Below are 57,671 nucleotides of genomic sequence, written 5' to 3' on the forward strand. Positions count from 1 at the left end.
TTTACATTTTTTTGTTGAACATCTAAGTCTTTTAGATTTCTTGGTGCTTCAACTTTTACTTCCATTTCAAATTCTCCAAAACCATTATACTTAACTTCATATCTAACAGCCTTTTTACCTGGACTCTTAACTTCTAATATAAAAGAGCCTCCATCCTTATTTACTTCTATTCTATCTAATATTGCAGAACTTTCTCCTGAGCCAACTTTAACTGAAGTCTTTTCTGGAAGAAGTGAATCCATACTTGAATATAGACTTACTATATCACCTTCACCTAATCCTTTTATTTCTAATGTCCCATAGTTTGATGATTCCACAGTAGTTCCTGGCGCTACATATGGTCTTAATTCATAGTTTCCTGGAATACTAGTTTCATCCCAAGCTTCATTTTCATATTCAACGCTCATTCTTAAGCTTTCTTCTTTTCCATCTTCAGCTATAGCATAATAAACTCTTCCTTCTTCACTACCTAAATCTAAATCCTCGAACTTAGCCTCTCCATTTCCATCAATAGTCTTAGTTGCAAAAGGCTCCTCATCTCCTATTGATTTATAAAGATTTACTGTTTGTCCTTCTTTTCCTCTTGTAATAGTTACATAATCCTCTGCTCCAAGATTATTCTTAGCACTTACAAATCTCATAGGAATATAATCAACTTGTTCTGTGTAAGTATCCTCAAATAATTGGAATTCATATATTCTTATTGCACCCCATGGTGAATTTCCTGAATCATCTATTCTTAACCTAAAATGTTGAGAAGTTACTGGCTCTACTAAATTTCTATCAGTAATGGCATCAGTATTTCCTCTTACAGTATCAACTGGCTCATAAGTTTTTCCACCATCATATGAAACCTCTAAGGCAAAATCATTTGTATTAGTATCCTTGGCCTCTCCACCTGCTTCTCCATGCATAACAACCCATCTTTGAACAGTTTTTGGCTCTCCTAAATCAACATTTAACCATCCTGAATAAGCATTAGTCGCACACCATTTACTATTATTTTCTACAGTGCCGTCAACAGCTTTCATAGCAGGTTCTCCACTATTTTCTCTACTTGCTGTTACTGGTTTATTTAATGCAAAGTTAACAGGTTCAGTATTATCTGGAACCTCAGTAGCATCATGAGCTATTCCCCAATCAAAAGTAATACTTTGACCTGTTCCTCTATTGTAATTAACATCAACAGGAACTACTTCTATTTCAAAACTCATTTCTTCTCCATGTCTTTCAAAATCTTGAACATAATAAGCATCATTTGGAGTTGCTCCCATAAGTTCCTTTGATCCATCTGGTTTAATTCTATATATTTCATAGAATGCTAAGTCTTCTTCATTTCCATTCTCTAATCCATTCCAATAAATTCTTGCCTCTGCACTATTAGCATGGTGAACCATTGATTCTTCTAAAACAACTTTACCAGTTTTTAACCCCTTATTATTTGCTTCTGTATCCTCTATAGATAATTGACCTATATTTATATTAAAGTTTTCTATATCAGTTTGACTTTCAAATCCTAAAGATATTGCAGAAATAGTTTTACCAACATGCTCTCCTAAAGGAATTTTAACTTCTGTCCATTCCCCATTGCTATTTTCAGTAACATCAAAGAATGTAAAGTTTTCATAATCATAATTTTCTCCAAAACATAATCCAACTTTCATATTAGGAGCTGAATCTGTTTTATAAACAATTGATAATTCTGTTGAGTCCTTTTCTAAGGCTAAATCTGTACTATAAAGCTTAATATGATTTGGATTTTCAGCTTCTAAATCTCCTTGAATTTTTAAAGAAGAACCTCCATTATAAGCTGTTTTGAAATCAAATTCTGGAGTAAGCTTTGACCCATTAGACTCAACAATCCATCTCCAAGTAGGAAGATATTCTTGAAGCGCTCTATAATTCCACTCCTCATCTCTTGAAACTTCTCCATCTATATAATAATCTTCTCCATGTCCTAAATTAAAGTTTGTTACAAATGGTAAATCATTAACTGCTGATCTATCTGGAACATAGTTTGCTAAACCAACCCAAGAAGAATTAGTATCTGACTTTGAAGGATCTCCTGTTGGTCCAACCCAGAATTTTTGATCATGATTATAGAAATCATAAGCATCTTTAGCCATTGAGAATGTAGAGTTTGGACAATACATAGCCAAAGAAGTTCTAAGCTTATTATTTTCATCTAATAATTGATCAACTCTAAAGTTTGTATTATATGCGTTTTGTTGAACATCTAATCCTGCATAAACATCATAAGGACTTCTTCCTAGCCCTCTAGCTGTATCAACAGTAGTATCAATCTTCCATTTGCTCCAGTTATAATTTAAGAAAAACTGGTCAGTAGTCTTAACATCTCCATTTTGGAAAAATGGTGCATTTCTATCATTTAATGAATCCTGATAAGATACATTACCTGTAGAAACCATAGAATCATACCATCCAATAACTATATTAGGATCTTTTTCTCTAATATATTCAAGCATTTCTATCATTAAATCTGCATCATTTTTATTACATCCATAAGATTCTTGGTTAAAGAAGTATCCATCAAATCCATAATAGTTAGCCATTTCTATCATTTTATCTGCTACTGGGAAATTTCCATTTTCATCTTTTTGAATAAACTCTCTAACTTGCTCAACATGTCCTGCTCCAGTTCCCCATGGGAATCCTATAGTACCTAAAACAGGAACTCCATTCTTATGCCCAGCATCTATTACATCTGCTGTTGGAATTAAGAATATTCCCTTACTAGAACCTCCCCAATAAACATAAGAATCTATATATTGCCAATATGAAAATACATAAGCATTAATTGATTCTGTTCCTTGAACTGGTGCATTATCTGTTAGCGGATTAGTTAAAGCACAATTCATTATTCTAGCCTCTGGATGAGCATTTTGATTTACTATGTTACCCATAAATCTATCTTTTCTTTCAATACTAGCTCTATTATATTTAGCATCTGGATCACTCTCTGGCGTCCAATTTAATAAATCATCAATGCTATACCCTTGTCCAAGTGGAGCTAATGACTCCTTTTGGTCATATGGAGTGTTTTGAGAAGCCTTAACTTCCTTAGGTGCTCCTAAAGTAAATAAGGATGTTGTTACTGATGCTAAACATAGCACAGATAGTAATCGTTTACTCATTATACCTTTAAAATTCATCCTTCCTTTTCCCCCTTAAAACATAAGTTGTAGTAAAAATGTACTACTTTATATTTATATTCTTTAAAAAATAAATTATGCTTTAAAGAAATAAATGCTATACATAATCTAAAGTTTTATTTCAAAATTATTCCTTTTAAATATAAGACTAACTAAACAAAACTAAAATATGTAACCTTGATGAAAACTTAAACATATCATATTAGTGGAAAATCCTTTTTAAAATATATTATAATTTAGGTGATTATTATGCCATGTAAAAGAATCGATAATAATAATACATTAATCCCATATGCTTTATCCCAATCAAGAAGAGGAAACTATTTTATAGGTCAAACTCCAATATTGACTGGAAGAGCTGGACGTGTAATAGGATTACTAAAGAATCCTTCTAATTCAGGGATTAATATTTATTTAAATGCTATAACATTAACTAACCGTTCACGTAATAGTATTTCAGGCTTATTTTATCTTAAATCAAGTGCTTCAGGAAATAATAGTAATCTTGTAAGTCCTTCAAACCTAGCTATCACCCCAGAACCAACGCCTAAAGGAGTAATTCAATATTCAACTAATATTACTCCTCCTATTGACGGTATTCCTGTATTTACTAGGATTATTCAACCATTTTCAACTTTAATAATTGATGGAAGCCAAATTATCCTTGGGCCTGGGGATTCTATAGTTGTTTCTTTAAGAGAAATTAGGAATACTTGTGAAATAAATGCTATTGTTTCCTTTGAATGGTGGGAAGAGAGAACCTCCATTTGTTGATATACAAAAGATGGTCATTCTCTAAAATATTAAAATAAGGCTTTTAATTAAGTTATACAAGGAACATTCATTATAATTAATTCTCTCTTTATAAACTTATATAAAATATTTTAATTAATTATATATGAATGTTCCTTAAAAACTTATTTAGACTAATTTCTCACTCCTTTAACTAATCTTTATAACTTGGTTTTATTAAATTGTAATATTTTTTTCACTTTTAAATCATAACTCTGTAAGTTCTATATGAGAAAATATTTTTAAGGATAAATATTACATTATTAGAAGGTAAAAACAAAGGAAGTGATAGATTGATTAAAAAAAAGATTTTTACTGGAATAGCTGTTGTAATAGGATTGCTTATTGCAGCCTTCATTATTTTTGAAGTTTTTTTAACATATAAAATGATAACTTTTAAAAATATAAGCCAACTTAAGGACGTAGACTATGAAATAATTTTAGGTGCTGGATTAGATGGAGACAAGCCAAGTCCTATTCTTCAAGAAAGACTAGATGAAGGATTAGCGTATCTTAACCTACACCCTGACACCAAAGTAATAGTTTCTGGTGGTCAAGGAAGTAATGAGTTAATCCCTGAAGCTGAGGCTATGAAAGATTTTCTTGTTAGTAAAGGAATTAATCCTAATAGAATTATAGAGGAAGATAAATCTAAATCCACTTTTCAAAATTTAGAATTCAGTGACAAAATTCTTGATGAAAGAAATGCTGGTAAAGATGAGGTATTAATAGTAACAAGTGATTTCCACCTATTTAGAGCTATGGAAATTGCAGATTACTTGGGTATTAAAAATGAAGGGCTTCCTTCAAAAACACCTATAGTCCTTAGAGTTCAATATATGATTAGAGAGTTTCCCGCTATGATTAAATTACTTTTACAAGAGACATTTTTAGATGCTAAAGATATTGTTTAATAATAATCTTATATTTTAAATTAATGTTGATTTTTAGCTACCTCTTAATACATATCTAAAAATCAACAATAGTTTAAAATAAACCTAATAATAAAATAGATAAGTAAATATCAAGTAAAATCTTGATATTTACTTATCTTCTTTAAAATTATCTATTTTTGTCTTTAATATATTTATTTCAGGGCTATTTTCATCAACTCTTTCTATTTTAACTACAATGTATTTAGCTTTTTCCATATCACCTCTTCTTATAGCTTCATTGGCTTTATCTGAAAAATTTTCTATTATATATTCCTTACATTCTTCTATTTCTTTGTTACTCCTACTCCTCAAATCCCCTGATTCATCAGTAATTTCACTAAAAACATCTATGGCATCTGAATATCTTCTTGCTCTTTTTAATTCCAAACCCCTATCATAAAGTTCATTTTGTTCCTTATCAAATTGCATTTCATCTATTTTTTCACATACTATAGTTGATTTGTGATCCATAATCTTGGCTTTATCCAATAATACTTCAGCTGTCTTATACTCTTTATTATCAATAGCCTTATTTGCATTCTCTATAATATTATTAAATCTTTCTTCTGTTAAATTTGTGTAATGCTCAGATATAGCCCATCCCCCTAATCCAAAACATCCAATAACCAATAAAATTTTAATTAACCTCTTCATCTCCTCATCTCCACATTCAAATATATACAAATATATCAATTTATTAACATTTTATTCATCTTCATTATAACACACTCTTGAAAACGTTTATATAGAATTTTTTAAAATATCTATGTTTTGAACTAGTGTTGATTTTTACCTGAAACTGTAAGAAAACTCAATTAAAATTTGTAAGCCTAACCTTCTATTATACTTATATTAAATTATCAGTATTTATTATTTTTTCGCAGTTAAATTTATTTAACCTATATATTATGCCTTCTTAACATAAATCTTTTCTTTTTTATGCTATAATTCTCTATTTAAATAAGCTGAATTAAATATTAATCAAATAAAAAAACAGCTATGTAATTAAATACATAACTGTTTTTTCTCCATTTTCATAATTTAAATTTCTGTTTTAACAAGTAAAGGAATATGCATTTCTAAAGTTTCTATGATTATCTTTTTCTCTATCAACAATAACTACTGTATATTCCTTATTAGGTTCTAATCCGGTTATTTCTTTGCTTCTTTCATTTAAGTCAATCTTACAATATTCTTCTCCATCTAAAACTATATAGGCAGGCTCTATTTCCTTATCTATAAAGTCCTTCCAAGAAATTATTATTTTATTAGGTTCCCTCTCTATTCTAAAAGGAGTATAGGCTGTTTCTAATTCAGCACTTCCTAATACTTTTTCATAAATCTTAAGCTCATCAATTAATAGTTCCTTTATCGCCTCTTCTTTAAGGTTAGTTGATTTTAAAATTCCACTTATAAAAGTTTTGTTTAAAGATATCTCATTTTGACTTTGTTCCTCTTCATGAACCAACTCTCCATTAATATAAAACCTTAATTTTCTTTCATTGCTTTTAGTTACCCCTATTTGGTACCACTCTTCATAATTAATCTTACTCCAAAATAATAAAGTAAATTCATCTTCTCCAAGTGAAGCTATTAAATTTTCCTCTTTAAAAATACCTTTATTAATTAGTTCTTTTAAATTTTTTACTTTTAAAGCTTGTCCTCCATTAATTCCTTGAACAAACTCTCCTTCAATATTAACCAAACTATTATTATAAGATGATTTATCTACTAAAGAACCACCATCAAAATCAATATCTAAAACCTTTGCCTTTTTATAGAACTTAGAATCTAAATCAACTATATAGTTATAATCCTCCATCCATTTATGTTCTCTATAATCATATAAACTTATTTGAACTTTGTCCTCATTAACACTTATATGATATCCAATCTCTCCTCTAGAATCTCCATAATCATTTGAACGAAATCCCGGTACATCAACCATTATTCCATATTCAGTTTTTAAAACATCTAACTTTCCTAATCCATTATGAATATGACCAGTAAACATTATGCATTTAGGATGTTTTCTTAAAACTTCTTTTAAGGCAAAATCTTGAACACCCACATCCCATTCATTACTATTCCAATAAGTATCTCTTAAAGCTTGATGTAAAAATAGAAATACTGGTTTTCCTTCCTCTTCTCTTTCTCCCATAGCTTTATCTAACCAATCAAGTTGTTCCTGTGAAATATATGAACGATCTTTAATATGCCATTCAGTATTAAGAAAAATAAAATGATATCCCTTAATCCACTTATCAAAGTATATCTTTCCTTCTGTTTCTCCCATATATTCTCTATTGTATTTCATATATAAACTATAAGGTTCATTCCAAGTATCTTTCCATCTGACTTGATGATTTCCTATGGCAGTTAAAATATTAAAATCTTTATTATGCTTATCTAATATATCAAAATAAGTTTTAAATTGATATTCCTCACCAGCTTCTGCGAAGTCTCCACAAACCATAATTCCAGAAGATTTTTTAAAATCATTTTTAACACATTCAATTGTTTTATTCCACTTGACACTTAACTCATCTTCCATGCTATCACTAACAATATGAATATCACTAAAAACATCAAACTCAAGTAAGCCTTCTTTTGGAATCTCATGACTCTTATAAAAACCAAAGTCTTTTCCTAAAATCCTATTTACCATATATTCACTCATATAAATCAATTGCTATAAAGCCTATAAAATTATAGCAATCTCTCCCCCCCTTTAATTTCACTCTTTCATAAAATATACATTTCACTTTTACTTTATCCCTTATCTTTAAAATTGTATATTGTCTATTCCTACAAACTGATAAATTCACAACTTTTCTATTTAACTCTTTACTTGTGTTCATAAAAAGTTTATATTAATATAGGATTAGTTAACACTTTATTCAAAATTGTACAATAAAACCTAAACTTTAAGCTGTTAATTATAAAATATATTTTTCATATACAATATTTATCTATAATAAGGAGTTGAAAAAATTGAATACAACAAACAAATTTAAAAACACTATTTCAACATTAATTATGATTGTTTTATCATTTTTAATAATTCGTCTATTACATAATATTTCAAAGGGTATTGTTGGTTTAATCTTTGGAGGGAAATTACAATTTAGTCATGGAATTTCTGTGGTAAATGCTAATTACGGAAACTTTTCTTATGTAATTAATCTTATAATTGGTATTTTAATACCTGTATTATTTTTATTTGCTCTAGTACTTATATTTAATAATTCATTAAGAAATGGCTTATACCATAAGTTTACCCTTATATTTTTCCTATGTTCAGTTTTAAGTATTTCAATATACTTAATATTCTATCCTTTCATTTCATTATTTACTGATCTTGGATTACATACTGAACTAGATGAATTAATAGAAATAACAGGAATAAATCCTTTAATTATCTTACTACTAGCTTTACTAATAGTAGCTTTATTAGTAAAACTAGCTGCAAGAAAAAACTTATTTAAACATATACACGCTTCTAAATAATACAAGACTGTATCACAAGTAACTTAAAATAAAACTTATAAATATATTCCGAGAATTATTAGATATTCTCTTCATACTATTTATAAGTTTTATTATTTAAAGTTTTGATACAGCCTTATTTTTATTTATTATTCTTTTTCTTTTCAAGCATTATGTTAAGTATGGTATCATCAACATTTTTAAATCCCTTTTGAATTAAAGTTTCTATACTTTCAATAGTTTTTTCTACATCTTTAGAAACTATTCCATCATTAGATGTTGCAGATATTCCATTCATAGCCAGGTTTGCACATTGAATTGCTGCGTTTGTTCCTGTAGCAATTTTTAAGGCACAAGTTTCCTTTGCTCCATCACATATCATTCCTGAAAGATCTGAAATCATATTATTTATGCAATAATTTATATTTTCTAAACTTCCTCCAAGTAAATAAGTTATTCCACAGGAGGCTCCTGTTGCCCCTGCAAGTCCTGCACCACATAAAGGAGAAAGTCTTCCCATATGTTTTTTTATTCTAATTGTAACTAAATTACTTAAAACTAAAGCTCTTGCTAATTCTTCTTCAGATTTTCCTAAAAACTTTGCTGTTTGGGCAACTGGTATTGAACAGGCTATACCTTGATTTCCACTTCCCGCAGTTGTCATTATAGGCATTGCACATCCATCCATTCTGGCATCTGAAGCCGCTGCTGAGGCTGCAATTATTTTATTTGATGCATCATTTGAAAATAAGTTGAAGTTTCCTCTTTCAAGTATTTTACTTCCAACTTGAAGACCATAATAACCATTTAGCCCTTCTTCTGAAACCTTTTCATTCATCTTTGCACTTTCTAAAATAAATTTTATATCATTAAAATCAACTTCTTTAACAAAATTGTATATATCCTCTATTCTAAATAATTTATAATCCTCTTCAAGCTCTTCATTGGATTCCTCACTATTATTATCAACTATAACCTTATCATCACACTTAACTAAGGTTACATTAGTATGAATATCTTCTATGATTACCGTAGATTTTGAATTCTCTGAACAAAGCTCTACTTCTATGTAAAGAGCTTTATCAATATCCTTTTGCTTTATATTTATTATATTGCTCTCTACAATTTTCTTAGCTTTTTTAAGTTCATCCTCTGTAAAATTAGATAATATAGTTAACTTCTTATAGGACTTTTGAATTGAGATTCCTAAAGCTGCTGCTATTTCTATTCCAACTCCACCTGTTCCAGGTATTCCAACTCCTAATGCATTTTTTATTACGTTTGTACTTAAATAAATATTTACCTCTTTTATTTCTCCATTTAAATGTTCTGCTGCTATGGATGCTGCATAAGCTATTGCTATTGGTTCTGTACATCCTTCTGATGGCACTACTTCTTTTTTTAGTGTTTTTAAGTATAATTCTCTCATATTCTCACCTTCATCCCATTTAATTTACATATTAATTATATCACTTAAAGAGTTTATATGTAATCAATTACAGAGCTCTTTTTCTATTTATTTAAAAAAATAATTAATAGCTATGTTTTAAGTAAAAAAGGTTACATCAAATTTATGACAAGATTAACGCTCTTTATCATATTACTTGATATAACCATTCTCCACTTCTGTATTCAATTTATATTGTAGTCACTGATCTAAGTTTCTGTATAAACTAATTTTATTTTTATATAATTTATTAAAACCCATTAAAACTTTCATCAATTTTAAAAGTTAATTAAGTGCTTTTCCAAACTCTTTAATTGTAGACTCCCTCTCTAATAAGTTTGTCTCTATTGTTATATTCTTATTTTCACTTTTTTTATTTATTAAATCTAATAATAGATTTATGCTCTCTTTTGCTAACCTTTCCTTTGGTTGCTCTATGGTTGAAATCCCTGGAAAATAATATTTTGTTATATCCATACCATCAAAGCCAAGTAAGGCTATATCTTCTCCAACTTTAAGGCCTTTATCTGTTATGGCCTTGGCTGCTCCCACTGCCATAATATCTGAAATTGCAAATATAGCAGTTACCTCTTTACTTTCTTCTAGTAATTCTAAAGTTTTATTATATGAATGTTTACAATCATATTTACCATACTTTATATACTTTTTGCTTACTAAAAACTTCTCCTCAAAAAGAGCTCTCTTATATCCATTAAATCTTTCTATACTTATTCCTTTGTCATCCTCATCTCCTAATAATATAGCAATATTCTTATGTCCCTTATTAATTAAATACTTTACACCCTTATAAGCAGAGTATCTATTTTCAACCTTTATAGTAGAAATTGAATCTATATGTTCATCAATTAATACATCTGCTGAAGTGAAAACTATAGGAACCTTTATTTCATTAAATAGCTTGCTGTCTACGTTATAAAGCTGAGCTCCTAAAGAAATTATTCCTTTAAGCTTATTTTCCTTAATTAAAGACAACATGCTCCTTATTTCTTCAGTTTCATTTTTATATTCTTCCTGTTGGAGTATCATAAAGTAACCCGCTTTTGAAATTTCTTCTCTAATATAGTTAACAATCTCTGAAAAGAACGGATTATATACTCCTCTCACAAATACACATATATTTCGTGTATCATTCATCTTCAAAAGTCTAGCACTATTGTTAGGAACATAATTATACTCTTCAATTATTTTAGTTACTTTTCTTCTAGTTTTATCGCTTACATCTGAGCAATTATTTATTACTCTTGAAACAGTTCCAACACCAACTCCTGCTATTTTAGCTATATCCTTAATTTGCATAAACTCTCCTAAATCTCTCTACTCTTTTACAGCACCAGCTACTAAACCTTTTGCTATAAATTTTTGAATTGATACGAATATAATCATTATAGGAACTGTTGAAACTATTGAGGTGGCTGCATATATAGGCCAACTTGTAGTAGATCCACTATTCATCATACCATTTAATCCAAGCATTAATGTTTTTACCTCTGGAGCTTTTAAAAGTGCCGCTGATATCATGAATTCTCCAAATACTCCTATAAATGAGAAGAAGAAGATTACTATAAGCATAGGTACTGATAATGGAAGAATTATTTTCATAAATATTTTAAAATGAGATGCTCCATCAACATATCCTGATTCATCTAATTCCTTAGGAATTCCATCAACAAACCCCTTCATAAGCCATATATTATATGCACTTGAACCACATAAAACCAAGATTAAAAAAGGAATATTATCCATTCCAAATGGTAATTTATAAGCTATTGATAATATAGCTGGAATTGCCATTGTTGCAGGGAACATTTGAAGTATTAAAAGTGTCATTAGACCATACTTTTTACCGGCAAACTTTAATCTACTAAAAGCATAGGCTGCTGGAAGTGTCATAATAACTTGTACTATTGATACAGAAAAACATATTATTAAACTGTTCTTGATCCAAATTAAAAAATCTGTTTCCTGAAAGATATGTCTATAATTATCAAAAGTTACAGCCTTAGGAATTATTCCATTCTCATAAAAACTTGTTCCAGGTGATAAAGATGCTGATATTATTGCCCATATAGGAAAAATTATTATAATGATAGATATCCATAAAAATACTCTACTTACCCAAAGCTTAACCTTTCTCTTTTTACTTATTTTTTTCTTATAAACTAATGGTGTTGCTACTTCATTATTTCTTATAACATTGCTACTCATATTAATCCACCTCTTTAAACTGTCCTGATGCTCTCATTTGAATAAATGAAATACCACCAACAATAATAAACATTAATATTGATAATGTTGCAGCTAATTCAAACCTACCAAACTGAGTTGACATCTTATATGCCGCTGATCCTAAAATATCCGTATATCCTGCAAATGGTGATTCTGGTCTAACTGGACCACCTTTGAATAGTAAGAATGCTACTCCAAAGTTACCAAAGTTCATTGCCCATGAACCAATTAATAATGGATAAGCTGTTCTTGTAAGACATGGAAGTGTAATTTTAAAGAATTTTTGAAATTCATTTGCGCCATCAATATCAGCAGCTTCATAATATGTATCTTGAATTGATGATAACCCTCCTAAGCATACATTCATCATGTATGGGAACCCAATCCAAATACTAACTAAGATTAAAGCTAATCTTGCTGGACCTACTTTCGTAAGCCACATAACTGGCTCTTTTATAATATGTAATTGAAGTAAAACTTGATTTATAGCCCCATATTGGCTATTTAATAAACCTTGAAATGCTATTATTATAATTGTTGCAGGCAATGCCCAAGGTAATATTAATAAACCCTTATAAATAAATGATTCTTTCATATCTTCATTGGATAAAACCATTGCAAAGATCAATCCTAAAGCAAAACTTCCAAAGGTTATCACTGTTGCAGCTACTACTGTCCATCCAAAAACAGGTAAGAAAATCTCTTTTAAAGGACCTGTTAAAACACTCTTAAAGTTTGCTAAACCAACAAACTTCCAACCAGTATTTACAGTTTCTATATTATAGTTAGTAAATGCAATTATTATTGTTAATGCTATGGGTATTATTGACAATATAAGCATACTTATAAGTGCTGGTGCTAAAAACTTTGAAGCAGTTAAATTGTCTTTATTCTTACTTTTCTTTCTCACCATAAATTTCTCACCTCAATGCTAATTCTAAATTCTAGATAAAAAGGGGAATTACTTCCCCCTTAATATCTCTATCTTATTGTTTTTGTACTTCTATTCCTTTTTTAACTCCAGATACAATTTCATTTGCAACCTCTTGTGGATTTTCTCCTTGAAGTACTCTTTGAATATTCTTTAATGGTTCCCAAACAGCATCCATAGCTTTAATATTTGGCATTGGTTCTGCATGTTTAACTGATTCTAAGAATCCTTGAACATATTCATTATCTTTAACTTCTTGTTTATCTAACATAGCTTTAGTTACTGGAATTTTTCCTTTTTGATATAATCCTTCTTGAGTTTCTTTTACTAAGTAATCTAAGCATTCCCATGATAAATCTACATTTTTAGATTTTGCGCTAACAAAAGCACATTGAACTCCTGACATTGGTTTAAAGTCTTTACCATCTATTGAAGGAATTTTAGATACACCAAAGTTAAGCTTAGCATCCTTTAATCCTTGTATATCCCAAGGTCCTGATATATAGAACATAGATTTTCCTTCTTTAAAGTTTGTTAAAGCTATATCTCCACTTATATCTGCTGGCATAAATTTATCTTTAACAACAAAGTCTTGAAGCATTTGTAGTCCTTTAACAGATCCTGCATTATTAAGACCTATATCATTTACATCATATTTACCATCTTTTTTACCAAATATGTATCCACCATTTGTTAATAAGAATCCTAAATCAGTGTATTGATCATTTATATTAAATTGGAAAGCACCATCACCTTTTTTAAGTGCTTCATTTACAAGCTCGTCCATTGTTTTTGGAGCTTCTTTTACTAAATCTTTATTATAGTATAATGCTGTTGTTTCTACAGATATTGGAATAGCATATTTTTTATTATCTACAGTTACTGCATCCCAAACACCTTTATCTACATATTCATCTTCCTTAACATACTTAGATGGAACTTCTGTTAATATTCCTGCTTGTTGATATGCTGCTAATTGGTTATGTGCTGATCCAAAGTATATATCTGGTCCCTTTGTTGAGTTAGCAGCTTGTAAGAATGCTTGGAAATCTCCATCATCTCTTACAACATTAACTTTATTTCCTGTTTCCTTAGCCCACTTATCTGCAGCATCTTTTAAGACTGGTACTTCTTGCTCAGGTAGCTTTGTCCAAATTGTTAATTCAGTACCACTTTCTGATGCTCCAGCCGTTTTTTCACTGCTACCAGAGCAACCCATAAACATAGTAGCTACTAATGCACCAGTTAATAATGTTGCTAATAACTTTTTCTTAATCATTTTTAATTACCTCCCAAAACTCTATACTATAGTTTTTATTTTAATTATTAATTAAAATCTTTGTAAACATTTACATTAGGTGACACACATATTTCCATTAATTAATTTAAATTATTAAGAAAATCTAACTCTTTATTTAAAAGTTTTATATAAATATTTTTAATTGAAACTGGCTCTAGAAATCAATACTACTTAAAAGAAAATCGATATTTTAAGAGCCAATTTTTAAAGGCTAGCTAAAGCAAATTTTATTAAATTTAAAACTTGCTTTAGCTGAGGGATTTTATTTTATCATTTAAAATTCTTTATAAACCTTAAATGCGAAGGGCTTTAATTTAATATCTTCTTCTAAAAGTTCTATATCATTATTAAATAACTCTTTAACCTTTTTATTTCTAAGCTCCTTAGGTAACAATACTCTTTCTTCTTTATCAGAATTATTCATTACAACAACTATGTTACCCTTTGAGTAGATAAGTATATTATCCTCACTATTTGCTCTTATCCAGTTATTATCTAGTAAATTAAATTCTTTATTTTCCTTTCTGATTCTTATGATTTTTTTCATGAATTGAAGCATATCTTTGTCTTGCTTATTTTCATCCCAAATCATACATCTTCTATGGAATTCCATGCCCATTCCTTGGTCACCTTCCATACCAACCTCATCTCCATAATATATACATGGAGATCCTGCTTGAGTAAACATAAATAGATATGCTAATTTCATCTTATCCTTATTTCCTCCAGCAACAGTTAATATTCTTGGTGTGTCATGACTATCTAATAGATTAAATATTGTCTCTCCTATTTGTCTTAAATAGCTAACCTTGTTAGCTTCTATCATATATTTAAAATCTTCTGTATTAGACTGATCTAAACAGAAATATTCTTTAGCTGCATTTGTTACAGGATAGTTCATAACAGCATCAAATTGATCTCCCATAAGCCATGGAAGTCCATCATGCCAAACTTCTCCTAAGATATAAACTTCTTTATTAGTTCCTTTTACTACTTCTCTAAATTTTCTCCAAAATACATGGTCAACTTCATTACATACATCTAGTCTCCAGCCATCAATGTTTATCTCCTTAACCCAGAACTCAGCAACCTTTAATAAATAATCTACAACCTCTGGATTTTCAGTATTTAATTTAGGCATTGTAGCTATTCTTCCAAAGGTTTCATAGTTTAAATTATTTCCATCAACATTTTCTAAACCTCCTTCTAGAACAGGAAACTTCTTTATACAAAACCAATCTTTATATCTTGATTTTTCATTATTCTTTAATACATCTTGCCATTGAGGTGAAAAATAACCAATATGATTAAATACTGCATCTAGCATTATTTTCATTCCTCTTTCATGAGCCTCACTTACAAGCTTTTTAAATACTTCATTTCCTCCTAGAGCTGGGTCTACTTTAAAGTAATCAATAGTTTCATATCTATGGTTTTCTGTCGCCTCAAATACTGGACAAAAATATAATCCATTAACTCCAAGATCACATAAATAATCTAATTTATCTAAAACCCCCTGTAAATCTCCTCCCATAAAGTTTTTATTAGTTGGTTCTGTTCCCCATGGTTCAACATTTTCAGGGTCTATTGACTTATCTCCATTACAAAATCTATCTGGGAATATTTGATACCAAACTGTATCCTTCACCCACTGAGGTGTTTTAGCAACATCTATACTATTTAAATATGGGAAACAATAAAAATTCCCTATAGCACTTAGCTTTAGTTCATCATTATCTCCATTTAATTCATCTATTCTTTTTTCTGTGAATAAAAGAGTTTCTTCTTCCCCATACAATATGAACCCATACCTTGAACGTTTTGTTATTGGTTTATACTCTATTATCCAATGATCAAAGTACTTAGTTTCACATTCTTTTCTCATAGGATAGCTTTTTCCACCTATCCATCTTCCTCCTCCAGTGGCATTCATGTTTCCTCCATCACAGCCACCTTCATCCCATATATATGGATCTCCAATCCTTATATCAACATTTTTAACTTCACCTTTTTTCGTTTTAACTCTTAAATGTAAAGTTTCATCATCATATCCATAAGAATAATTACTCTGTGCTATATGATGTATTGCCTCTCTTGTAATTTTATTACTACCCATAAATCCTTACTCCTTCATAAATATTTTTACATTTTTTATCTTACAGCCACTAATCATAAAATTTAGCTTCAACAAATTTAATTTTAGAAATCAATATACCTTCAGATAAATTCACTAAAATTCATATTTCAAATAACCTAAATGAATCAAGTCTGATTTTATTCTAAAGTAATGAATAATCACATTCAATAATTTTTCAGAAACGTTTCCAATTTTCTCTTAAAAAAACTTATTCACACTATAAATTTAACTACTTTATTGAATTTCTTCTTATAAATTCATAATCTACATTAATTCCTGATACAACTTTTTTTCCCTTTATGAGATTTACCAAAAGTTGTCCTCCTTCATATCCAAGCCTATACATATCTTCTTTAACTGAACTTAATGTAGGAGTTAAATATTTTGCTATTTCCTTATCTCCAAAACTAACTACTGAAACACTCTCTGGAATGTTTATCTTAAGTCTTTTTAATCCTTTATAAGCTCCAATAGCAATATTATCTGAAGCACAAAATACCCCATCAATCTCATTATTAGAAATTAATTCTTCTATTGCTTCTTCACCAAATTCCTTTGAAAAATCTCCACAATAAATTAATTCATCTGTTATCTCAAGATTGCTTTTAGCTAAAGCTTCAATATATCCTTTTATTCTTTCTTTAGTAACATACAAATCTTTTTTCCCTTGGATTGTAGCTATTTTTTTACAACCACTATTTATTAGACTTGTAACAGCTTCATAAGCAGCTTTAAAATTGTCTATACTTATGCTAGCAACACTTTCTCCAGATATATCCGAATTAACAGTTACTATAGGAAAGTTTTTGCCAATCAATTCTATAACATGTTCATCATTTTTATCTAAACCATATAGCATTGCCCCTGCAATATCATTTTCTCTGCAAAACTTATAATAGGACTTTCCATGCTTTTTTGATACTGAAGATGTAAATATTGATATGGAGTAATTTTCTTCCTCACCATATCTATATAATCCTCTTAATATATCAAATACTGAGTCGTGCTCATTTAAACTATTTGTTATTATAACTAAATTATTGCTATTTCTCTTAACTAGAGCTCTTGCATGTTTATTAGGTACGTAATCTAATTCCTTGGCTACTTTCAATACCAACTCCTTAGTGTAAGAATTTATATCATCATATCCATTTAAAGCTCTAGATACTGTAGATATAGATACGTGACATCTTTTTGATATATCTTTAATTGTAGTCAATTTAACTTCTCCCCTTTTGTAACAATAAGCATAATTATAATTTATCAAGTAAAATCTAAATCTCAAAACTTATTTTAAGCTCTGCTTAATATTATTGCTATTTACTTAGATAAATCCTACTAAAACAATTGAAGTAAAAACAACTATTTAATTATTTATTATTTTTAATAGATACAAAAACTTATGTATATATAGTAAACATAGTTTTAAAATTATTTCATTTTTTAACAATTTGTTACCTTGTATGTAATTATATTCCTATTGATGAAAACGTTCAATAAGTTTTTATAATTTTAATTAACGGAATCGTTTCCGAGTTTTTCTCAAACTATATTTCAAATAAAATTACACTATATTGATATTATCAATAAAAAAACTGCATGCTTACTTTTAAATTAAGCATACAGTTTAAATTACTTTAAATAATTATTTTAGGCTATGTTTTAAAATCTATACCACCATAACCATAATTAAATAATAAAATTCACCTTACATTAAATCTTATTGTATCTACTTCTAATTTTGCCAATCTACTGTTACAAGTCCTGTGGAATCAGTTGGTGTTTTATAAACATGATTATTTCCACTTTCCCATATAACTTGATTTCCATTTTTCTTAATAAACTTAAAGTTTATTTCTTTTCCTGCTGGAACACTTACATCAAAATACCAGTTAGGATACTTGTATTCTATTTGATTGTACATTGCCCCAATAGCCTTATTTGGATCCCAATTTCCAAGTTCAGCTACATCACCACTTAAATATATATTTTCTCCCATTAATGTTTCAGCATTTTTAACTACAAATCTAACACATACTTGTTTACTTGTTAAAACATTTATATCCTTATATTCATTTGATTTTACTCCATTAGAAGTTGTTAAACTAACATTTACCTTACCTGGAGTCACATCAGGAACCTTAACTTTTACTTCTTTATCGTTCCAAGAAATAACTTCTCCTTGTTTATCTCCAATGTTAACAGTTCCTTTAGAATTACCAAATCCTCTACCATCAATTGTTATGGTTTTTCCTGGTTCTACAGTAGAATTTCCTACATGTCCTATTATAGGATTATTTTCTTTAGCTACATAACTCCATACAGCTGTTGCTCCTGGCTTTAATGTGAAATTCTTAATATTTCCATTACCATCTACTTCAATATTATTATCTGTAGTTATTCCATTTAGAAGACTTTCATAAGTTCCTTGTGATAGAGCTGTCATAGCTCCTGTTATATCTACACTATTTGATTCACTATTATTTATAGCAACTAAAGCTACATTATCACCAAATTTTCTTTCATAAATATAAACATCATTATTAATCCATCTTTGCTCAGTAGTTCCATAAGCTATAGCTGGATTTGTCTTTCTTAAAGCTGATAGCTTTTGTATTATTTTATAAGCTGTTGTATTTTGATCGAATCCGGTCATCATTGCTCTGTTATATGGATCTCCATTACCAGTCATATATTGTTCTGTTCCATAATATATAGCTGGTACCCCTCTTGAAGTTAATGTACAAACTAAAGCCTCATCAACATTTCTCTTATCTCCATTTTCAGTTTGGAATCTATCCATATCATGGTTATCAATAAATGTAACTTGATCATTTACATGGTCATATTGATTAGCTGTATCTTTAATAACTTGATTTAATCCATACATATTATCTGAACCATCTCTAAATACTTCTCTAACCTTTTGAGCATATCTGAAATCTAATAAATTCATTCCACTATTGTTTGCAAACTCTACATTTTTAGGATCATTTTCTCCTTTTCCTAAGAACCATTCACCAAAAGTAAATACCTGCTTATGGTCATAAACACTATCCATGAAGTTCTTTTGCCACCCTTCTGGCATATGTTTAACTGCATCCATTCTTATACCATCAATTCCAGTATCAAGCCATATATCTATAGCTTGTTTAAGATATGTATCAACAGTAGCATTCTCATGATTTAAATCTGCTAAATCAAATAAGTTCTTATATATTCCATTCTCTATTGTTGAGAAATCAGTTCCACCATTATGATTAAATATTCCATTAGGATCATTAGAATGAGTTGCTATGAGATTTCCATTATCGTAAAGCGCTCCATCCTCTGCTCCTTTACTTGTAGGTGATGTATGATTAGGTGCAAAATCTATTACAACCTTTATATTATTGTCATGAGCTGTTTTCACTAATTCTTTAAAGTCTTCCATATTACCAAATGCAGGATTTGGCTTTTTAAAATCTCTTGCCCAATATCCATGATAAGAAGTACTTCCATCTGGGAATACACTATAAATATTTTCAACTGGCTGTGAAATCCAAAGAGCTGTTATTCCCATATCATTTAAATAACCACTCTTTATCTTATCGGTTATTCCCTTCCAGTCTCCACCAAAGTATTTTTTTAGATTTTCTTTGTTTGCATCATACATACCGTTTTTAGGATTATTGGATGCATCTCCGTCATAAAATCTATCTGTTACAATTTGATATATAACATCAGTAGCAAAGTTCACCTTATTATCAACTGAAGCATCATCTGAATACTTTTCAGCAGCATACACTGTCTCCATGTTAGGGAAAATAGGTAAAGTAACAACTCCTTGTGCTATAGTAATTCCAAGTGCTATACAAATCATTTTAATTTTTTTACTCATAAATCTCTTCCTTTTAGGTATATAGATTTAATATTAAAAAATTGCAATTTTCTATATTATAAATTTATTATAACTTATGGTGTAATCCTTTAACACAAGAGTTTTACCTAAACCGTTTCCGACTTTAGCAATAAAATTTTCATAGTATATCTATCATTATTATTTTAAATACTATATAACCTTAATAACTCTAATTAAACAATCTCAAATTTAATATTTTTTTGAATACATTTCTATATATATAAGAATCCCTATTAAAGCACTATTTATAAAAAAGCTCATAATAGGACTATTAACTTTAAAAAGCATATCTAAGGCGAAAATTAAAATCCAAAGTCCATAAACAAAAATTCTCATATCTCGCGCTTTTTGTTTTCTTAGCTTAACTTTTCTTTTTTCTATCATATCCTCAACTCCTTTGTAAATATTTTCCATATATTTAGAATACCTTATTTTTTAAAATTACCCAAGTGAACTTATGTTAACTTTCTTTTAACTTACTAAACCCACTTATTATTTTACTTTTTCTTATTTTTCTTCCCTAATTTAGCCTTGTAAAATTAAATAATTTTACAATTTCACTTTAAACCACATGATAATCTATAATATGATTTTATTTTCAATAAAAATTTTAAAATCGCGAAAGATTATATTTAAATCTTACGACTTATTTTATGAAGGTACTTTCACAAGAAATAAAGGGGGATAATCTCTTATGAAAGAGAATAATTTTATAAGCCAGCTAAAAAAGAAAAATCCTAAAGCTTTAGACCATGTTTTTGAGAACTACGGGAATTTAATCTTTAAAGTGGCTTATTCTGTTTTAAACAATAGGGAACTTAGTGAGGAATGTGTAAATGATGTGTTACTTAAGATTTGGAACAACATAGACTCCTTCAATAAAGGAGATGAACAGTTTAAAGCTTGGATAATAGTCATGACAAAATATACTTCCATAGATATTTTACGAAAAGAAAAAAAACATGATAATGTCATAAATCTAGACTCTTATGAAAAAGAAGATACTAGTCTTGAATCATTTCTTGAAAACAAAGAAACAAAAGAAAACATACTTTCTATGATAAAAACTTTTGATAAAGAAAATAGAGAAATTTTTATAAAACGTTTTTTCTTAAACTACTCCATTAAAGAAATAAGCAAATCTATTGGGATTAGTGAAAATGCTATAAGTAATAGAATACGTAGAGGTAAGTTTAAACTTTCAGAGTTTTTAAAAGAGAGGAGATTTTAAAATGGATAATAAAGACCTTTTAGCTGCTTTAGAGAATTTAGATATTGATGAATCTGAATTTGATAATGTTAATATAGAATTAAATAACTTGGAAAAAAAGCGTATAAGAAGTAAATATAGAAAAGCTATTAGAAATAAATCATCCCTACCTAAAAAAATAGCTATAGTTGCTGGATTAAGTATTATGATCTCTACAGGAGCCTTTTTTTCTTCTCCAGTTAGAGCTAGCAATATTCCTGTTTTAAACAGTATATATGAAATGCTAGGTGTTTATGATGAATACATTGATTATAGTCAATATGTTGGCCAATCTATAGACGTTGAAGGAGGAACATATACCTTAGAAGAAATAATGGTAACACCTTATAGTTCTTTATTTGCTATTAGAATTACAGGAAATGAACCACTTAAAGAAAATACTATGGGCTTTATGTCCACCTCCTTAATTGGAGGAAGTTACTTTTCTTCAGCAACTACAAGTATTCATAAAATAGATGATTATAATATGGTTCAAGTAATAGAATCTAGATATTCATCTAAAATCCCTAAAAAATCAACAATAAATATATCTATTCATGAAATGTCAACAGAAGATAATCCTGCTACCCTTGGACATGGAAACTTTGAATTTAAAGTTGACTTTGGTAAAAGCTATGATGAATTTGCCTCTTTACCAATAAAAAAAGCTAAGTTAGACTCCTATGGTTTAAAATTCAAAGAAATAAATTCAAGTATTATGGGCACTCAAATTTTAGGAGATATAAAAGCCATAAATAACTCAGAAAAAGAATATCATGAAGATGTTAATAATTTATATTGCCTATTAAATATAGATGGTAAAATATACGGAAGTTTTGCCTCTTTTGGTGTTACTAGTCTAGGCAAACTAATTCTTGGAGATGGCTCTTTCATTTTTGATGGATTAAAGGTTGATGAATTTAGAAATGCTGAAAAAATAACCTTAAGCGCCTTTAAATCTAAATATAATAATGAAGAACTACTTAATCTATATGATTCTAAAGAAAATCAAGAAATTATTGAAGCCAATAATGATGAATCGAATACAATAACAGAAAATAATGTTACCTACTCTAAAAATATTAAATTTTTAGATGGACGTAAAGGGGATTTTTATAAGTTAGAAAGAACAGATGATAACATTAAACTTTATTATAATGGTTCTTCTCAAGATATAACCTTATTAACTAGTATTACAGCTCATTCTAATAATGGTTTAAAAATTCATTACCCTAAAATCTACGCTAATCCAGAAAAAGAAAATGAATATATAATAGAATTCACTGGAATTGATGAAAATCTAGAATTAGCTATTCATACTATGGTTAACTATGCAGATGAATATATATTTCTAGAAGAATTTAAGATAAAAAATAGTACCAACAATTAAATTGTTGGTACTATTAAATCCATATATTTTATAAAAATTCTTTTAGACACTTTATATATTTAGATGAATGAGAATCACTTCCTAAAACCATAGGTATCTCTTTCTCAATAGCCATATCTAACACCTTACCTTCAATATAAAGTTCTCCACACTCTTCTTTTCTTAAGCCTGCAATATTAAAATCAAGCTCATATCCTTTTTCTTTTATTATATTTAATATCTTCTCTATCTTTGGAAGGTGTTTTTCATAATTATAAGGAACTTCTTTATTAAACTTTCTTACTAAATTTAAATGACCTATTCTTTTAGGTTTATAAGTTCCTAAATCACTTTCTAAAGCCATAATTAAGGTATCATAATATTTGTTATATACTTCATCTATAGAACCTAAGTCATCTATGATTTTTCCAAATTCTTCTACACTAAAATCAATGCAATAGTATCTCTTATTTCCTTTAATCATATGTACTGATAAAATACCATCGCTTAAGAATGTGCCATATTTATTTAAAAGCTCCTTTATTTCCTCTTCATATCCTTCAATATAATCTACTTCTACACCTATATTAATTTTTATCTTATCTTTATATTTCTCTCTTAATACTTGTCCTTCTTTTAAATACTCTTCTATTCTTTCTATTCCCATAGCACTATCCTTTAAAGGTGAAGGATCCTCAAAGTTCTTTGGAAGTGGCAAATGCTCTGTAAAACTCATCTCATCTAAACCGCATTTCATTACTTCTTCAACATACTCTTCCATATTATCCTTACTTCCATGAGGGCAATACTGTGTATGAATATGTCCATCTTTATTTTTAAAATTAAACTCTTTACTCATATTATTAAAAAATTTATATCCTCCTTTAGTTTTATTCTTTATCTTTTATATCTGCATTTTCCTCTAATTATGAAGTGTATAATATAATTTACTTCTATTGCAACTATTGCAACATCATAAATTGCAGATTAAACTATTAAATATCCATCTTTATTCCATTTTCTTTTAACCACCTCTTTTTATCTTCATAATCTGGCATTACCTTGGCCACAGCTTCCCAATAGTTCCTAGAATGATCTTTATGAATCATATGAGTCATCTCATGGACAACTATATAATCAAGTACTCCTATAGGTGCCATTATACACCTCCAATTAAAAAGCAAGTCGTTATAATAGGTACAACTTCCCCATCTTCTTTTTTGTTCTTTAACTTTTATACTTCTAGGTTTTATTAGATAAAACTTAGAGTAATACTCTACTCTTTCCTTAATTACTTTTAGTCCTACTTCTCTATACCATAGTTCAATTGCTTTTTTTATTTTTTCTCTATCATATTCAGAAATATCAACAATCAGCTTTTTCCCTGTTAAACTAACAGAAACTCCTTTTAAAAACTGATTATATCTTATTTTCAATGGATACTCTTTACCTAAATACATAAATAATTCTTCGTCTATAAACTCTCTCTTAACTCTTTTAGAGCTAATGATCCTAGCGTTTTCTTGTTTTTCAACTATCCATTCTCCTTTTTTCTTAATATGTTCAAGTATAACATCTTTTGGAATACTAATAGGTGCTCTTACTTTCACCTCTCCTTCAGCCAAAACTTCTATACTCATAGTTCTTCTTTTGCTACGTATTAATTCAAATTCTACATACTTATCTTGAAATTCAAATCCTAATTTCATGTTTTCATCCCCCTTTAAAAATATATTTTTTAACAAAAGATTCTCTAAATAGTATAAAAATGCTCCACAATCTTGTGAAGCATTTTATAGATAAAGTTATTCATTTTTATTTTCGCTAGCTCTTAAAATACCAGCCATAACAAAAGCAAAACTCTCTGCAATTCCTAATAGCACAGTAGTTAATACCCCTAAAGTAAGAATATATTCAACTATTGGTGCCTTCATTATGACATAAGCTCCAACTGTTATTAAAACTAAAAGAACTCCCAAAATCACTTGTAATATTGTACTATATTTCCAAAGTTTCAGGTAAATTTTATTACCTTCAATTTTTTTAAATCTTTCAATAAAACTATGAAACCATCCTTTTAAAGTTAATTTTCTACTTTTTATATCCCAAATATGATATCCTAAAGCAAAAAGTATCCACGAAAGTGCTATACCAAGTAAAATAAAACTCTCTAAATTACTACTTGCTCTTCTGTACATAAGTAAATAATCAATCATTACAAAAATAGTAATAATCTCAATCTTCAGTTTTCTTTCGTATTTTTTCATACTCTCCTCCAGTATTTCAAATTCCCATATAAATCTTATCAATTTAAACATTCCTTGTAAACAAACATAAACATTTATTGGTAAATTAATCTTACTAATATATTAAACTAAGTCTTTGACCATTAGTCCAAATATTAATCACCCTAGATTAATTACTAAAATAAGGTCTTCAATAAATCTATTGGTTTTTCAAGTTCATAATCTGCATATATTCCTTCTTTATTTCTACATCCCCAAAGGGCTAGTGCAAAATCAACACCAGCAGCCTTTGCACAAAGATAATCTGATTTTGTATCTCCAATATAAAGGCATTTCTCTGGTTCAGCTTCTAAAAGTCTAATTGCCTTTTCTAATGGTTCTGGATGTGGCTTTGTATTTTCAACATCATCTACTAGAACATTAACCTTCATGTATGTATGAAAATTATTATTAACCATGTCTATACCATATTGTTCTTTTGTTTTCGAACTAGCTACAGCTAAGATATATCCTTGTTCCTTTAACTTATCTAAAACTTCCTTCATTCCTTCATAAGGTATAGCACCTGTCTCATCCTCATTTACATAGTAAACCCATCTTGGATAAACTTCATCAATATTATCTACACCAAGCTTTTTTAAAGTAAGTCTTCCTGGAAAAGCCATATAAGTAATAAGTTCTTCATAAGACTTCTCTATGCCTAACTCTTCCTTTATAATTCTCATTAAACTTCTAATGTTCATTCCTTCAGTATCTAAAAGTGTACAATCTATATCAAAGATTATATATTTATACTTACCCATGTTATCCACTCCCCTATAGTTCTAAATTAAAAATTTATTTCATATAATAAAATAATATACTTTTTAGATCTTAACTCTATAAATCTTATTTTACATCAAAATATTTAAGGATTTCCATATATAAATTTACTTAAACAATTTAAAATTTAAGAAAGGAGTTTTTACTATGGATATATTAGTATTTTGCTTTGTAGTCCTATGTTATTCTTTGTTTCTACTAGCTGTATAATATTTTTCAAACTTAACATAACCATTTATAAACTCATATCAATAAAAATACAAGTTTAATCTAAATACTTTCTTAATAATATTTATAGGTTTTATTGTTTTAATTCTAACAATATAATCATTTTTTCATTCTCTAAAAACTCTTTAGTCAATATTATAAAAAATTTATAATAATCATAAAAAAATCCAATAAGTGAAATTATTCTAGTTTAAACAAAAAAATGCTATACTTTAGGAAAATACTTTTTCTTAAAGTGAGGTGAAAATTTATGTTTACAATTGATAATTTTGCTTTTGATTCTATAAGAAAATTAAATGAATTAAAGCCATATAACTGTTTAGATATAAGATCCTACAAGAAAAATAGAAAAGTTGTTATTGAAAAGCTTGAAAATACTTTTAATGTTTATGAAGATGGCTATGAAAAAAGAGAATTTCTAGAGCTTTCTAAAGAAGAGTTAAAAAAGCTTTTAAGAAGTATAGAAAAAATCGAATTTCCTAGAAGTAATAAGCTTAGAGTATATGTCTTAGAAACAAAAGATCAAAGCTCTTGCAGAGCAAATTATAGAGATGAAAGTGCTTTAGAAAATGAGGAAGAAAAACTTTCTATATTCATAGAAGCCTCTTATAGCTCCTATGAAGCAATAAAAGGCTTGATTGAAGATAATAATGATTTAATTGAAGAAGTAAACTTCTCACATAATGTAACTATAAAAGCAAATGTTTCTTTAGAAACATATTCTCTTTTAAAAATCTTTATAAAAGATAGACAAGATATAAGTATATTTGCTTGTTAGTGTTATATTAGTACTATTGTTAATCCTTTTGAAAATAAATCCTATTTCTCTCTTTATCTCCATAGATATTAATAAAAGTAATGTGTTATTTGGATTCTTTCATATATTCATCATAAAGTTTTCTAGACTCTATTTCAAAATTCATAGCTTGATTATAAATCTCTTCCTCTGAAATAAATAATTTTGTTAATTTACTTTTTTCATGCTTAAACTGTCCTAGATTAACATTATCAATGATTCTATCTATATAAAACTTTCCATCTTTCTCAACTATATAAGCTGTGTAATCATCTGTTCCTACCCCTTTATTATTACTCCCATCAGTATATGAAAACATATATTCAACATGAAAATTAATCTTATAATCATCATCATATTCTTTTACTATCTTATTTATATCAACATTTACGCTATCTATGTCTTGATATAAATTATATTCTACTGTGGAATTAAATATAGAATTATAATTATCAGTAAATTCCTCATTACATATTATTTCTTTACAATTAACAGGTTCTTTACTAAATCCTAAATAAACAAATTCTTTAGCCAAATTTTCTATTGGAACTCTAATACTTTCATCACTTGTAACATCTACTCCTCTATTTCTATAATCAACTATTTCTTTTCTAGCAATTCCTAAGAAAGCCATTAATAAAACGATTCCTATAGCAACAATACCAATAGTAATATCCTTTTTCTTTATCATCATAACCCCTCACTAAAAACTTATTTTCTATTTAATAAAATCTTAACAACCACTTATTGCCAATAAATTACCAAAGCGAAAATAAACTATTAAATAAAAAAATTAAAGTAACTAAATCTATTAAATCTAGTTACTTTAATTTTTTCCAAAAGATTTGAATGTATAACTTATCATTATCCAACTTAGCTTTTATACTATGTCCAAGCTTTTCAACAAGTGCCTTTGTTATAGCTAATCCTAAGCCTGTATTATTTCTTGTTCTTGATTTATCCCCTATATAAAATCTATCAAATATCTTATCAACTTGTATCTCTTCACTATACTCAACAGAATTGATAAACTCAGTTACTATAAAATTTTCCTCCTCTTTTAAATTAATACTTATAAATTTCCCTCCATGCTTTATCATATTTCCAATAAGGTTTGAAAATATCCTATTTACAGCGTTCTCATCAGAAATTATATTTGAAACCTTATCCTGAATTTCAATGCTAGGTTCAATATCATTGCTTATAAAGCTACCATAGTATGTAGCTATATTTTCAAGCAAAATATTCTTTAGATTTATATTCTTAAAGTTAAATATATAGTCATTACTGTTTAACCTTGATAAATCATAAAAGTTTGTAATTAATCCTTGTAAGCTTCTTGCTCTTTTATCTACTATATCAAGATACTCCTTTTTTTCCTCTTCACTACTTTTATCATTTTTTATAAGTTGTATATATCCACTAATAGAAGTTAGAGGTGTTCTTAAATCATGTGACATATTTGATATGCTTCTTCTAAGCTCCTCATCAATTCTTTTATTTTCTGCTCTAACCTTTTGATTCTCATCATAAATACTATTTATATCCCTTACAAGTTCTTCTATTTCATTATTTATAGCATTAGTTCTTATATTAATATTCTCTCCATTCCATGTCCTTATCTGTTTTGATATATTTTTAATCTCCAGCTTCATCCTTACTGTGTAAAATATTAAATATATAATAAAAAAAATCAATACTCCCTTTATAAACATACTAATCTCCCCTAAAGCACTAATAAGGTGACTCCTAAAAGAACCACCTTAATTTAGTAAAAATATTATTTTATATCCTGTTTATTAAATATCTTCGTCCCTATTCCTAAAGAAAGACCTATTGTTGCTAAAGAAATTCCTATAGATTTCATTAAATCACTAAGCTCTGCATTCTGCGATGTTGCTAAAGCATTATTATAGTATGGAGTCATTTCATATATGGAATCAAATGTAGGATAAGTTCCATAGAATATACTTATTATTGTTGGAATTAAAACAAATATAACCACTGTAATTCCTATTGTTGCTCCATTTCCTTTTACCAGGGAACTTATTATCATAATTAAAGCTATTACTGCTGAACTTGCTATGATTGAGGCTAAGAATGTCATTGCCATATTACCTAAATCAGCTAATGCTATATCTCCGAAACCATTCATAAAACCTGTTCCTATAAAAGATATTAAAGTTAGAATTAAGGTTAATATAGAAACTCCTACCATCATAGCTATAAACTTTGATAAATAAAATTTTGTTCTACTCTTTCCATAAGCTAATATATTTTTCATAGTTCCTTCCGAATATTCCTTGGCTAAGAATCCTCCAACTAAAACTCCTATTAAAATTTCAATGACACCTACTCCAAAGGATACATAATAAACATCTAATGGGCTATTTCCCTTCGGCATATTAAAGCCTATTCTTCCTGGAGTAACAATTGCTCCATTAGCTTCATTTGTTTGAGCAATTACCTGTATCTCCTCAGGTATATTAGACATGGCATCTTTCATTAAACTATTCATTGTATCTGAGGCTGAAAATATACTCATAAAAGCTAATATAATACAAATCGCGCATAATACCTTAAAAGCTTTATTTTTCATTAATTTAAATATTTCTGCTTTAATCAATCTATTCATTACTTAGTACCTCCAACTAGTGTCATAAAATATTCTTCTAAACTTTCTCCCTTTAACCCTATACTTTCAACTAAAACTCCATTTATTGAAAGTGTTGAATTTATTAAACCAACTTGGTCTAAGTTATCGAAAATTTTTATAATATTGTTTTCTAGTACTATATAATTTTTTATTTTCATTTCCCTCTCAATTAAAGCAACAGCTCTATCCTTATCATCAACCTTAATCTCTATATTCTGTCTACATTTTTCATTAAGAGTTTCTTCTGAAATCTCTTCTATAAGCTTCCCTTCACTCATAATCCCATAGCAAGTTGCAAGTTCTGAAAGCTCACCCAAAATATGACTTGATATTATTATGGTCATATCTTTTTCCCTATTTAACTTTTTAAGAAGTTCTCTTATTTCAACTATTCCCATTGGATCTAATCCATTTATAGGCTCATCTAATATAAGTAGTTTTGGATTACCAAGTAAAGCATTTGCTATTCCTAATCTCTGTTTCATACCTAAAGAAAAGTTTTTAACTTTCTTTTTTCCTGTATCACTTAATCCAACCAACTGTAAAACTTCCTCAATACACTCTTTGCCTGCTATATTTCTAAATATTCTTGAAACCTCTAGATTTTCCCTTGCTGTCATATTAGGATAAAAAGAAGGAGATTCAATTAAACTGCCTATCATAGTTCTAGCATCATTTAATTCTCTTTCCCCACTTCTACCAAATAGCTCAATATGTCCACTTGTTCTATGAGCCAAGCCTGTTATAACTCTAATTAAAGTTGTTTTACCAGCTCCATTTTTTCCTATTAATCCATAGATATCGCCTTTTCTAACATTGATATTTATATCATCATTTGAAAGTTGACTTCCGTATTTTTTAGTTATGCCATGTGTTTTTAAAACTAAATCTCTCATTTAAAATTCCCTCCTGATATCTTATACCCTTATTCTATAGAGAACTTTATAAGATATCATAAATCAAAGATTAAGAAAGTCTTAAGTTTTTATTTAGCTCTCTTAAGATATTTATTTTGTAGCTAGACTTCAATAACTAATTAATTTCGCCTTATATAAACTAAATACTTTATTAAGAACTCTAAAATTTGGTTAAATAATCCATAGCAAATTTATTATGGCTTTATATTTGCTAATTACTCTCTTCACCTAATTTGAAGCCTATCCCCCACACGGTTTTTATATATTCATTCTCTTGATCTAATTTTGAAAGCTTTGTCCTTAAATTGCTTACATGAACATTTACTGTGTTATCATCCCCTATGAATTCATTATTCCATACGGATTCAAATAAATTTGCTCTTGTAAAAACCTTCTTAGGATTTGATATTAGAAGTTCTATTATAGAGAATTCTCTTGCAGTTAAAGGTACTTCTTTATTCCCTATAAAAGCTTGTCTAGTTTCCGAATCTAGAACCAACTTCTTGAATGTAAATTTAGTCTTTTTAATTTCTTTTTTAGAAAATTTTTTATATCTTCTAAGCTGAGCTTCTACTCTAGCAAGCACCTCATCATTATCAAAAGGTTTACTTATAAAATCATCAGCCCCTAGCTTAAGTACATTTATTCTATTGTCAATTCCTTCTTTAGCAGATATAACTATTATTGGAACCACACTCTTATTCCTAACCCTTTCTATAAGCTCTTCTCCACTAATTCCAGGTAACATTAAATCAAGAATTATAAGATCATACTCAAACTGCTCTATACACATCATTCCTTCTGAACCTGAATATGCGCCTCTTACTGAGTACCCTTCTTTCTCAAGTATTCTAGAAATAAGGTTATTTATATCAACGTTATCTTCAACAATTAAAATATTCAATTTTTTATCCTCCATAATTATATACAAATGTTAATCTTATACATACGAATATATTATCATACTAACTTTTTAAATACCTGCTAATCTTACTATATTTACTTATTTTTAAAATCTAATTTATTCTATTAATCTATTTTCATATAACCATAAAATAAAAATGACAATGTGTATTATAAATTGCACATTGTCATCTTTTCTTTTAATATAATTAATTCATTCTAACATAAAAATAATTACCCTATTAATGCCATAGAATTTATAAAATAATTATTTTGAAATTATAATAGGTTATTAAAATAGTTTATTCCTATAGCTTCCCTAACTTCATGAAGAGTATTACTTGCCTTTTCTCTTGCTTTTTCACTACCTGTTTTTAACATTTCATATACATAATCAATATTTTTTTCATACTCTTTTCTTCTTGCTCTTATAGGTTCTAGTTCTGCTTGTAATACTTCATTTAAATATTTTTTAACCTTAACATCACCTAAACCACCTCTTTTATAATGCTCCTTCATTTCTTCCACCTTTGCTTTATCTTGAGCAAAAGCATCTAAATAGGTAAATACAGTATTATTTTCAATTTGTCCTGGATCTTCAACTCTAATATGATTAGGATCTGTGTACATTGACATTATTTTCTTCTTTATAACTTCTGGTTCATCAGATAAATATATTGCGTTATTTAAAGATTTACTCATCTTAGCATTTCCATCTATACCAGGTAGTCTTCCTAAACCTGCCTTTGGTAAGATAACTCTTGGCTCAACTAATACCTCTTTTTCATATATTGAATTAAAACTTCTCACTATTTCTCTTGTCTGCTCAATCATAGGTAATTGATCCTCTCCTGCTGGAACTACAGTTGCCTTAAATGCTGTTATATCAGCAGCTTGGCTTACAGGATAAATTAAAAATCCTGATGGTATGCTCGTGTTAAAGTTTTTCTCTTTTATTTCATTCTTAACTGTTGGATTTCTTTCTAATCTTGCAACTGTAACTAGATTTAAATAATGCATAGTTAATTCATTTAACTCTGGAATCTGTGATTGAACAAATATAGTTGATTTACTTGGATCTATTCCAACAGCTAAATAATCTAAAGCAACCTCAGTTAAGCTTTTTCTTATCTTTTCTGGATTTCTAGCATTATCTGTTAATGCCTGTTGGTCAGCAATCATTATATAACTTTCATATTCTCCACTATTTTGTAATTGTACCCTATTAATTAAAGAACCAACATAATGCCCTATGTGTAATTTTCCTGTTGGTCTATCTCCTGTTAAAATTATTTCTTTTTTCATGAATTTCTCCTCCTAATCTTTTAAATTGCTTCTATAATTTAAATATATTTAATTCTACTTATGCTCTGTTCTAAAATTCGTATTAATTTTTAGATAAATCCATAAAACCGCCTTAATAAGTAAATAGATATAAAGACTTAACTAAAAATCAACATTTACTTAAAATAGAGACTCTATTAAAATAAAAAAACTCCGCCCTAAATAAATAGGACGGAGATATCTTCCGCGTTACCACCTAAATTGCATATAAAAATATGCCTCTCAACTTCAAGTACTATCACACTCTATCCGCTATAAGGTGCGGCACACCACTCCGATACTCTCAAAATAAGATTTCTCTTTGTTCCTCAAAGGTCCATTCATTAAATCTCTTCTTGCTAGGATTCCACCATCCCTAACTCTCTTTATTAAAGCTAAATTTAATTACTACTCCTTATCAATGGATTTATTATAATATATCACTTTTCTATTTATGTGTAAAAACAGTTCATTATATATTTTATATAAAAACATAAAAAATATTATAAAAGATATTATAAAAAACTAATAATCTCTAAAAATTTATAAATAAACTCTTAAACAAATATACTTTTTTTAATTTATAATAATTCTAATTCATATATCTCTTCAGTTCATTTAGTTACCATAATATATCCTAAAACTAATACTTTAAAGTAATACTATACTTTTATAAGCTAATAATAAAAATTCAGTTTAATACTATTAACTCAATAAACTATTATTTTGGTAATAATGTTTTTACAAACTCTAAGTTATTGAAATCATGTTCTTTTATGTAGTTTAATAGGTCAACTAGGTAAGTCTTGTGATGTTCCACAACCTTTGAGAAACATTGTATAAATCTAACTACTTCTTCTTTAGAAAGTGCCTTATTTTCTTCTCTATTTTCATTATATAAGTACATTCCAACTAAATAAAATCTCATAAATGTATATCTTACAAGTAGCATTATATAACTGTCAAAGATAGATTCTATTTCGCAAAATGGGAAGAGATTACTATATATAAAATTAACTATGTAATTCTCAAATATGTAGCCATTTTTCTTTAAAAACTCTTTCTCATAATCTTGAAAAGCTTTTATATACATTTGAGCATTTTTAGCTAAATAGTTTTCCTCATTAAGATTAAGTCCTTCTATAACCTCTCTTGAGTACTCCTTAAATCTTTCACTATCAACATCTTTTTCTACACGAAGCATAGTAAGTAACTTTTTAAAGAAATCAACTTGAATAATATAGTTCATAGGGTTTTCTTCATATGGATCTTGGATAGAATTTATATCATATCCCTTTATGAAATTTAATGTATTATCATGATTATATTCATACTCATCCTCTAAACTATTTATAAATTCACCTAATATGTAAAGTCTCTTATCTAAAGAAAACTTTCTATTTTTCATTATCTTTATACTTACTTCTCTAATCTCTTTAAGAAACTCTACAGGAAGCCATTCCCCTTGACCAAGTTCAATATTAACTTCACTTGATATTATGTGTTTTCCTAAAGTTTCATCACCTTCTGAAAAATCAATTCCTTCTTCCTTAAGTAAAAGTATTCTAGCTGCCTCTGGACATGCTACGGCAAGTGACATTTCATAAATACCATCAATTTTGTTAGTTACTCTAGGAAAAGATGTACAAACATTTGAAAGATATTCCTCTCCAAGATTGGCATGGATAATACAATAATTCTCACAATTTAAGAAAGGACATCTTTTAGTTTCTCCTAACTTAACTTTTGCAAAATCAATTTCATCACATTGATGATTCTTATTTTTAATAAGGTTACTTTCAAGAATATTTTTCATTTCATTATCTTGAACTCCTTCATATTGCTCAAAAGTAAACTTATCAATATCAACATCCCAGCCTATACAACAGCTATCTTCACATTCTCCCCCAATACATTTAAACTCTTTAAGATATATTGGGTATCTCATTTTAACACTCTTCATCATATACTTCCTTCTCAATAAAATACTTTAATTCACCTAATTATTTTACCACAGTATTTTACATAAGGTGAACTAATCACCATTAAAGTTACCAGTAACGTTCCATATAGACCATTTCTCTCTTGACTATGGAAGATTGAAAAATCCTCTAATATTTAGTTAAAATTAATTATCTTTATTTACAAAAAACTCTAATTTCTTTAATCATTCTGTCCTTATTTTCATTTAATTGAGGTATTCTATTGACATTTGCACCTGATGGATGTGGAAACCCCTTAATAATTTGTCTTTCACTTATAAAACCTTCTTCTTGCAATTTACATAAAACCTCTTCTACCGCTTTTCCTAAAGGTATTAGTAATATATTTTCAAAATCATCTAAACTTTTAATTTCAGAAAGAAAATTATCATAAACATACTTCATTAAGAAATCACTCTTTATTAATTTTGGAGTATGTCCTGTGTAGTTTGCTTTTTTAACAAATACAGAGTAAGGAATTAAAGATACTGTATGTAATAAATAATCCTTTTCTCCGAAAAGCTCTCCACAATCCTCTATTTCTAAAACCTTATTAAGTTCTATCTCATTTAACATACTAATAATATTTTTTCTTAAACTTCCACTAAAACGGCCTGCAACTTTGCATTTATATTGAATTTCTTCAATATTATCACTTACTTCTAACTCCTTTCTTGCTTCTGCTATAGCTGTGCTCATTTGATTAAAGCCTGGAGTTATACCAACAATAAAAACTTTTGCCCTAGGATTTATATACTCATTGTGTGGTGCATAATAAATTTCAATATTTCCTTCTTTCTCAATAAGAAAATCATCTATTAGAAGTTCTTCTTTTGTGTATTTATCTTTTAAAGGTAATTTTTTAATTGCTTCTTCATAATCATATAAAGTTTTTTTCATATTAACATCTCCAAAATAAATATATTTATATCATCATCTAAGTTTAATCAATCTTTTGATTTCATATTTTTTATTTACAGTATTCATATTAAAAATTTATTTTCTAAACTAAATATATCAAAAATTCTCTCTTAATCATAATATTTAACTACTAAAAACCTAAAAAATCAAGTATAGTTCTTATAAATTTCTATACTTGATTTCTCTACCTAACCTTAAATTATATATTTCCAAACATACCTTAACTTATAACAATTATATTGTATTTTTTTATCTTCAAATCATATTTTTAGTTACATATTTTCAAAAAGAAGTTATTTATATTCTATTCTCTAATAAGTGTTATTTTAAAACTACTCTAATAATCCTATCATCATTTATAGCAGGATTTCCTCTTCCATCTCTATTACTAGTTGAAAGATAAATAGCCCCATCTTTCCCCACAACAACTTCACGTAAACGTCCGTAACTATTTTCAAATAGTACTTCTACATTAGTTGCTTTAGCTCCACTTCCATTAAAAGACATAACAAGTAACTTTTGTCCTCTAAGAGTAGCAACCAATAAATTATCTTTTCTTGCTCCTTGATTTATGAATGCAATTCCTGAAGGAGCCCAAGTTTCTTCTCCACTGTGTATCAATGGCTTCTTAAGATTAAGATCAGTTAAATCTTCATCTCCTTGAACAAGAGGCCAGCCATAATTCGATCCTGGCTCTATCATATTTATTTCATCATGTGCTGATTGTCCATGTTCTGATGAATATAATATGTTTTTTGAATTCCAAGCAATTCCCTGCGGATTTCTATGTCCTAAGGTATAAACTGGTGAACCAGAAATAGGATTATCCCTAGGAATACTTCCATCTAAATTTATTCTAAGTATTTTTCCAGCTGTACTTTCAGAATCCTGTGCTAAATTAGAATTTCCTGCATCTCCAGTTGTTATATATAACTTTTTATCAGGCCCTATTTTTATTCTTCCTCCATTATGAATTCTTCCTCCTGGAATTTTATCTAAAATAATTTTATCAATAGATGCTTTATTATTATTTTCAACTAATCTTATAACACGATTATACATTTGATTTACTTCCATATATGTATGCATAACATATATATAATGGTTCTGTGAGAAATTTGGATCTAAGGCAATTCCCATTAATCCTCCCTCTCCTTGACTTATGAATGGTGAACCTAATGTGATTAGAGGTTCTGGATTAAGTTTACCATTTTCAACAACTCTAATTCTCCCTGGACGCTCAGTAAAATAAATTTTGCCTTCTTGGCTTATATCTATGGCCCATGGTATAGATAACCTTTCAGCTATAACTTCAACTTCGTAATCCAATTGCCTTGATTTAGAACTTCTTTTTATTGAATTTACTGCTTTAATTGAACATACTTTTATTCTTCTTAAAATACGGTAAAAGAATTTTCTCATATTTATCCCCCTATTTATCTCCAAAGTTTTAATTAATATCTTGCTAAATATATACTTTGAGAAAAAGAATTAATACGTTGTAATCATACCATTTACCATATTTTATTAAACTCTCTTCTTTAATGTTACTAATCATTAAGAACCTTATTATAAAACATTACTTTAATATAAGTTTTCTATACTAATATTTATAAGATTTTCTTTAAAAACTCAATATTCTCTATATAATAATCTTTCGCTTTCTCATTTGACCAACTACAATGCTCTATTACCATAATCATTAGATGTATTTTTAAATATTTATAGAAAATTTCATCAACTTTCATATAAATACTATATCCATTCAAAATAAGATAGACTTAATCAAAGTCTATCCTCTAAATGATATTTCATTAATCTTTTATTTTTTCCCTCTGAAGGTCTATTTACTTAACTATATCTTTGAATGAAAACAAATTCTGTTAAGCATTTATTTGTCCCAAACTGAATCTATCCAGTTAACCATCTTAATATTTGTATCTGCTATATCTTTATATCCATCCTTTGCAAAGAATGCAATCATAATTAGCTCTATTGAGATAATCATATATTTTAGGCTTTTCTCCTCTTCAACTGTGATATCAACATTACTTTTATAGCCTTTAATAACTGATTTTGAAAAGTCTATCCATTTATTTCTTTTATCTTCATTCTGAAAAATTGAAGCTAAGGAACCTGTACATAAATAGCATACATCAAATATCCTTGCATTGATTTGAGTTAAATCAAAATCTATATATCCTACCAACTCCTTATTTTCAAATATCATATTTTCTCCATGAAAATCTCTATGAATAACCTGTCTTGGTAGCTTTAGATACAATTCCTCAAAGTTTTCACATAAATCTCTCCTAATATTATTGAAAGAATCTATCTCTTCTTTGCTTAAATTACACTGTGGTAAATATTTATCTATTTCCTCCTTAACCCATCCATTTAATTCTTCAATCATATTATTGTCCCATATTTTATTGTTTTTCTTTACCTCTTCAGTTATGTTTTTTAATCCTTTATGAATATCTGCTGCACATTTTCCTAAATAAAATCCTCTCTTAACATAATCTCCTTCAAAATAATCCTTAAGTACTTCTCCCTTTATTTTAGTAAACAATCCATAATATTTATTATTTAAAGAAATATAAAATTCTCCCTTTGATGTTTCAACTACTTTTTGAACTGGAACACCACCTTTTAAAAGAAGCCTAGAAATATTCACATTATTTTTCATTTCATTTTCACTATTAGTCATTTTTAATATATAATCCTCACCTACAGTCCATATATGAGGCTCTCTATTGGTTTCATAGCATATATTTTCTTCTTTAATAACTAAATTTTTATCTATTACCCATATATCTAATAACGATTGTAATTCTTCCTTATTTTTTATTAAATCTCTCTCCAAAATACTCTTCCCCTTTTTTAAAATTGCTTTTCTCTTATTAATAACTATACTACTATGTAAAGTTCTCATATTAAACCTATAAAATTTTTATGAAATAAAAATGAGCCAAAACTAACTCATAGCTTGTGGCTCATTTAAATTATTTAGATTTCTCTTTCAATATTATTCTATCTATACTCTTTTTAGATAAGAAGTATTTCTCTGCAAGTTCTTGTCTGCTTAATCCGTCCATATATTCAGCATAAATACTTTCATTTCTTAGCTTAATCTCTCCACGAGTGGATGTTTTAGCTCCCCATTCTCTTTTATTAGTTTCTTTTCTAGGGATATAAATATATTCACCATCTACATATTTTTGAATTAACTCAATTACTTCTTTAGGTAATACTTCTTTAGCCGTGATATAGCACATAATGCTCCTCCTAAATATAAAAATTAATTTAGGTTTAGCAAAGGCTATTTATATTTTCTATTCAAAATGCAATAGCCTTGCTATGCATTATTAGCAGGTTCCATCATAAAAAACTCCTCCTTTTTATACCATTTCATCATAATTCTACTTATTTTAAAATTGGAAATCAACTTTATATTTTTATATTATTTTCTAACTTTATAACGGCCTCATTAATTCTCTTTTCTCTAGTTTCAATTTTCTTTGCACTAGTTACCCACTGTACATATTTTCTTTTAACTGAATAGGATAAACTTTCATAAAAATCTTTAGCTACTTTATTTTTATCTAAAGCTAATTTGAAGTCCTCTGGTAATTCAACCACTCTTTCTTCCTCATCTTTTTCTACCTCAACGATTATAGAATCTCCAGCTTCCTTACCAATTTCCTTTCTTATAGCTTTGGTTATACCTATCATATAACAAGGTAATCCCATTTTTACAATAGAACCTCTATATTCAAAACCATCAAATTTTGCTTTTACTTTAACTCTCTTACTTCCAAAAGTCTCTTCAACATCAAATGGTATTTCTATAAATGTAGCATCTTTACCATCATGCTTTTTAATTACAGCCTCAAATTTATAAACCATACTTTAAATCCTACTCCTCTCTTGTACTTAACTAACTATCTTTAGCTTATTATAAACATATCTTAAGTATATTTTATACTATTTTCACCTATTGAAAATAAAACATTTTTCCTGACTTGTTAAATAAATTTTCATATTTCTATAATCCAAATACTTTCTCTAAATTCCCTGTTAATTCTTCAATATTTTTTTCAAACCATCTGCAAATGATAGTTGACCAATGAGCATAATAACCTAGTACTTCTTTATTCGAATTATTAGATTCATAGTACTGACTAAAATAATCACTTACTGCAAGCTGATAATAATACAAATACGGCATCATCTTTATATCATATTTATTGAGGCTACTATATTTCATATAATCCTTTATATACTTCACTAAATTATCAAAATCTATTGTTCCATCAATACATTTTGGATCTGCATAGGAATATGATCTTATAACTTCCCAGCAAGCAGGATGAATACATGCTGAAGTGAAATCAATTATTCCATTAATAGAATTCTCACCACATATTATTTGACTTATAAAATAATCACCATGAGTATTTTTATAAGTAAACTTGTTCATTTCAAGTTTGATATCCTTTATTTTTTCTAATAAACTAATTCTATATTTTAAATCAATAATATTTTGACTTTCATTGTTTTCTATAGCTCTTTGCAGAGATTTTTCATAAGATATCTTAGCAGATTCTGGAGTTATAAAGCTAAAAAATTCTTTTCCAATTCCACTACTTAACACTGGTATATCTTCTAATGCTTTATGAATTTTTCCTAGTATTTCAGCACTTTCTTTCATGAACCATTGCGGTGCTGTATTTACTTCTAATATCTTACCTCTTATGAAACTTTGTAAATGAAATGTGTGACCATGATATTCCAACAAATATTTATTTTCCTTATTTTTATAAAACTCAGATACACATACTCCTCTTTTTAATAGTATATTGTTAATTAAAGGTTCATCCTCGGGATGATTCTTAAATATCATCTCAACATCTTTCAAAATATATTCTTTATTTTCTGTAATTATATGAAAGCATTCTGATGAAGCACCTTCCAAAACTTTATTTATCTCTTTAATATTTCCGATATTATAGTTTTTTTTAATTAAATCCTCTATTTCTCTTATTTTTAAATCATTATTATTCATTTAAATCACCATTTAACTATAGAATGATGTTTTAGACTAGTGTTGATTTTTAGCTAGAACTGTAAGATCATCTTAATGAGCATCTAGTATTGCATTATCTACGTAAGAATAATAGTAATACTTTGCGAAATTAAATTAGGTCTGAAGGACTATCTAAAAATCAACACTCACATGAAGCATCGCCAACTATAAATATCTATTCCTTTACCCAGTAACTACTACAATCATTAGAACGTTCAACAAAACCATATTCTATCAAAGCTCTTCTTATAGTTGCGTAATCGTCATATATTCTTCCTAGAATCCTATTAATTTCTTTTTCAGAATACTTTTTACCCTTAGAAAAATGCTTTACTATTTGAGATAATAATATTATTTTCTTCTTCTCTTTAGAAGGAAATATCTTTATTGCTCCACTTTCATCCATATAATTCTTAATTATTTCTTTTATCTCTTTATCCGTAATATTATATCTATCATCTAATGTCGTTGCTGTCTTATGAGCATCACATAAAGTCTCTTTATCTAGTTTATTAACTTTTTTCTGTGTATTTGATGATAATAATTCCATCATAGCTAAAAATAAGCGTGCTTGCTTTTCCTTTTCTCTTAATTTATAACGATGATTTCTTATGGTAGACTGTGCTACCCCAAACTTTTGTGCTATTTCTTTATCACTTAATCCATCTGCCATCAACAATAAAACTTCTCTTTGTACTTGCGATATTCCTACAAATGAGGGATTCATATTTAGTAAATATTGTAAAGTTGAACCATGCTTTTCTTCTATATGCAACTCAGTAGCTTTTTTTGCATCGTAAAGTAAAGATTCTACCTCATATATTCTTCCTTTTATAAATTCTTCTCCACAAATTATGCATTTTAATTCCTCTTCTTGTTCAATATAACCTTTTTTTACTTCCTCAATAGTTGAATCCCAAAATAACTCTTTATTTGATTCATTCATAATTCTCAACTCCCTTTTATCCTCTAATAAAAATTAAATTTTTTTAATTATTATATGCTTTATTTTTAGCATTGTCTACATATAAATAAACTTTAATGTATTTTGTTTGCATTTTAATAGTTATTTTTTAACAAACAACTATTTATTACCTTATTGAATTAAATCTGTAACTTTTACAAGGTTGATTTAAAAAATTAACATATGTATAATTAATTTTAAATTTGTGTACAAGCACCATAAAAATTTTATAAATATTACATCAGAAAAATATATTAAGGAGAAATACATATGAATTTTTGGGATACCATCTTTAACTCCATTAATGGGTTAGCAGGTAAAAATCATTTATTAGATTCAATAATGCTTTTTTGTTCTCAAATATTACCTTACATTTTTGCAGCTACAGTAGTTGTTGTTTATTTAATGGGGGTTATAGGTAAGAAGAAAAAAGCTAGAGGAATAGCTGTTGACACAGTTGTATTTACTGTAATAAACTTATTAATTTCAATGATAATAGGTCATTTTTACTATGCTCCAAGACCATTCGTAAATGATCCTAATGCAAATTTACTATATCCTCATAAACCAAATTCGTCTTTTCCAAGCGATCATTCAATTGGTAGTATGAGTATAGCCTTAGGATTAAATAGATATAATAAAATTCTTGGAACAATAGGAGTTCTTTTATCTATATTAATGGGGATTTCTAGAGTATATGTTGGTCATCATTACCCTCAACATGTAGTTGCTTCATTTGTAATAGTAATTATAATGAACGTAATCTATGTTAAGTTCTTAAGTAAAAGTGTTCAAAAAATTTATTTTTCAGTTGAAAAACATATACCAATTCTAAACAAATTAGTTAAACAGACTAAAACTGTAGAGTTTCAATAGAAAAAGACTGTATCGAAAAGAGTAAAAAGTTTTGATACAGTCTTTTTTATATTTTTTAATTAATTTTTATCTATATATTCTTTAATTTTATTAAGTACAAATGTTTCTCTTTTTACCCATGGATTAATCTTTCCATTCTGATTAAGAATATTCTCATTTTCTTTAATTACATCTTCTAAAGAAATCCATACTGGAAGAAATCCTAATTCCTCTTCATACTTATCTAAGCATTGTTTTATCTTTTCCTCAGTTACATTACAAATATAATAGTGAGAAGTCATTTCAAAAAGTGTACAACCCATTCTCCTTCTTCTATCTCTTTCAATTACTACTCCGAATTCTTCTTTAACCTCATTTAATATGTATCCTGTTTCTTCCGTAACTTCTCTCCTTAAAGTTTCCTCTGGAGTTTCACTTTTTTCAACTCCTCCACCTGGAAATTTATAGTCTCCTGTATTAGACTTTACCATGAGTATTTTATCACCCTTTAAAATAATAGCTCTCATTGCAACTCTATAAAATACATTTTCATCCTTATCTACTTCTTTTATTCCCAGAGTTTTATTAAAATACATATTTTCACCCCTTTTAAAAAAATTAATCTCTCCATAAATATAAAAAATAAGAGAGTTTATATTTTAAATAAACTCTCTTAATAATTATCTATACTTTAACTTTCTTAATTTTATTTTACCTCTAAATCTTTTAGAAGTAAATCTATTTCATCCTCCTCAAATTTCATTTCTTTTGTGTTATTAAATCATTCTTTATTATAATTAATATGATTTCTTTTTTATTTTATATGTAAGGTACACACATCTTACTATTATCAATTGGAGAGTCTATAATCTTACATTTAATATCAAACACGTTCTTTATAAGATCTTCATTTATAATTTTATCTTTACTTCCCTGAGCAAATATATTTCCATCCTTTAAAGCTATTATATTATCAGCATATCTTAAAGCATGGTTTATATCATGAATTACCATTACTATGGTTCTATTTTCTTTCCTATTAAGCTCTTTCAAAATATTTAAAATCTCTAGCTGATACTTTATATCTAAATGATTAGTAGGTTCATCTAAAAGTATAATTTCTGTATCTTGAGATAATGATAAAGCAATCCATGCTCTTTGTTTTTGTCCACCAGAAAGATTTTCTAAAGTCCTATCTTTTTCCTCTACTAATCCCATTTTTCTAATCGATTCCAACACTATTTCTTCATCTTTTTTACTCCAAAATGATAATAAATTATGATAAGGATACCTTCCTTGTTTGACTAAATCATAAATAGTTAAATCCTCTGGTGCACTACTACTTTGAGGTAGCATGGCTAGTACCTTTGCCAATTCCTTTGGTGGCATTTTAAGAAGATTTTTTTCCCCCATTAGTACTTCACCATTTTTAGGAGTAAGTACCTTAGCGATAGCTTTTATTAAAGTAGATTTACCACATCCATTAGGTCCAATTAATGCTGTAATTTTTCCCTTTTCTATTTCTATATTTATATCATCTAGTATTATCTTTTCATCATAACATAATTTTAAATTATTTGTTTTTATCATTTTCATCACCTATTCGTAGACTTTCTATTTTTTATTAAAAGATATATGAAATATGGAGCTCCTATGGATGCTGTAAATATCCCTATAGGTAACTCTTGTGGATAAAATAGCCACTTTGAAACAAAATCAGCTAATAATGTGATTATTCCACCAATAAATATGGATAATGGTATAAGATTCTCAAATTTTGAATTTACAAGTTTTCTAGAAATATGAGGAGCTATCAATCCAACAAAGGGAATTCCTCCTCCAATAGTTACAGCTCCAGCTGTTAATGCTGCTGAAATACTTAATAATATTATTCTACTTTTATGAACCTTATTTCCAAGGACTGTTATAACTTCATCATCTAATTGGTGAAGATTTAAATCTTTTATAAATATTACTGTTATTATTGTAAAGACAAAAAATATTACTGTTATTATGGCTGCATGAGTCCAATTCGCTCCATAAATACTTCCTGTTAACCAAGTTGTAGCTTCCTTCATAAATACTATAGGTCCATTTATTATTAAAATATTAGTTAATGCTTTAAATATTGCTGAAACTCCTACGCCTATTATAATTAATTTTTTTGTTGATGTAGATTTTCCACAAATAAAGAAAATAATCACTACAGCTAAAAAAGAAAATATAAAAGTAAATATAGGCATATACAATATCGATGTTGTCAAAGAATTATTATTAGGGTCAGTAAAAATTGTTAAAAATACTAATGCCCCAACAGCCCCTCCATTTGATATACCTAATATCTCAGGAGATGCTAATGGGTTTTTAACTACTCCCTGTAGGATAGCCCCTGCCAAACCTAAAGATCCTCCAATAAAGAAGGCAATAATAACTCTTGGTAATCTTATGTTCATTACTAATATAGAAGAAAATCCTGTATCTATCCCAACTATACTTTTTAACACATCTATGGGACTTATCATAACTTCCCCTAAACTTAAATTAATTCCAAACATTAAAAGAGTAATCACTAATAATACTGCACTTATTTTTATAGTTCTTTTACTTATATTTATCATTACTTACTCCTCCTTTTAGCAATATATATAAAGAATGGTCCTCCTATAAGAGCAGTTAATGCTCCAACTGGCACTTCTTTTGGATAAATTATAAATCTTGATAATATATCCGCTGATAATAATATAGAAGACCCAGTAAATACGGAAAAAGGAATAAGCCATCTATAATCTGAACCAATAAATTTATGTACAATACTTGGAGTTACTAATCCAACAAATGCAATTGGTCCTGCAAGAGCTACAGATACTCCAGACAGAACTGAAACTATAGCTATTATTAATATTTTTAAATACAGAGTTTTTACCCCTAATGACCTTGCCATTTCCTCTCCTAAGGAAAATACATTAAGCTTTTTCCAAAGAAATAATGTTATAATTATTGCACCTATTATTACTGGAGAAAATTGAAGTATCATATCTATTTTTTTACCTTCTACGGAACCAGTCATCCAATATATAATTTCTTCTAAAGCAATATCATTTTTATATAAGATTCCTTGAGTTAAAGAAAATAGTAATGCACCTAAAGCTGTTCCACCTAATGTTAAATCCATAGTCCGTACTTCTCCAGAAAGTCCACCTGATAATACATATACCAATATAGTAGCTCCTAATGCTCCAGCAAAAGCTAACCATGCAAGTCCCATATTAGATATTTGTGGTATGTATGTTATAGCAATAACCAAAATAAATACTGCTCCCGAATTTATACCTAATATACTAGGAGAAGCAAGCTTATTTTTCGTTAAGGCTTGTATTAAAAGTCCTGCAACACCAAGAGCTCCTCCAACTAAAAGAGCATTTAATGTTCTAGGAACTCTAGATGTTTTTATAATTATGTGCTCTTGGGAACCATTAAAATTTTTATAGGCATCTATAACTGTTTCATAATTAGTTTTTATAAATCCTTTAGTAATACTTAAATAGCATAAAATTCCTGTTAATATTATTAACAATAAAAGTAAGGCGAATTTCATCTTATTACTATTTATATTTTTTTTCATATAACTCCTCCATTCTAAAAGAAAAAGATTCTCATTTATTATTGATAATATTTCTCATCTATGATATCATAAACTCACTGCTATTTCTACATTATTCGACAAAATAATTATTTGGAGGTTTTTAAACATGAAAAAAAAATTACTATCTATAGCTTTATCAAGCTTAGTAGTCGCAAGCCTATTTATAGGTTGTTCTAATAAAACGGATAAAGAAAACACATCATCATCAACAAATACGGTATCTATAGAGCATGCAATGGGTACTACAGAAATACCTAAGGATCCAAAAAAGGTTGTAATTCTTACCAGCGAAGGTACTGAAGCCCTACTCGCTCTTGGCGTTAAGCCAGTTGGTGCTGTTACTGGGGTTACTGGTGATTGGTACGATTATACTAAAAATGAACTTGAAGGTGTAAAACAAATTGGTATGGAAAGAGAACCTAATATAGAAGCAATTGCTGCTTTAAAACCTGATTTAATAATAGGAAATAAAATGAGACATGAAAAAATATATTCTCAATTAAGTGCAATAGCACCAACTGTTTACTCTGATACTATAAGAGGCGCATGGAAGGATAACTTTAAATTTTACGCAAAAGTTTTAAACAAAGAAGCTGAATCTGAAAAAGCTTTAAAAGAATATGATGATAAAATTGCTTATATTCAAAATAATTATAAAGACAAGCTAAATACAGAAATTTCACTTGTTAGATTTATGCCTGGAAAAACTAGAATATATCTTGGAAATACTTTTGCTGGTACTATACTAAAAGAAATAGGATTTAAGAGACCTGCAGCTCAACAAAGTGATGACTTTGCTCTTGAGATTGGTAAGGAAAGATTAAAAGAAGCTGATGGAGATGTAATGTTCTACTTTACTTATGAGCTTGGTGATGGTAAAGCTACTGCTAGAGAGGAAGAATGGATGCAAGATCCTCTATTTAAATCTTTAAATGCAGTACAAAATAACAAAGTTTATAAAGTAAATGACTTTATATGGAATACTGCTGGTGGAATAAAATCAGCAAACTTAATGCTTGATGATTTAACTAATATGCTAAACGAAGGAAAATTATAATTTATACCTTCAATAATAAAATCTTAAAAAGTTTTACGCAATTTTTATATACATAATAAAAATATTACTGAAAATGAAAAACTTCATTTTCAGTAATATTTTTTTAATTATCTATATTTTTACTTGGCTCTGTTTTAAATGAATGTTAATTTTCATATATTCTTTTGCTTAAACTTAAAATTTCTTTGCAAGTTCAGTAGCTTTTTCTATTCCTTCTTCAACTTTTCCTTGAACATCTACACCCATAATATCTAAACCTTCTACAGCTATAGTTTCAACTTCTTTTATTCCAAAGAATCCTAGGATAGTTCTTAAATATCTATCTCCCATTTCATATGGTGAATTATCATAAATTCCTCCACTAGATACTATATGCACTGCTTTTTTATCGTTTAAAAGGCCTACTGGACCTTCAGCAGTATATTTAAATGTTATTCCAGAAACACTTACATAATCAATATAAGCCTTTAGTATTGCTGGAAAACTTAAATTCCACATAGGTGCTGCAAATATATATTTATCTGCCTCTGCAAATTGATATGCATATTTTAATATAGGATTATTCTTACTCTCTTCATTCTTAGGTCCAAATATTTTTCCTAAGTCATCTGGTCTTAAGAAATCTATATTTTCTTTATATAGATCTAATGTTATTATTTCATCTTCAGGATTATTTTTCTTATACTCCTCTACGAAACTATCAGATACTTTAAAAGTTCTTGATTCTCCTTCATTTTTTATATTTGCTTTAATGTATAATACTTTACTCATAATATTTACTCCTTCTAATTTATATATAAATTTTTAAAAATTTTCTGTTCCAAATTTATTATTTCTAAAGTCTTCATATGCATCACATATTTCACCTAATGTATTCATAACAAATGGTCCATGAGAAACAACAGGTTCATTTATTGGTTCTCCACTTAATACAAGAAATAAAGATTCCTCTGTTAAAGACTCAACTGAAATATCTCCATCTATATTATTAAATATGATAAAATCTCTTTCTTTGCATACTTTTTCTTCGTTTATTTTAACTTCACCTTTTAATATAAGTATTGCTGTATTAAAATTTCCTGGTTCATGTAATATAGTATTACCAAAATTCTTTAGATTTACATTATAAAGATTAATATTAGTAAAAGTACTAGCTGGTCCTTTTACTCCATTAACTTCTCCAGCAATTATGCTTATTTCACCTTTATTATCATCAAGTTTAACAACTCCCATTTCTTCTTTTAATAAAGGCTGATACTTAGGTGCTATCATTTTTTTATCTTTAGGAAGGTTAACCCAAAGTTGAACCATATGAAGAATACCACCATTTTTACTAAACTCAGTTTCATGATATTCTTTATGCATAATGCCTGACGCTGCAGTCATCCATTGAACGTCTCCAGGTCCTATAACTCCATGATTTCCTTTATTATCATGATGTTCAACCTTACCATCATAAGCAATTGTTACTGTTTCAAACCCACGATGAGGATGTGCACCTACACCTAATCTAGTTTCTGATGGTGCAAAATAATGTGGTGCATTATAATCTAATAATAAGAATGGAGATAAACGTTCCATATCTTCTATTCCTGCTGGTATATACTGAGATACTCTAAATCCATCTCCAACCATATGAGGTTCTGGTCCTTTAAATATATTTTCTATAGTTCTAAAGTTTTTCATTTGCTTCAACTCCTTTTATCTCAAATTATATTTATCACTAATTAGTGATAAATATCTAAAAATTTTTATTTTTAATTTAATTACTTATATATTTTTAAATTTCTTCAATATATTTTTTAAAGTTATTTTTTCTTCATCAGTTAAAACTTCAAAAATATTTTTAATGTTGTTTATGTGATTAGGTAAAATATCTTCTATTACCTTTCTTCCCTCATCTGTTAATGATATTATACAAGATCTCTTATCTTCTGGATCTGCATTTTTTTTAATCAACCCATCCTTTTCTAGATTTTTTATAACTACTGTTATATTTCCTGATGTTGTTAATATCTTTTCCATTATTTCAAATATTCTTAAGTCGCCTTTATTATATAGAGCCTCTAAAACTCCAAATTGAGCTATTGTCAATCCACTTTCTTTAATTGTCTGAAATTCTTTTTTATGAATTTTATGTTCAGCTCTTGTAAAGACAACCAAAGTTGATAATGTTAATTCATTTTCTTTAATTAAAGCTTTTATCTTATCCATATATAAAACTTATCACTAATTAGTGATATTGTCAACAAATAAGTTTATAATTAATTTAATAAAAAAAATTTATATCCACTTATTTATTAATAAACTACTAAGCAATGTAAAAAACTAATAGTTTTAAAGAGTTTTTTTATTTCAATTCATAATATTCATTTCTTCTTTTCCTAGCTAAATTTTTTTATAAGTATTTTTATAAAATGAGTTAAAAACACACAATTATCTCCATGGTACATAGCTATTTTCCTAAATTATTTTACTACCTAATTCTTAATCTCTTTAATTAAACAATAAAATCTAATAAACCACTTTACAAGATGTCATTAAGAGTATGCTTACCCATTTCTTCTAAAAATGATTTTAATGACACTGAGATAATTCCTTTTAGCTTACACCCATTATTCATTAAAGGACATAACTTAGGATCATTCATACATTCAACTAAATTTAAATTTTCTTCTGTTAATCTTACAACTTCTCCTAAATTTATTTCTTCTGGTTCAAGACCTAATTTTAATCCTCCACTTCTTCCCTTTGTAGAAATTATATATTCATTTCTAGATAGTTTATTTACTACCTTTTTAAGTGATGCTCTGAAATATCAAGTTCTTTTGCTAAATCACTCACTATAACCATATCTTCTCTATTTTTTCCTAAGTATATAAGTGTTCTAAAAGCATAATCTGTAAATTTTGATAATTGCATAAAACTCCACTCCCAACTTTTATTTAAATAATTATATCAAAAAAACAATATTTTTTAAATTTAATATGCATTTTACTTGCACATTTTATTTTGAAATGGTATATTCAATCTATTAAAGATAATAATTATTAATTAATAAGATTTATGAGGTAGAAATATGTTAGATCAAAAAACAATAGATATAGTAAAAAGTACCGTACCAGCATTAAAGGAACATGGAGTAGAAATAACAACAACTTTTTATAAGAATATGTTTGAAAATAATCCTGAAGTTAAACCATTATTTAATATGGATAGACAAGCTTCTGGTGAACAACCTAAAGCGCTAGCCATGACTATTTTAGCAGCAGCTCAAAACATAGATAATTTAGAAATTTTATTACCTGCTGTTAAAAAAATTGGAGAAAAGCATTGTGATCGTCAAATAAAAGAAGAACACTATCCAATAGTAGGTTCTAATTTATTAATAGCTATAAAAGAAGTTTTAGGTGATGCTGCAACTGATGAAGTTTTAGAAGCATGGGGAAATACTTATGGTGTTATCGCTAAAATATTTATAGATGTTGAAAAAGAAATATATGAATCAAGAAAATAAAATTTAAAGCTCAATACATAATTAGACTATTTTTAATACAATTACTCATATAAAAAAGCTATATCAAATCACTTAAGGATTTGATATAGCTTTTTATTATAGTCCACAGTCTATTTCAACTTCATTTTCAAAGTTATATTCTTCATTTCCAAATACACCATTTAAGAAGTCTGGCATAAAGTATTTTTTACTTAATTTTTTCATTTCATCTTTATCAATTATGCTGTGCTTAACTACTATTTCTTTAGCAGCTTTTATATTATTATTCATAGAAACTTGAATAGCTACTGCTTCTGCTGAGTCTAGCTTTCCATTTCCATGATATAAAAATTCTCTTAAACTTATTAAAGAGTCTCTAAATTCTTCATTTAATTTTTCTATAGTTTCAATATCTGATTGAGAAATTTCTTCATCACAAGTAGTAGCTTTAGGTGTAGCATATAATTTATTATCAACTAAGAAATAAACTTCCTCTTCACTTGAAATTTCAATAATATTCCCTAATTCACTTAATTCATAAGCTTTAATTTCATCTATACTTCCTAATTTAAACTCATTTTTAAACTCTTCTTCAGTCATTTTCTTTATTTTTAATTCTTTCATGTATATCGCTCCTTTTAAATATGGTAAAATAACAATTCAGTATTATTTTTAAAATAATAAATTTATTATATCATCATTAATATTAAATAAGTAACTTTATATAATAATAATCCACAACCTCTTATTTTTTAATTCCAAGAAGTTGTGGATTATTACTTATTTTAATATAAATTAAAAACTCTAAGAATTTGCCCCAATATTAATTATGATATCATTACATAATTAACTGTATAAAATTTTCTTTCAAAAATATATCTATTTAGGCTCTAATATTCTTGCAGAATCATTTGTTATTTTAGTTAGAAGATTATATTCTTCTTCTCCTAATATTTCTTTATAACGATTATGTAACTTTAATCTATATTTTTGTATATCCTCTTGAATTTTTTCTCCCTCTTCAGTTAAATATATATGGGACAACTTACCTTCTGCTCTTCTTTCTACTAAACCTTTTATAACTAATTTATCTATAAGTCTAGTTATTGTAGATGGTTTTAAATGTAGCTCTTCGCATAATTCTTTTTGTGTTATTCCTGGTTTAAACTTTACGCCAAGAAGTATATATACATATGTCGGAGACATCCCTAATGTTTTCAATTCGTCTTCAGCTATTTTAGCTGCTATTTTTTTTAATCTAGTTGCAGTAAAAAATAAACAACCGCAAAAATTTTGTTCAAGCATTATATCCTCCATTCTAAACTCTTAAATCTTGTCCATATACTATATTAAAGATAAATTTTAAAATTTGCAACAAAATCCAATCCATCATTTCCCATTGAGGTATTTTTTATTATATCGTTTTTTTATTATTAATATAGTTAAATAATTATCTTAACAATAAATACAAAAAAGTTGATTCCTATAAAAGATAGAAATCAACTTTCTTTAAAACAAACTATATTTATTATCTATTTCTATTTAATAAGTAATTGTTCTTTTGCATGAACAAGAGTAGTAAGTAAATCATTGTATGGTGTATTTATGTTGAATTCTTTACCTTTTCTAGATACATATCCATTTATATAATCAATTTCTGTAAGACGATGATTTTGAATTAGGTCTTGATGCATTGATGGATAGTGAGCTCCTGCCTGACTTGGATCATATATTGCCTCTATTCCTCTTGCAACTTCTTCAACGTTTAATTCTACTCCATATTTAGTAGCAACATCTGCGAACTCTTTTATAATGTTACGAATAAGTTGTGGTGCTTCTTTTAGTTCTCCAAATTCTTTGATGTTACAATCTAGAATTGTACAACCACTATTTAAAGTTCCATTTACACAAGCTTTACGCCATATTGAGAATACTACATTTTCACTATAGTGAGCTTTTAATCCAGCTTTACTTAATACTTCACAAACTTCTTTTGCTCCAGCTTCCATACTAGGATCAATATTTTGAACCTCTAAACTTCCATCTCCAGTTAAAACAACATGTCCTGGACCTGCTAATCCAGCTGTCCATAAAGTTACTCCCATAAGGATATTTTTGTTATCAACATATTTTGCAACTGTTTCATTATGTCCTAATCCATTTAATAAACATAATACTTTAGTATTTTCTCCTAAAATATTTTTAATAGACTCTAACATTGGTTCTAATCCCATTGACTTAGTGAATAGGATGATTAAATCTGGAACTTCTGTAGCATTTTCAGGTAACATTGCTGGTATTTTTACCTTCTTAATTTCTCCATTTTCTTCAACTGTTAATCCATCTCTATTAATAGTATCTACATGATCTTTCCAACCATCTATTAAAAAAACTTCATTTCCAGCTTCATGTAACATATATCCATAACGTGAGCCCATAGCTCCTGCTCCAACAATTGCAATTTTCATTTAAATCAACTCTCCTCTTTTATCCGAAATTTAAATTAAATATTAAATTTTTAATTAAATGTATTTAAAAATATTTTCATCATATAAGTGTAGCACTTTTCTACAGAACCATTCAATAACAAAGGCTCCTACGAAAGGTATTACAAAGAATGACATTACTACTCCAAAAATAGCGCCTGTAGTTGATGCATTTATAGCCGCTAGTGGACCAACTAAACCAACTATACCAAATCCTGCACTATTAGGTGTACCTAATATATTGAACAGATATGCACCTATTCCACTTAAGATACCATTTGCTACTATTGGAACTGCTATTATTGGATATTTTACTAGGTTTGGCATCATCATTTTCATAGCTCCTAATAATACTGATAATGTAACTCCACTTTGATTTACTCTCATTGATCCAATAACTAAAACTGCTGTACAAGCAGTAACTCCTATAGCAGCTGCTCCAGCTCCTAATCCTGTGATTCCTATTGCAATACCTATTGCTACAGTTGAAATTGGTGAAATAATTAAAATTGAGAATGAAATACTAATTAAAATACACATTAATAATGGCTGTAAAGTTGTAAAGTTATTCATTAAATCTCCAATTAATATAGTAATTTGTCTTACATAAGGTAACATAAACATTCCGATAATACCAACGCCAGCTCCTGCTATAATTGGTAAAAGTAATACTGTTAAAGATCCTAGCTTGTTTCCAATTAATCTAATAACTAATGCAGCTATACATGAAACTAACATTACGTTTATTAGATCTCCAATACCAACCATCTGTACGCCAGCTTCAGTAACTTTAAAAGCTCCTGATCCTAAAAATGCTGCCGCTCCAACTATAACTGATTGCATAGGATTAAATTCAAATTGTAAACCGACTAAAACACCTACAAGTACAGGTACTATAAACTGCATTATGTTTACAGCATTATAAAAAGTAGCAAATATAGGTGAAACATCTATTAAGCTTTTAAATATTGATCCTAAAATTGCATTTGGAATTAAACCAACAACTATTCCAGTTGCAGTTCCTGCCAAAACTTTGTTTAAATAATCTTTTGGTGTTAACTTGTCTTTTTTTGAAATATTCTTCTGTGCCATATCTCTCTTCTTCCTATTATAAAATTTTTTGTTAGTTAAAATCCATAACGATACAAAATATATTAAATATTATTGCTCTAAAAAAAATTATTATTCTATATCTTTGTTTATTTTTTATCATTTTGAATTTTATCGTTTTTTATTGTATGAAGTTGTCTTTTTAATAAATTACTAGTAACTTCCCTAAAGTTAATTGTTTTCATTGCGAAATCATTATGATTTCTCCCCTTATTTGTATGTACAACTAACTTTCCGCTATCAATATATCACAATATAAATATAAATTGCAATACATTTAAGACATAAAAGTTAAAAATATAACAAATAATTGTACTAAATTAACAATTTAGAAACATTTGCAGAATTTTATACAGTAATACAGCTTGTATATTAAATTAAAAATAAAAAAATAAGAATTAAAAAGATATGATTTTTGTTCTCTATCTCTTTAATTCCTATATTAAATAATTATTTTTCCCAATATGATGGTCTACTTAATTGAACAGGTAATTTTGTATTATTATCCCCAATTGATGTATTTATTTGAGATTGAGTAAGAAATATAGATTTTCTTAAATCAGCTCCTTTTAAATTTGCATCTCTCATATCTGCAGCCAAGAAGTTCACTCCACTTAAATCATTTCCAGTGAAATCTGCAGCTATTAATAAAGCTCCTCTTAAATCTATTCCTCTTAGATTCGTTTTACTAAGTTTCTTACCTATAAAATCTCTATTTTTCTTTTTATTTAAAGTATTATATTTTTTCATAACTAAATCACTAGTTTTTCTTAATACCATATTAACCTTATCTCTATGCGCTTCTATATCTAGATTTAATAACCCCTTTGGATCTAATTCTGTTAATTTTTCAGTTTTTTCAATCATGCTTCTAATCTCACCTTTTATTTGAGATGTAACATCAAGAATATATGCTTCATTAAGGTACCAAAGCATTTCATAAAGCTGTCTCATAACTAGAAAAACATCAAACATCTCATTAGCTAAATTTGATGATTCTACCCAACTTTTCCCATCATATGTTTCTTGTGCTACTTTTTGTCCAGCACCAAAACAATCATAAGAGGTACACCCCTTAAGACCTTTTTTTCTAAGGTTTTTATGAACTTTGCAAGTAAAATTATCTTTTAAGTTAATACATGGCTTTCCAGCTATCTTATCTGTCGGAAATCCATCACACTTTGAAAAATAAAGTGCAACACAACAAAATCCAAAACATTTTTCACAATCTATATTAAACTTTTTAAAAAGTTTATCATTGTTATCAGACATAACAACTCCTCCATTTACTATTAAAATATTATAACTTTTAAATCATATATAAGTATTAATTATAGAACTTTTTTTATTATACTATACTTTGTAATTATCTTACTAACTTAAACAAGCTAAAAAGTAGCTAATAAGACTTATCATCTTATTAGCTACTATTTTTTCTAACTTACAATCCTTAAAACTATTTTGAAACTCTATATTATCTTATTCAAAACTCTTTTTTACAAACTCATGAAGTCTTAAAGTTTTAAATCCAAGCTTTTCATATAAGTATTTTGCTGGATTTCCTTCTACAGCCCATAAGGTCACACTATCATTATTTCTTTCTAATATTTTATTGATACCAAAGCTAACTAATTCTTTTCCATATCCATTTCCCTGATGCATTACATCTACCGCTACTGCATCTATCTCATTCCCACTCAAAGTTATTGAACCTAAAACTTTTCCTCTATCCTTGAGTAAAAAGATATTTTCTTTATTTTCATAAGTTTTCTTTCTTTGCTTCTTTATTTCTAATTTTTCTTCCTTAGTTTTTTCCTTTTTTTCTTCACTTAAGTTATTGTTTTTCTCTTCTATTCCAACTAAGATTCTCATATTGTAAAAAGCTTCACTATATATCTTGCTATTTATTTCATAATATTTATCTTCATAATGAATAATTTCATAAGTATTAACAGGCAATTTTTCTCCACTATAAACCATATAATTAGAATAAAACCCTAGTCTATAACTATTTTTATATATAAACTTTTCTATTTTTTCATCTACTTTAAAATCACATATAACACTTAAAACACCCTCATTAATCATCTTCTTTTCTAAAACCTCAAGAAGATTTTTGCCTAGTCCTTTCCCCCTATTTGTTGGATCCACATATAATGTAAAACTTGTCTCTTTAGCAATTCCAGTAAAAACTCCTACTGCTAAAATCTTTTTATTCCCTTCAATAATAACTCCACATTGAGGCCATTCCTCTAAGCAATCTAGTACATCTTTTTTTACAAAGTCATCTTCCCAATTCATATTAAGAACATTTTCTTTTAAATCTCTATTATAGTCTTTTATTTTCATACTACGTTCCTCTCTTCTCTCCCTTTTTAAAAAGCACTTATTTTTTCAAGTTTCATTTTTCTCAATTCTCTCTATAAGTCAGTTTATCAACTCACTTTAGCTTTATAAACCTAATACTTTTTTATGAAAAGAACTTAAGTTATCAACAATTTCTTACTATGATATTAAAATCAAACAAATTACTTTACCTGTCGTAGTAATTATGCTATCATATAATTACTACGACAGACAAAGTAATTATAAGGAGGTTTGTTTATGATAAGTAGCGATATTATTCGCGGATATAATGATACTATTATTTTGAGTATCCTCTTAGATGGTCCATCTTATGGCTATGAGATTTCCAAAAAAGTTAGAACCATTACAAATGATGTTTATATAATAAAAGAAACCACATTATATTCTGCTTTTAATAGGCTCGAAAAAAATAATTTTATTACTTCTTTTCCAGGTAACGAAACCTTCGGTAAAAAGAGAACCTATTATAAAATTACTGAGGACGGAATTAACTATTATAAAGAAAAATGTTCAGAATGGAGTATCACAAAAGATGTGATAAATAAATTTATAAAGGAGCTGAAATAATGGAAACCATTAGAAATTATGTCTTTAATATTTTTTCTTCATTTCCTAAAAGCAATAAATTAGATAAGCTTAAAGAAGATATTTTAGATACTATGGAAGATAAATATAACGAACTAAAAAAACAAGGAAAAAGTGAAAATGAATCCATTGGAATTGTTATATCTGAGTTTGGTAATATTGATGAATTAATTAGTGAACTAGATATTGAAGTAAATAATGAAAATAGCGAATTCCCAACTTTAAATACAGAGAATGTAAAAGAATTCTTAAATA

General features: G+C 27.8%; 56 protein-coding genes and 1 other annotated feature (2 of these 57 running past the window's edge). Of the genes, 11 read left to right on the forward strand and 45 right to left on the reverse strand.

Annotation, left to right across the window (positions count from 1 at the left end):
* On the reverse strand, positions 1-3,173 hold the 5' portion of the coding sequence (locus OIF33_RS09590; protein ID WP_322504025.1) for an endo-beta-N-acetylglucosaminidase. It extends 214 nt beyond the left edge of the window; the window shows 3,173 of its 3,387 coding nt (coding positions 1-3,173); its start codon is at positions 3,171-3,173; its stop codon lies off the left edge, out of view.
* Positions 3,174-3,422: 249 nt separating this feature from the next.
* On the opposite strand from OIF33_RS09590, the gene OIF33_RS09595 reads away from it, so the two are divergent.
* Positions 3,423-3,947 carry a DUF6143 family protein gene (locus OIF33_RS09595; protein ID WP_322504026.1) on the forward strand — a complete coding sequence of 175 codons (525 nt, stop codon included), beginning with the start codon at positions 3,423-3,425 and terminating at the stop codon, positions 3,945-3,947.
* 311 nt (positions 3,948-4,258) lie between these two features.
* On the forward strand, positions 4,259-4,879 hold the full coding sequence (locus OIF33_RS09600) for a YdcF family protein (RefSeq protein WP_322504027.1): 621 nt from the start codon (positions 4,259-4,261) through the stop codon (positions 4,877-4,879).
* 129 nt (positions 4,880-5,008) lie between these two features.
* On the opposite strand, the gene OIF33_RS09605 is transcribed toward OIF33_RS09600, so the two are convergent.
* Both OIF33_RS09605 and OIF33_RS09610 read right to left on the reverse strand, forming a co-directional pair.
* A complete protein-coding gene (locus OIF33_RS09605; protein WP_322504028.1) occupies positions 5,009-5,554 on the reverse strand; it encodes a hypothetical protein in 546 nt (181 codons plus the stop codon).
* Between the two features lie 400 nt (positions 5,555-5,954).
* Complete coding sequence (locus OIF33_RS09610) at positions 5,955-7,568, reverse strand: metallophosphoesterase family protein (protein WP_322504029.1); 1,614 nt, start codon at positions 7,566-7,568, stop codon at positions 5,955-5,957.
* Between the two features lie 326 nt (positions 7,569-7,894).
* On the opposite strand from OIF33_RS09610, the gene OIF33_RS09615 reads away from it, so the two are divergent.
* The gene (locus OIF33_RS09615; RefSeq protein ID WP_322504030.1) at positions 7,895-8,410 is read left to right on the forward strand and encodes a hypothetical protein; all 516 of its coding nucleotides are present in this window, start codon (positions 7,895-7,897) and stop codon (positions 8,408-8,410) included.
* A 121-nt stretch (positions 8,411-8,531) separates the two neighbouring features.
* Here the strand turns inward: OIF33_RS09615 and OIF33_RS09620 are convergent, their stop codons facing one another.
* The 9 genes from OIF33_RS09620 to OIF33_RS09660 all read right to left on the reverse strand — a co-directional run bounded on the left by OIF33_RS09620 (position 8,532) and on the right by OIF33_RS09660 (position 20,736).
* Complete coding sequence (locus OIF33_RS09620; RefSeq protein ID WP_322504031.1) at positions 8,532-9,818, reverse strand: serine dehydratase subunit alpha family protein; 1,287 nt, start codon at positions 9,816-9,818, stop codon at positions 8,532-8,534.
* Positions 9,819-10,121: 303 nt separating this feature from the next.
* Positions 10,122-11,153 carry a LacI family DNA-binding transcriptional regulator gene (locus OIF33_RS09625; protein WP_322504032.1) on the reverse strand — a complete coding sequence of 344 codons (1,032 nt, stop codon included), beginning with the start codon at positions 11,151-11,153 and terminating at the stop codon, positions 10,122-10,124.
* Between the two features lie 18 nt (positions 11,154-11,171).
* Positions 11,172-12,062 (reverse strand): sugar ABC transporter permease, encoded by an 891-nt coding sequence (locus OIF33_RS09630; RefSeq protein WP_322504033.1) that lies wholly within the window; start codon positions 12,060-12,062, stop codon positions 11,172-11,174.
* 1 nt (position 12,063) lies between these two features.
* Positions 12,064-12,996, reverse strand: a complete 933-nt coding sequence (locus tag OIF33_RS09635; protein WP_322504034.1) for an ABC transporter permease subunit — start codon at positions 12,994-12,996, stop codon at positions 12,064-12,066.
* A gap of 73 nt (positions 12,997-13,069) precedes the next feature.
* Complete coding sequence (locus tag OIF33_RS09640; RefSeq protein ID WP_322504035.1) at positions 13,070-14,293, reverse strand: maltose ABC transporter substrate-binding protein; 1,224 nt, start codon at positions 14,291-14,293, stop codon at positions 13,070-13,072.
* Positions 14,294-14,588: 295 nt separating this feature from the next.
* Positions 14,589-16,430, reverse strand: a complete 1,842-nt coding sequence (locus OIF33_RS09645; RefSeq protein WP_322504036.1) for a glycoside hydrolase family 13 protein — start codon at positions 16,428-16,430, stop codon at positions 14,589-14,591.
* Positions 16,431-16,680: 250 nt separating this feature from the next.
* Positions 16,681-17,670: a LacI family DNA-binding transcriptional regulator gene (locus OIF33_RS09650; RefSeq protein WP_322504037.1), complete on the reverse strand. Its 990-nt coding sequence runs from the start codon at positions 17,668-17,670 to the stop codon at positions 16,681-16,683.
* Positions 17,671-18,186: 516 nt separating this feature from the next.
* Positions 18,187-20,331, reverse strand: a complete 2,145-nt coding sequence (locus OIF33_RS09655) for an alpha-amylase family glycosyl hydrolase (protein WP_322504038.1) — start codon at positions 20,329-20,331, stop codon at positions 18,187-18,189.
* 210 nt (positions 20,332-20,541) lie between these two features.
* The gene (locus tag OIF33_RS09660; protein WP_322504039.1) at positions 20,542-20,736 is read right to left on the reverse strand and encodes a hypothetical protein; all 195 of its coding nucleotides are present in this window, start codon (positions 20,734-20,736) and stop codon (positions 20,542-20,544) included.
* 310 nt (positions 20,737-21,046) lie between these two features.
* On the opposite strand from OIF33_RS09660, the gene OIF33_RS09665 reads away from it, so the two are divergent.
* Positions 21,047-21,583, forward strand: coding sequence for a sigma-70 family RNA polymerase sigma factor (locus OIF33_RS09665; RefSeq protein ID WP_322504040.1), 537 nt, complete (start codon positions 21,047-21,049; stop codon positions 21,581-21,583).
* A 1-nt stretch (position 21,584) separates the two neighbouring features.
* Positions 21,585-22,991 (forward strand): DUF4179 domain-containing protein, encoded by a 1,407-nt coding sequence (locus OIF33_RS09670; protein WP_322504041.1) that lies wholly within the window; start codon positions 21,585-21,587, stop codon positions 22,989-22,991.
* Positions 22,992-23,019: 28 nt separating this feature from the next.
* On the opposite strand, the gene hisJ is transcribed toward OIF33_RS09670, so the two are convergent.
* The 4 genes from hisJ to OIF33_RS09690 form a co-directional block, all read right to left on the reverse strand.
* The gene (hisJ, locus tag OIF33_RS09675; protein WP_322504042.1) at positions 23,020-23,829 is read right to left on the reverse strand and encodes a histidinol-phosphatase HisJ; all 810 of its coding nucleotides are present in this window, start codon (positions 23,827-23,829) and stop codon (positions 23,020-23,022) included.
* A 136-nt stretch (positions 23,830-23,965) separates the two neighbouring features.
* Positions 23,966-24,679, reverse strand: a complete 714-nt coding sequence (locus tag OIF33_RS09680) for a SprT family zinc-dependent metalloprotease (protein WP_322504043.1) — start codon at positions 24,677-24,679, stop codon at positions 23,966-23,968.
* 96 nt (positions 24,680-24,775) lie between these two features.
* Complete coding sequence (locus tag OIF33_RS09685) at positions 24,776-25,237, reverse strand: hypothetical protein (protein WP_322504044.1); 462 nt, start codon at positions 25,235-25,237, stop codon at positions 24,776-24,778.
* A gap of 155 nt (positions 25,238-25,392) precedes the next feature.
* The gene (locus tag OIF33_RS09690) at positions 25,393-26,019 is read right to left on the reverse strand and encodes an HAD family hydrolase (protein ID WP_322504045.1); all 627 of its coding nucleotides are present in this window, start codon (positions 26,017-26,019) and stop codon (positions 25,393-25,395) included.
* Positions 26,020-26,516: 497 nt separating this feature from the next.
* Between OIF33_RS09690 and OIF33_RS09695 the strand changes: the two genes are divergently transcribed.
* Entirely contained in the window at positions 26,517-27,044 is a 528-nt protein-coding gene (locus OIF33_RS09695) for a hypothetical protein (protein WP_322504046.1), read from the forward strand.
* Positions 27,045-27,129: 85 nt separating this feature from the next.
* On the opposite strand, the gene OIF33_RS09700 is transcribed toward OIF33_RS09695, so the two are convergent.
* The 14 genes from OIF33_RS09700 to OIF33_RS09765 form a co-directional block, all read right to left on the reverse strand.
* Positions 27,130-27,753 carry a hypothetical protein gene (locus OIF33_RS09700; protein WP_322504047.1) on the reverse strand — a complete coding sequence of 208 codons (624 nt, stop codon included), beginning with the start codon at positions 27,751-27,753 and terminating at the stop codon, positions 27,130-27,132.
* A 130-nt stretch (positions 27,754-27,883) separates the two neighbouring features.
* Positions 27,884-28,777 (reverse strand): HAMP domain-containing sensor histidine kinase, encoded by an 894-nt coding sequence (locus OIF33_RS09705; protein WP_322504048.1) that lies wholly within the window; start codon positions 28,775-28,777, stop codon positions 27,884-27,886.
* Between the two features lie 65 nt (positions 28,778-28,842).
* Positions 28,843-29,697, reverse strand: coding sequence for an ABC transporter permease subunit (locus OIF33_RS09710; RefSeq protein ID WP_322504049.1), 855 nt, complete (start codon positions 29,695-29,697; stop codon positions 28,843-28,845).
* The gene (locus tag OIF33_RS09715; RefSeq protein ID WP_322504050.1) at positions 29,697-30,614 is read right to left on the reverse strand and encodes an ABC transporter ATP-binding protein; all 918 of its coding nucleotides are present in this window, start codon (positions 30,612-30,614) and stop codon (positions 29,697-29,699) included. The genes OIF33_RS09710 and OIF33_RS09715 overlap by 1 nt, the downstream gene beginning before the upstream one ends.
* Before the next feature lie 232 nt (positions 30,615-30,846).
* Positions 30,847-31,554 (reverse strand): response regulator transcription factor, encoded by a 708-nt coding sequence (locus OIF33_RS09720; RefSeq protein ID WP_322504051.1) that lies wholly within the window; start codon positions 31,552-31,554, stop codon positions 30,847-30,849.
* 263 nt (positions 31,555-31,817) lie between these two features.
* On the reverse strand, positions 31,818-32,843 hold the full coding sequence (gene trpS, locus OIF33_RS09725; protein WP_322504052.1) for a tryptophan--tRNA ligase: 1,026 nt from the start codon (positions 32,841-32,843) through the stop codon (positions 31,818-31,820).
* A gap of 203 nt (positions 32,844-33,046) precedes the next feature.
* Positions 33,047-33,292: a binding site (T-box leader), on the reverse strand.
* A gap of 290 nt (positions 33,293-33,582) precedes the next feature.
* On the reverse strand, positions 33,583-34,824 hold the full coding sequence (gene fliB, locus OIF33_RS09730; RefSeq protein ID WP_322504319.1) for a flagellin lysine-N-methylase: 1,242 nt from the start codon (positions 34,822-34,824) through the stop codon (positions 33,583-33,585).
* 175 nt (positions 34,825-34,999) lie between these two features.
* Positions 35,000-35,743 carry a hypothetical protein gene (locus OIF33_RS09735; protein ID WP_322504053.1) on the reverse strand — a complete coding sequence of 248 codons (744 nt, stop codon included), beginning with the start codon at positions 35,741-35,743 and terminating at the stop codon, positions 35,000-35,002.
* A 342-nt stretch (positions 35,744-36,085) separates the two neighbouring features.
* Positions 36,086-37,186, reverse strand: a complete 1,101-nt coding sequence (locus tag OIF33_RS09740; protein WP_322504054.1) for a PQQ-dependent sugar dehydrogenase — start codon at positions 37,184-37,186, stop codon at positions 36,086-36,088.
* Positions 37,187-37,655: 469 nt separating this feature from the next.
* Positions 37,656-38,630 carry a phosphotransferase enzyme family protein gene (locus tag OIF33_RS09745; RefSeq protein ID WP_322504055.1) on the reverse strand — a complete coding sequence of 325 codons (975 nt, stop codon included), beginning with the start codon at positions 38,628-38,630 and terminating at the stop codon, positions 37,656-37,658.
* Positions 38,631-38,769: 139 nt separating this feature from the next.
* A complete protein-coding gene (locus tag OIF33_RS09750; RefSeq protein WP_322504056.1) occupies positions 38,770-39,042 on the reverse strand; it encodes a CD3324 family protein in 273 nt (90 codons plus the stop codon).
* Positions 39,043-39,214: 172 nt separating this feature from the next.
* On the reverse strand, positions 39,215-39,673 hold the full coding sequence (locus tag OIF33_RS09755) for a YdeI/OmpD-associated family protein (protein ID WP_322504057.1): 459 nt from the start codon (positions 39,671-39,673) through the stop codon (positions 39,215-39,217).
* A 139-nt stretch (positions 39,674-39,812) separates the two neighbouring features.
* Positions 39,813-40,832 carry a phosphotransferase gene (locus tag OIF33_RS09760; protein ID WP_322504058.1) on the reverse strand — a complete coding sequence of 340 codons (1,020 nt, stop codon included), beginning with the start codon at positions 40,830-40,832 and terminating at the stop codon, positions 39,813-39,815.
* Positions 40,833-41,028: 196 nt separating this feature from the next.
* On the reverse strand, positions 41,029-41,799 hold the full coding sequence (locus OIF33_RS09765; protein ID WP_322504059.1) for a DUF2087 domain-containing protein: 771 nt from the start codon (positions 41,797-41,799) through the stop codon (positions 41,029-41,031).
* 288 nt (positions 41,800-42,087) lie between these two features.
* Here OIF33_RS09765 and OIF33_RS09770 point away from each other — a divergent pair, with 288 nt between their 5' ends.
* Positions 42,088-42,693: a phosphatase PAP2 family protein gene (locus OIF33_RS09770; protein WP_322504060.1), complete on the forward strand. Its 606-nt coding sequence runs from the start codon at positions 42,088-42,090 to the stop codon at positions 42,691-42,693.
* A 59-nt stretch (positions 42,694-42,752) separates the two neighbouring features.
* On the opposite strand, the gene OIF33_RS09775 is transcribed toward OIF33_RS09770, so the two are convergent.
* From OIF33_RS09775 to OIF33_RS09790, 4 genes are all read right to left on the reverse strand, one after another.
* Positions 42,753-43,268 carry an NUDIX hydrolase gene (locus tag OIF33_RS09775; RefSeq protein WP_322504061.1) on the reverse strand — a complete coding sequence of 172 codons (516 nt, stop codon included), beginning with the start codon at positions 43,266-43,268 and terminating at the stop codon, positions 42,753-42,755.
* A 223-nt stretch (positions 43,269-43,491) separates the two neighbouring features.
* The gene (locus OIF33_RS09780; protein WP_322504062.1) at positions 43,492-44,262 is read right to left on the reverse strand and encodes an ABC transporter ATP-binding protein; all 771 of its coding nucleotides are present in this window, start codon (positions 44,260-44,262) and stop codon (positions 43,492-43,494) included.
* A gap of 5 nt (positions 44,263-44,267) precedes the next feature.
* Complete coding sequence (locus OIF33_RS09785; RefSeq protein ID WP_322504063.1) at positions 44,268-45,290, reverse strand: iron ABC transporter permease; 1,023 nt, start codon at positions 45,288-45,290, stop codon at positions 44,268-44,270.
* A complete protein-coding gene (locus OIF33_RS09790) occupies positions 45,290-46,294 on the reverse strand; it encodes an iron ABC transporter permease (protein ID WP_322504064.1) in 1,005 nt (334 codons plus the stop codon). Before OIF33_RS09790 ends, OIF33_RS09785 begins: the two co-directional genes overlap by 1 nt.
* A gap of 127 nt (positions 46,295-46,421) precedes the next feature.
* On the opposite strand from OIF33_RS09790, the gene OIF33_RS09795 reads away from it, so the two are divergent.
* Positions 46,422-47,372 carry an iron-siderophore ABC transporter substrate-binding protein gene (locus OIF33_RS09795; RefSeq protein WP_322504065.1) on the forward strand — a complete coding sequence of 317 codons (951 nt, stop codon included), beginning with the start codon at positions 46,422-46,424 and terminating at the stop codon, positions 47,370-47,372.
* 174 nt (positions 47,373-47,546) lie between these two features.
* On the opposite strand, the gene OIF33_RS09800 is transcribed toward OIF33_RS09795, so the two are convergent.
* The 5 genes from OIF33_RS09800 to OIF33_RS09820 form a co-directional block, all read right to left on the reverse strand.
* Complete coding sequence (locus tag OIF33_RS09800) at positions 47,547-48,143, reverse strand: FMN-dependent NADH-azoreductase (protein WP_322504066.1); 597 nt, start codon at positions 48,141-48,143, stop codon at positions 47,547-47,549.
* A gap of 33 nt (positions 48,144-48,176) precedes the next feature.
* Positions 48,177-49,058, reverse strand: a complete 882-nt coding sequence (locus OIF33_RS09805) for a pirin family protein (protein ID WP_322504067.1) — start codon at positions 49,056-49,058, stop codon at positions 48,177-48,179.
* A gap of 84 nt (positions 49,059-49,142) precedes the next feature.
* Positions 49,143-49,586, reverse strand: a complete 444-nt coding sequence (locus OIF33_RS09810) for a MarR family transcriptional regulator (RefSeq protein WP_322504068.1) — start codon at positions 49,584-49,586, stop codon at positions 49,143-49,145.
* A gap of 313 nt (positions 49,587-49,899) precedes the next feature.
* On the reverse strand, positions 49,900-50,136 hold the full coding sequence (locus OIF33_RS09815; RefSeq protein ID WP_322504320.1) for an RrF2 family transcriptional regulator: 237 nt from the start codon (positions 50,134-50,136) through the stop codon (positions 49,900-49,902).
* A 26-nt stretch (positions 50,137-50,162) separates the two neighbouring features.
* The gene (locus OIF33_RS09820) at positions 50,163-50,294 is read right to left on the reverse strand and encodes a hypothetical protein (protein WP_322504069.1); all 132 of its coding nucleotides are present in this window, start codon (positions 50,292-50,294) and stop codon (positions 50,163-50,165) included.
* 157 nt (positions 50,295-50,451) lie between these two features.
* On the opposite strand from OIF33_RS09820, the gene OIF33_RS09825 reads away from it, so the two are divergent.
* On the forward strand, positions 50,452-50,889 hold the full coding sequence (locus tag OIF33_RS09825) for a globin domain-containing protein (RefSeq protein ID WP_322504070.1): 438 nt from the start codon (positions 50,452-50,454) through the stop codon (positions 50,887-50,889).
* 96 nt (positions 50,890-50,985) lie between these two features.
* Here OIF33_RS09825 and OIF33_RS09830 read toward each other — a convergent pair whose 3' ends face one another.
* The 6 genes from OIF33_RS09830 to OIF33_RS09855 all read right to left on the reverse strand — a co-directional run bounded on the left by OIF33_RS09830 (position 50,986) and on the right by OIF33_RS09855 (position 56,813).
* Entirely contained in the window at positions 50,986-51,492 is a 507-nt protein-coding gene (locus OIF33_RS09830) for a hypothetical protein (RefSeq protein ID WP_322504071.1), read from the reverse strand.
* A 255-nt stretch (positions 51,493-51,747) separates the two neighbouring features.
* Positions 51,748-52,173: a MarR family winged helix-turn-helix transcriptional regulator gene (locus OIF33_RS09835; protein WP_322504072.1), complete on the reverse strand. Its 426-nt coding sequence runs from the start codon at positions 52,171-52,173 to the stop codon at positions 51,748-51,750.
* Positions 52,174-52,406: 233 nt separating this feature from the next.
* Complete coding sequence (locus tag OIF33_RS09840; RefSeq protein ID WP_322504073.1) at positions 52,407-53,336, reverse strand: 2-dehydropantoate 2-reductase; 930 nt, start codon at positions 53,334-53,336, stop codon at positions 52,407-52,409.
* Between the two features lie 54 nt (positions 53,337-53,390).
* Positions 53,391-54,446: a PTS sugar transporter subunit IIC gene (locus tag OIF33_RS09845; protein ID WP_322504074.1), complete on the reverse strand. Its 1,056-nt coding sequence runs from the start codon at positions 54,444-54,446 to the stop codon at positions 53,391-53,393.
* Between the two features lie 468 nt (positions 54,447-54,914).
* Positions 54,915-55,736 carry a pentapeptide repeat-containing protein gene (locus OIF33_RS09850; RefSeq protein ID WP_322504075.1) on the reverse strand — a complete coding sequence of 274 codons (822 nt, stop codon included), beginning with the start codon at positions 55,734-55,736 and terminating at the stop codon, positions 54,915-54,917.
* Between the two features lie 207 nt (positions 55,737-55,943).
* Positions 55,944-56,813, reverse strand: a complete 870-nt coding sequence (locus OIF33_RS09855) for a GNAT family N-acetyltransferase (RefSeq protein ID WP_322504076.1) — start codon at positions 56,811-56,813, stop codon at positions 55,944-55,946.
* A gap of 255 nt (positions 56,814-57,068) precedes the next feature.
* Here OIF33_RS09855 and OIF33_RS09860 point away from each other — a divergent pair, with 255 nt between their 5' ends.
* Positions 57,069-57,398, forward strand: a complete 330-nt coding sequence (locus OIF33_RS09860) for a PadR family transcriptional regulator (RefSeq protein WP_322504077.1) — start codon at positions 57,069-57,071, stop codon at positions 57,396-57,398.
* A protein-coding gene (locus OIF33_RS09865) for a permease prefix domain 1-containing protein (RefSeq protein WP_322504078.1) crosses the window boundary here: on the forward strand, positions 57,398-57,671 show its start. 710 nt of this gene lie beyond the right edge of the window; the window shows 274 of its 984 coding nt (coding positions 1-274); the start codon lies at positions 57,398-57,400; its stop codon lies beyond the right edge, outside the window. Before OIF33_RS09860 ends, OIF33_RS09865 begins: the two co-directional genes overlap by 1 nt.

Source organism: Clostridium sp. LIBA-8841, from assembly GCF_034439435.1.
GTDB lineage: Bacteria > Bacillota > Clostridia > Clostridiales > Clostridiaceae > Sarcina.

Excerpts from the sequence above, each read along its gene's own strand:
- OIF33_RS09595 (WP_322504026.1), top strand. The coding sequence starts at position 3,423 with ATGCCATGTAAAAGAATCGATAATAATAATACATTAATCCCATATGCT.
- OIF33_RS09605 (WP_322504028.1), bottom strand. The coding sequence starts at position 5,554 with ATGAAGAGGTTAATTAAAATTTTATTGGTTATTGGATGTTTTGGATTA.
- OIF33_RS09610 (WP_322504029.1), bottom strand. The coding sequence starts at position 7,568 with ATGGTAAATAGGATTTTAGGAAAAGACTTTGGTTTTTATAAGAGTCAT.
- OIF33_RS09620 (WP_322504031.1), bottom strand. The coding sequence starts at position 9,818 with ATGAGAGAATTATACTTAAAAACACTAAAAAAAGAAGTAGTGCCATCA.
- OIF33_RS09625 (WP_322504032.1), bottom strand. The coding sequence starts at position 11,153 with ATGCAAATTAAGGATATAGCTAAAATAGCAGGAGTTGGTGTTGGAACT.
- OIF33_RS09630 (WP_322504033.1), bottom strand. The coding sequence starts at position 12,062 with ATGAGTAGCAATGTTATAAGAAATAATGAAGTAGCAACACCATTAGTT.
- OIF33_RS09635 (WP_322504034.1), bottom strand. The coding sequence starts at position 12,996 with ATGGTGAGAAAGAAAAGTAAGAATAAAGACAATTTAACTGCTTCAAAG.
- OIF33_RS09640 (WP_322504035.1), bottom strand. The coding sequence starts at position 14,293 with ATGATTAAGAAAAAGTTATTAGCAACATTATTAACTGGTGCATTAGTA.
- OIF33_RS09645 (WP_322504036.1), bottom strand. The coding sequence starts at position 16,430 with ATGGGTAGTAATAAAATTACAAGAGAGGCAATACATCATATAGCACAG.
- OIF33_RS09655 (WP_322504038.1), bottom strand. The coding sequence starts at position 20,331 with ATGAGTAAAAAAATTAAAATGATTTGTATAGCACTTGGAATTACTATA.
- OIF33_RS09660 (WP_322504039.1), bottom strand. The coding sequence starts at position 20,736 with ATGATAGAAAAAAGAAAAGTTAAGCTAAGAAAACAAAAAGCGCGAGAT.
- OIF33_RS09665 (WP_322504040.1), top strand. The coding sequence starts at position 21,047 with ATGAAAGAGAATAATTTTATAAGCCAGCTAAAAAAGAAAAATCCTAAA.
- OIF33_RS09670 (WP_322504041.1), top strand. The coding sequence starts at position 21,585 with ATGGATAATAAAGACCTTTTAGCTGCTTTAGAGAATTTAGATATTGAT.
- hisJ (WP_322504042.1), bottom strand. The coding sequence starts at position 23,829 with ATGAGTAAAGAGTTTAATTTTAAAAATAAAGATGGACATATTCATACA.
- OIF33_RS09680 (WP_322504043.1), bottom strand. The coding sequence starts at position 24,679 with ATGAAATTAGGATTTGAATTTCAAGATAAGTATGTAGAATTTGAATTA.
- OIF33_RS09685 (WP_322504044.1), bottom strand. The coding sequence starts at position 25,237 with ATGAAAAAATACGAAAGAAAACTGAAGATTGAGATTATTACTATTTTT.
- OIF33_RS09690 (WP_322504045.1), bottom strand. The coding sequence starts at position 26,019 with ATGGGTAAGTATAAATATATAATCTTTGATATAGATTGTACACTTTTA.
- OIF33_RS09695 (WP_322504046.1), top strand. The coding sequence starts at position 26,517 with ATGTTTACAATTGATAATTTTGCTTTTGATTCTATAAGAAAATTAAAT.
- OIF33_RS09700 (WP_322504047.1), bottom strand. The coding sequence starts at position 27,753 with ATGATAAAGAAAAAGGATATTACTATTGGTATTGTTGCTATAGGAATC.
- OIF33_RS09705 (WP_322504048.1), bottom strand. The coding sequence starts at position 28,777 with ATGTTTATAAAGGGAGTATTGATTTTTTTTATTATATATTTAATATTT.
- OIF33_RS09710 (WP_322504049.1), bottom strand. The coding sequence starts at position 29,697 with ATGAATAGATTGATTAAAGCAGAAATATTTAAATTAATGAAAAATAAA.
- OIF33_RS09715 (WP_322504050.1), bottom strand. The coding sequence starts at position 30,614 with ATGAGAGATTTAGTTTTAAAAACACATGGCATAACTAAAAAATACGGA.
- OIF33_RS09720 (WP_322504051.1), bottom strand. The coding sequence starts at position 31,554 with ATGGAGGATAAAAAATTGAATATTTTAATTGTTGAAGATAACGTTGAT.
- trpS (WP_322504052.1), bottom strand. The coding sequence starts at position 32,843 with ATGAAAAAAGAAATAATTTTAACAGGAGATAGACCAACAGGAAAATTA.
- fliB (WP_322504319.1), bottom strand. The coding sequence starts at position 34,824 with ATGAAGAGTGTTAAAATGAGATACCCAATATATCTTAAAGAGTTTAAA.
- OIF33_RS09735 (WP_322504053.1), bottom strand. The coding sequence starts at position 35,743 with ATGAAAAAAACTTTATATGATTATGAAGAAGCAATTAAAAAATTACCT.
- OIF33_RS09740 (WP_322504054.1), bottom strand. The coding sequence starts at position 37,186 with ATGAGAAAATTCTTTTACCGTATTTTAAGAAGAATAAAAGTATGTTCA.
- OIF33_RS09750 (WP_322504056.1), bottom strand. The coding sequence starts at position 39,042 with ATGTGCTATATCACGGCTAAAGAAGTATTACCTAAAGAAGTAATTGAG.
- OIF33_RS09755 (WP_322504057.1), bottom strand. The coding sequence starts at position 39,673 with ATGGTTTATAAATTTGAGGCTGTAATTAAAAAGCATGATGGTAAAGAT.
- OIF33_RS09760 (WP_322504058.1), bottom strand. The coding sequence starts at position 40,832 with ATGAATAATAATGATTTAAAAATAAGAGAAATAGAGGATTTAATTAAA.
- OIF33_RS09765 (WP_322504059.1), bottom strand. The coding sequence starts at position 41,799 with ATGAATGAATCAAATAAAGAGTTATTTTGGGATTCAACTATTGAGGAA.
- OIF33_RS09770 (WP_322504060.1), top strand. The coding sequence starts at position 42,088 with ATGAATTTTTGGGATACCATCTTTAACTCCATTAATGGGTTAGCAGGT.
- OIF33_RS09775 (WP_322504061.1), bottom strand. The coding sequence starts at position 43,268 with ATGTATTTTAATAAAACTCTGGGAATAAAAGAAGTAGATAAGGATGAA.
- OIF33_RS09780 (WP_322504062.1), bottom strand. The coding sequence starts at position 44,262 with ATGATAAAAACAAATAATTTAAAATTATGTTATGATGAAAAGATAATA.
- OIF33_RS09785 (WP_322504063.1), bottom strand. The coding sequence starts at position 45,290 with ATGATAAATATAAGTAAAAGAACTATAAAAATAAGTGCAGTATTATTA.
- OIF33_RS09790 (WP_322504064.1), bottom strand. The coding sequence starts at position 46,294 with ATGAAAAAAAATATAAATAGTAATAAGATGAAATTCGCCTTACTTTTA.
- OIF33_RS09795 (WP_322504065.1), top strand. The coding sequence starts at position 46,422 with ATGAAAAAAAAATTACTATCTATAGCTTTATCAAGCTTAGTAGTCGCA.
- OIF33_RS09800 (WP_322504066.1), bottom strand. The coding sequence starts at position 48,143 with ATGAGTAAAGTATTATACATTAAAGCAAATATAAAAAATGAAGGAGAA.
- OIF33_RS09805 (WP_322504067.1), bottom strand. The coding sequence starts at position 49,058 with ATGAAAAACTTTAGAACTATAGAAAATATATTTAAAGGACCAGAACCT.
- OIF33_RS09810 (WP_322504068.1), bottom strand. The coding sequence starts at position 49,586 with ATGGATAAGATAAAAGCTTTAATTAAAGAAAATGAATTAACATTATCA.
- OIF33_RS09820 (WP_322504069.1), bottom strand. The coding sequence starts at position 50,294 with ATGCAATTATCAAAATTTACAGATTATGCTTTTAGAACACTTATATAC.
- OIF33_RS09825 (WP_322504070.1), top strand. The coding sequence starts at position 50,452 with ATGTTAGATCAAAAAACAATAGATATAGTAAAAAGTACCGTACCAGCA.
- OIF33_RS09830 (WP_322504071.1), bottom strand. The coding sequence starts at position 51,492 with ATGAAAGAATTAAAAATAAAGAAAATGACTGAAGAAGAGTTTAAAAAT.
- OIF33_RS09835 (WP_322504072.1), bottom strand. The coding sequence starts at position 52,173 with ATGCTTGAACAAAATTTTTGCGGTTGTTTATTTTTTACTGCAACTAGA.
- OIF33_RS09840 (WP_322504073.1), bottom strand. The coding sequence starts at position 53,336 with ATGAAAATTGCAATTGTTGGAGCAGGAGCTATGGGCTCACGTTATGGA.
- OIF33_RS09845 (WP_322504074.1), bottom strand. The coding sequence starts at position 54,446 with ATGGCACAGAAGAATATTTCAAAAAAAGACAAGTTAACACCAAAAGAT.
- OIF33_RS09850 (WP_322504075.1), bottom strand. The coding sequence starts at position 55,736 with ATGTCTGATAACAATGATAAACTTTTTAAAAAGTTTAATATAGATTGT.
- OIF33_RS09855 (WP_322504076.1), bottom strand. The coding sequence starts at position 56,813 with ATGAAAATAAAAGACTATAATAGAGATTTAAAAGAAAATGTTCTTAAT.
- OIF33_RS09860 (WP_322504077.1), top strand. The coding sequence starts at position 57,069 with ATGATAAGTAGCGATATTATTCGCGGATATAATGATACTATTATTTTG.